The organism is Nitrincola schmidtii (assembly GCF_008973715.1).
Taxonomy (GTDB): Bacteria; Pseudomonadota; Gammaproteobacteria; order Pseudomonadales; family Balneatricaceae; genus Nitrincola; species Nitrincola schmidtii.
The window spans coordinates 1-50584 of record NZ_WBOL01000018.1 but is presented as its reverse complement, the minus strand read 5'-3'; the positions used below and the strand labels follow the sequence as shown (position 1 = coordinate 50584).

At 45.9% G+C, this 50584-nt stretch carries 41 protein-coding genes, 2 tRNA genes and 2 rRNA genes; 26 read left to right on the top strand and 19 right to left on the bottom strand.

The genetic code is table 11. The features are described 5' to 3' along the window. From rrf to greA, 4 genes are all read left to right on the top strand, one after another. Positions 1-74, top strand: a 5S ribosomal RNA gene (rrf, locus tag F7R24_RS15045); the annotation flags it as partial. Positions 75-389: 315 nt separating this feature from the next. Beyond that, positions 390-1526, top strand: coding sequence for a glutamine-hydrolyzing carbamoyl-phosphate synthase small subunit (gene carA, locus F7R24_RS13830; protein ID WP_151671854.1), 1137 nt, complete (start codon positions 390-392; stop codon positions 1524-1526). 28 nt (positions 1527-1554) lie between these two features. Next, complete coding sequence (gene carB / locus F7R24_RS13825) at positions 1555-4776, top strand: carbamoyl-phosphate synthase large subunit (protein WP_151671853.1); 3222 nt, start codon at positions 1555-1557, stop codon at positions 4774-4776. Beyond that, on the top strand, positions 4773-5246 hold the full coding sequence (gene greA, locus F7R24_RS13820) for a transcription elongation factor GreA (RefSeq protein ID WP_151671852.1): 474 nt from the start codon (positions 4773-4775) through the stop codon (positions 5244-5246). The genes carB and greA overlap by 4 nt, the downstream gene beginning before the upstream one ends. A 97-nt stretch (positions 5247-5343) precedes the next feature. On the opposite strand, the gene F7R24_RS13815 is transcribed toward greA, so the two are convergent. Beyond that, positions 5344-5652 carry a YhbY family RNA-binding protein gene (locus F7R24_RS13815; RefSeq protein ID WP_151671851.1) on the bottom strand — a complete coding sequence of 103 codons (309 nt, stop codon included), beginning with the start codon at positions 5650-5652 and terminating at the stop codon, positions 5344-5346. Positions 5653-6073: 421 nt separating this feature from the next. Between F7R24_RS13815 and ftsH the strand changes: the two genes are divergently transcribed. The 14 genes from ftsH to pnp all read left to right on the top strand — a co-directional run bounded on the left by ftsH (position 6074) and on the right by pnp (position 20980). Beyond that, the gene (gene ftsH, locus F7R24_RS13810) at positions 6074-8158 is read left to right on the top strand and encodes an ATP-dependent zinc metalloprotease FtsH (RefSeq protein ID WP_151671855.1); all 2085 of its coding nucleotides are present in this window, start codon (positions 6074-6076) and stop codon (positions 8156-8158) included. Between the two features lie 109 nt (positions 8159-8267). Then, positions 8268-9134 (top strand): dihydropteroate synthase, encoded by an 867-nt coding sequence (gene folP / locus F7R24_RS13805; protein WP_151671850.1) that lies wholly within the window; start codon positions 8268-8270, stop codon positions 9132-9134. A 1-nt stretch (position 9135) separates the two neighbouring features. Next, entirely contained in the window at positions 9136-10485 is a 1350-nt protein-coding gene (gene glmM / locus F7R24_RS13800) for a phosphoglucosamine mutase (RefSeq protein ID WP_151671849.1), read from the top strand. A 47-nt stretch (positions 10486-10532) separates the two neighbouring features. Further along, positions 10533-11312: a triose-phosphate isomerase gene (gene tpiA, locus F7R24_RS13795; protein ID WP_151671848.1), complete on the top strand. Its 780-nt coding sequence runs from the start codon at positions 10533-10535 to the stop codon at positions 11310-11312. 4 nt (positions 11313-11316) lie between these two features. After that, on the top strand, positions 11317-11691 hold the full coding sequence (gene secG, locus F7R24_RS13790; protein WP_151671847.1) for a preprotein translocase subunit SecG: 375 nt from the start codon (positions 11317-11319) through the stop codon (positions 11689-11691). A gap of 32 nt (positions 11692-11723) precedes the next feature. Next, positions 11724-11809: transfer RNA gene (locus F7R24_RS13785), tRNA-Leu, on the top strand. Positions 11810-11822: 13 nt separating this feature from the next. Next, positions 11823-11899: transfer RNA gene (locus tag F7R24_RS13780), tRNA-Met, on the top strand. A gap of 471 nt (positions 11900-12370) precedes the next feature. Next, entirely contained in the window at positions 12371-12826 is a 456-nt protein-coding gene (gene rimP, locus F7R24_RS13775; protein WP_151671846.1) for a ribosome maturation factor RimP, read from the top strand. Positions 12827-12856: 30 nt separating this feature from the next. Next, positions 12857-14347 carry a transcription termination factor NusA gene (gene nusA, locus F7R24_RS13770; protein WP_151671845.1) on the top strand — a complete coding sequence of 497 codons (1491 nt, stop codon included), beginning with the start codon at positions 12857-12859 and terminating at the stop codon, positions 14345-14347. 27 nt (positions 14348-14374) lie between these two features. Continuing rightward, positions 14375-16933: a translation initiation factor IF-2 gene (infB, locus tag F7R24_RS13765; protein ID WP_151671844.1), complete on the top strand. Its 2559-nt coding sequence runs from the start codon at positions 14375-14377 to the stop codon at positions 16931-16933. A gap of 9 nt (positions 16934-16942) precedes the next feature. Beyond that, positions 16943-17335, top strand: coding sequence for a 30S ribosome-binding factor RbfA (gene rbfA, locus F7R24_RS13760; RefSeq protein ID WP_151671843.1), 393 nt, complete (start codon positions 16943-16945; stop codon positions 17333-17335). Between the two features lie 3 nt (positions 17336-17338). After that, a complete protein-coding gene (truB, locus tag F7R24_RS13755; protein WP_151671842.1) occupies positions 17339-18295 on the top strand; it encodes a tRNA pseudouridine(55) synthase TruB in 957 nt (318 codons plus the stop codon). 126 nt (positions 18296-18421) lie between these two features. Beyond that, positions 18422-18691, top strand: a complete 270-nt coding sequence (gene rpsO, locus F7R24_RS13750; RefSeq protein WP_151671841.1) for a 30S ribosomal protein S15 — start codon at positions 18422-18424, stop codon at positions 18689-18691. 180 nt (positions 18692-18871) lie between these two features. Further along, a complete protein-coding gene (gene pnp / locus F7R24_RS13745) occupies positions 18872-20980 on the top strand; it encodes a polyribonucleotide nucleotidyltransferase (protein WP_151671840.1) in 2109 nt (702 codons plus the stop codon). A 302-nt stretch (positions 20981-21282) separates the two neighbouring features. Here pnp and F7R24_RS13740 read toward each other — a convergent pair whose 3' ends face one another. From F7R24_RS13740 to rsuA, 4 genes are all read right to left on the bottom strand, one after another. Continuing rightward, positions 21283-22005, bottom strand: coding sequence for an extracellular catalytic domain type 1 short-chain-length polyhydroxyalkanoate depolymerase (locus F7R24_RS13740; RefSeq protein ID WP_206057564.1), 723 nt, complete (start codon positions 22003-22005; stop codon positions 21283-21285). 450 nt (positions 22006-22455) lie between these two features. Then, complete coding sequence (locus F7R24_RS13735) at positions 22456-23112, bottom strand: YciC family protein (protein WP_151671839.1); 657 nt, start codon at positions 23110-23112, stop codon at positions 22456-22458. A gap of 8 nt (positions 23113-23120) precedes the next feature. Beyond that, a complete protein-coding gene (locus F7R24_RS13730; protein ID WP_151671838.1) occupies positions 23121-24209 on the bottom strand; it encodes a class I SAM-dependent methyltransferase in 1089 nt (362 codons plus the stop codon). After that, positions 24206-24916 (bottom strand): 16S rRNA pseudouridine(516) synthase RsuA, encoded by a 711-nt coding sequence (gene rsuA, locus F7R24_RS13725; RefSeq protein WP_151671837.1) that lies wholly within the window; start codon positions 24914-24916, stop codon positions 24206-24208. The genes F7R24_RS13730 and rsuA overlap by 4 nt, the downstream gene beginning before the upstream one ends. A gap of 205 nt (positions 24917-25121) precedes the next feature. On the opposite strand from rsuA, the gene F7R24_RS13720 reads away from it, so the two are divergent. Then, the gene (locus F7R24_RS13720; RefSeq protein ID WP_151671836.1) at positions 25122-25961 is read left to right on the top strand and encodes a 6-carboxytetrahydropterin synthase; all 840 of its coding nucleotides are present in this window, start codon (positions 25122-25124) and stop codon (positions 25959-25961) included. 83 nt (positions 25962-26044) lie between these two features. On the opposite strand, the gene F7R24_RS13715 is transcribed toward F7R24_RS13720, so the two are convergent. The 9 genes from F7R24_RS13715 to dksA form a co-directional block, all read right to left on the bottom strand. Then, positions 26045-27226, bottom strand: coding sequence for an acetyl-CoA C-acetyltransferase (locus tag F7R24_RS13715; protein WP_151671835.1), 1182 nt, complete (start codon positions 27224-27226; stop codon positions 26045-26047). 151 nt (positions 27227-27377) lie between these two features. Further along, positions 27378-28226: a pantoate--beta-alanine ligase gene (gene panC / locus F7R24_RS13710; RefSeq protein ID WP_151671834.1), complete on the bottom strand. Its 849-nt coding sequence runs from the start codon at positions 28224-28226 to the stop codon at positions 27378-27380. Positions 28227-28231: 5 nt separating this feature from the next. Continuing rightward, positions 28232-29023 carry a 3-methyl-2-oxobutanoate hydroxymethyltransferase gene (gene panB / locus F7R24_RS13705; protein WP_151671833.1) on the bottom strand — a complete coding sequence of 264 codons (792 nt, stop codon included), beginning with the start codon at positions 29021-29023 and terminating at the stop codon, positions 28232-28234. Positions 29024-29065: 42 nt separating this feature from the next. Further along, positions 29066-29581: a 2-amino-4-hydroxy-6-hydroxymethyldihydropteridine diphosphokinase gene (folK, locus tag F7R24_RS13700; RefSeq protein WP_151671832.1), complete on the bottom strand. Its 516-nt coding sequence runs from the start codon at positions 29579-29581 to the stop codon at positions 29066-29068. After that, complete coding sequence (gene pcnB / locus F7R24_RS13695) at positions 29574-30956, bottom strand: polynucleotide adenylyltransferase PcnB (protein WP_240776128.1); 1383 nt, start codon at positions 30954-30956, stop codon at positions 29574-29576. Before pcnB ends, folK begins: the two co-directional genes overlap by 8 nt. Positions 30957-31569: 613 nt before the next feature. Beyond that, complete coding sequence (locus F7R24_RS13690) at positions 31570-32949, bottom strand: sigma-54-dependent transcriptional regulator (protein WP_151671830.1); 1380 nt, start codon at positions 32947-32949, stop codon at positions 31570-31572. Positions 32950-32960: 11 nt separating this feature from the next. Next, entirely contained in the window at positions 32961-35891 is a 2931-nt protein-coding gene (locus tag F7R24_RS13685; protein ID WP_151671829.1) for a sensor histidine kinase, read from the bottom strand. Positions 35892-36056: 165 nt separating this feature from the next. Continuing rightward, the gene (gene gluQRS / locus F7R24_RS13680; RefSeq protein WP_151671828.1) at positions 36057-36950 is read right to left on the bottom strand and encodes a tRNA glutamyl-Q(34) synthetase GluQRS; all 894 of its coding nucleotides are present in this window, start codon (positions 36948-36950) and stop codon (positions 36057-36059) included. Between the two features lie 15 nt (positions 36951-36965). Beyond that, entirely contained in the window at positions 36966-37397 is a 432-nt protein-coding gene (gene dksA / locus F7R24_RS13675) for an RNA polymerase-binding protein DksA (RefSeq protein WP_151671827.1), read from the bottom strand. Between the two features lie 242 nt (positions 37398-37639). Between dksA and F7R24_RS13670 the strand changes: the two genes are divergently transcribed. Beyond that, entirely contained in the window at positions 37640-38803 is a 1164-nt protein-coding gene (locus F7R24_RS13670; RefSeq protein ID WP_151671826.1) for a pyridoxal phosphate-dependent aminotransferase, read from the top strand. Here the strand turns inward: F7R24_RS13670 and F7R24_RS13665 are convergent. After that, positions 38793-39110, bottom strand: a complete 318-nt coding sequence (locus F7R24_RS13665; RefSeq protein ID WP_151671825.1) for a Rieske (2Fe-2S) protein — start codon at positions 39108-39110, stop codon at positions 38793-38795. The two genes, F7R24_RS13670 and F7R24_RS13665, sit on opposite strands and share 11 nt — an antisense overlap. A 19-nt stretch (positions 39111-39129) precedes the next feature. After that, positions 39130-40659: a bifunctional aminoglycoside phosphotransferase/ATP-binding protein gene (locus F7R24_RS13660; protein WP_151671824.1), complete on the bottom strand. Its 1530-nt coding sequence runs from the start codon at positions 40657-40659 to the stop codon at positions 39130-39132. Between the two features lie 46 nt (positions 40660-40705). On the opposite strand from F7R24_RS13660, the gene mrcB reads away from it, so the two are divergent. Both mrcB and F7R24_RS13650 read left to right on the top strand, forming a co-directional pair. Beyond that, positions 40706-43063, top strand: a complete 2358-nt coding sequence (gene mrcB, locus F7R24_RS13655) for a penicillin-binding protein 1B (protein ID WP_151671823.1) — start codon at positions 40706-40708, stop codon at positions 43061-43063. Positions 43064-43073: 10 nt separating this feature from the next. Further along, positions 43074-43757 carry a tetratricopeptide repeat protein gene (locus tag F7R24_RS13650; protein ID WP_151671822.1) on the top strand — a complete coding sequence of 228 codons (684 nt, stop codon included), beginning with the start codon at positions 43074-43076 and terminating at the stop codon, positions 43755-43757. 11 nt (positions 43758-43768) lie between these two features. Here F7R24_RS13650 and F7R24_RS13645 read toward each other — a convergent pair whose 3' ends face one another. Then, the gene (locus F7R24_RS13645; protein ID WP_151671821.1) at positions 43769-44404 is read right to left on the bottom strand and encodes a hypothetical protein; all 636 of its coding nucleotides are present in this window, start codon (positions 44402-44404) and stop codon (positions 43769-43771) included. Positions 44405-44414: 10 nt separating this feature from the next. Next, a complete protein-coding gene (gene hemL, locus F7R24_RS13640; protein WP_151671820.1) occupies positions 44415-45698 on the bottom strand; it encodes a glutamate-1-semialdehyde 2,1-aminomutase in 1284 nt (427 codons plus the stop codon). Between the two features lie 227 nt (positions 45699-45925). Here hemL and argC point away from each other — a divergent pair, with 227 nt between their 5' ends. Together argC and erpA are read left to right on the top strand one after the other, a co-directional pair. Next, the gene (argC, locus tag F7R24_RS13635) at positions 45926-46960 is read left to right on the top strand and encodes an N-acetyl-gamma-glutamyl-phosphate reductase (RefSeq protein WP_151671819.1); all 1035 of its coding nucleotides are present in this window, start codon (positions 45926-45928) and stop codon (positions 46958-46960) included. Between the two features lie 93 nt (positions 46961-47053). Next, positions 47054-47401: an iron-sulfur cluster insertion protein ErpA gene (erpA, locus tag F7R24_RS13630; RefSeq protein ID WP_151671818.1), complete on the top strand. Its 348-nt coding sequence runs from the start codon at positions 47054-47056 to the stop codon at positions 47399-47401. A 43-nt stretch (positions 47402-47444) separates the two neighbouring features. Here the strand turns inward: erpA and F7R24_RS13625 are convergent, their stop codons facing one another. Next, positions 47445-48569 carry an anhydro-N-acetylmuramic acid kinase gene (locus F7R24_RS13625; RefSeq protein WP_151671817.1) on the bottom strand — a complete coding sequence of 375 codons (1125 nt, stop codon included), beginning with the start codon at positions 48567-48569 and terminating at the stop codon, positions 47445-47447. Between the two features lie 151 nt (positions 48570-48720). On the opposite strand from F7R24_RS13625, the gene tyrS reads away from it, so the two are divergent. Beyond that, positions 48721-50016 (top strand): tyrosine--tRNA ligase, encoded by a 1296-nt coding sequence (gene tyrS / locus F7R24_RS13620; protein WP_151671816.1) that lies wholly within the window; start codon positions 48721-48723, stop codon positions 50014-50016. A 467-nt stretch (positions 50017-50483) separates the two neighbouring features. Next, positions 50484-50584 (top strand): 16S ribosomal RNA (locus tag F7R24_RS13615); the annotation flags it as partial.

The window sequence follows — 50584 nt, the reverse complement described above, 5'->3', positions numbered from 1 at the left end:
AACTCAGTAGTGAAACGCGTCATCGCCGATGGTAGTGTGGGGTCTCCCCATGTGAGAGTAGGTCATCGCCAGGCACTTAATTCTAAGAAACCCTTGTCACTCCGTGGCAGGGGTTTTTTTATGCGTGAATGCATGGGAAAGGCGTTTGTTCAAACAGCACCTATTATTTATCAGGCGCAACGGTTCTAAATCACAAGTATCCCTATCAGTTAAAACTCTATTGGACTATTGAGTCCTTCTACTCTAAAATAAGGTCGTTTTGCCGGAAGTTTCCGCAAATCCATAATTTTGAAAGCGAGACTGGCTTCGGCTGTGTCTCGCTTTTTTACAACTGATCATCACTTCAGATAAAGTCAAATAGCATGCAGCATTTAAGCGGGGAGGTTCCATTGACGCGACCAGCCATTCTTGCCCTTGAAGATGGGACAATATTCAAGGGGGTTGCGATTGGCGCTGACGGCGAAACCACCGGAGAGGTTGTTTTCAATACGTCTATGACAGGTTATCAAGAGATCCTTACGGATCCTTCTTACTGTCGTCAAATAGTGACATTAACTTATCCACATATAGGTAATGTCGGCGTCAACGTCGAAGACCAAGAGTCGAATCAAATCTGGGCTGCTGGTTTAGTAATCCGAGATCTACCATTAGTGGCAAGTAACTTTCGTTCTGAGCAAGCACTTGATACTTATCTTGCTAGCAATGGCATTATTGGTATTGCTGATATCGATACACGTCGCTTAACACGTATTCTTCGCGAAAAAGGTGCGCAGAATGGTTGTATTATGGCAGGCGCTATTGATGAGCAAAAAGCAGTAGAACTTGCACAAGGCTTCCCTGGGTTAAAAGGAATGGATCTCGCGAAAGTAGCAACTTCTGAAGATACGTATGCTTGGAATCAGGGAGAGTGGGCGCTCGGTAAGGGTTTTTCTACTTTTGAAGATGAAGATCAATCTTTCCATGTTGTTGCTTACGATTTTGGTGTTAAGCACAATATCTTAAGAATGCTAGCAAGTCGTGGTTGCCGTTTAACGGTTGTGCCTGCGCAAACTTCAGCTGCTGACGTATTGGCGTTACAACCTGATGGTGTGTTTCTCTCTAATGGCCCAGGTGATCCAGAGCCTTGTGATTATGCAATTAGTGCCATTAAAACAATTCTTGAAACACAGATTCCTGTTTTTGGTATCTGCCTAGGACATCAATTGTTAGCATTGGCTTCCGGCGCTAAAACAGAAAAGATGAAGTTCGGACATCATGGTGCGAATCATCCGGTACAGGATCTTGATAGTGGTCAAGTGATGATTACCAGCCAAAACCACGGTTTCGCTGTAGCAGAGATAACCTTACCTGCAACTCTTAGAGCAACGCATAAGTCGTTGTTTGATGGATCTTTACAGGGAATTGAACGCACGGATTGTCCGGCATTTAGTTTCCAAGGGCACCCTGAAGCTAGCCCAGGTCCACGTGACGTAGCTCCGTTGTTCGATAAGTTTATCGATATGATGCGTAGCCGTAAGCAAGCCTGAACTGAATTACTAAGACTGGTTAATACTGATGCCAAAACGTACAGACATTAAAAGTATCCTTATTCTAGGAGCCGGTCCGATTGTTATCGGGCAAGCATGTGAGTTTGATTACTCTGGCGCTCAAGCATGTAAAGCGTTAAGAGAAGAAGGGTTTAGAGTCATACTTGTTAACTCTAACCCAGCAACGATTATGACAGATCCATCGATGGCAGATGCAACTTATATCGAGCCCATTCAGTGGAAAACAGTTGCTAAAATCATTGAAAAAGAGCGCCCTGATGCATTGTTACCAACCATGGGTGGTCAAACAGCCCTTAACTGCGCATTAGATTTAGACCGTGAAGGCGTCTTAGCCGAATACGGTGTTGAGATGATCGGTGCGACTCAAGACGCGATTGATAAAGCTGAAGACCGTGAACGCTTTGATAAAGCAATGAAAAACATAGGTCTTGAGTGTCCTCGTTCAGCGATGGCTCATAGCATGGAAGAGGCGTTACAAGTTCTTGACTCTATCGGTTTTCCGGCCATTATTCGTCCGTCTTTCACCATGGGTGGATCTGGTGGTGGTATTGCCTACAACCGTGAAGAGTTCATTGAGATTTGTGAACGCGGTTTAGATTTATCTCCAACTAAAGAATTGTTAATCGACGAATCTTTGATTGGTTGGAAAGAATACGAAATGGAAGTTGTCCGTGATAAAAAGGACAACTGCATCATCATCTGTTCTATTGAAAACTTCGATGCCATGGGTGTTCATACCGGTGACAGTATCACCGTTGCACCCGCTCAGACTCTGACTGACAAAGAATACCAGATCATGCGTGACGCTTCTTTGGCAGTTTTGCGTGAGATCGGTGTAGAAACGGGTGGTTCTAACGTCCAGTTTGGTGTTGATCCGAAAACCGGTCGTATGGTCGTTATTGAGATGAACCCGCGTGTATCACGTTCATCCGCACTGGCTTCTAAAGCGACTGGCTTTCCTATCGCTAAAGTTGCTGCAAAGCTGGCAGTCGGTTATACCCTTGATGAGCTTCAGAACGAGATTACGGGTGGTCGAACTCCCGCTTCTTTCGAGCCATCGATTGATTATGTTGTGACGAAAATACCTCGTTTCACGTTTGAAAAGTTCCCACAGGCCAATGATCGTCTGACAACTCAGATGAAGTCTGTTGGCGAAGTGATGGCGATTGGCCGTACTCAGCAGGAGTCGTTGCAAAAAGCGCTTCGTGGCCTAGAAGTGGGCGCAACAGGTTTTGATTCCATTATTGATCTTAATGCCGAAGATGTACGCAGTGACATTATCCGTGAGCTACAGCAACCAGGCAGTGAGCGTATTTGGTACATCGGTGATGCTTTCCGTTTAGGTATGAGCGTTGATGAGATTTATGGCTATTCTGGTGTTGATCCTTGGTTCTTAGTTCAAATCGAAGATATCATCAAAGACGAGCATAAAGTCTCTCAAATGGCGTTGTCTGATTTAACTGCCGAACAGATGTTCCGTCTAAAGCGTAAAGGTTTTTCGGATGCCCGTCTTGCTACTTTACTGGGTGTCTCTGAAAAGCAACTGCGCAAACAGCGTCATGCATTTAATATTCGCCCTGTCTTTAAGCGTGTGGATACTTGCGCGGCTGAGTTCTCTACTGATACTGCTTATATGTACTCTACTTATGAAGAAGAGTGCGAATCCAACCCCAGTGATCGTGAAAAAATCATGGTTATCGGTGGTGGTCCAAACCGTATAGGTCAAGGTATTGAGTTCGATTACTGTTGTGTTCATGCTGCACTTGCGGCACGTGAAGATGGCTTTGAAACGATCATGGTTAACTGTAACCCTGAGACAGTTTCAACCGATTACGACACCTCTGATCGACTCTATTTCGAACCGATTACGTTGGAAGACGTATTAGAAATCGTTGACGTTGAAAAGCCTAAAGGCGTCATAGTTCAATACGGTGGTCAAACACCGCTTAAGTTGGCAGTTGCACTAGAGCAAGCCGGTGTTCCGATTATTGGCACTTCGCCTGAGTCGATCGATCGTGCCGAAGACCGTGAACAGTTCCAGCAAATGCTTAAGCGTTTGGGTTTAAAGCAACCTGAAAATGCGACGGTTCGCAGTCTTGAAGAAGCCGTTATCGAAGCAGGTAAAATAGGCTATCCACTCGTCGTTCGTCCATCCTATGTGTTAGGTGGTAGAGCGATGGAGATCGTCTATAAAGAATCTGAACTGCGTCAATACATGCAAAATGCGGTTAAGGTATCCAACGATGCTCCCGTTTTGCTGGATCACTTCTTAAATGCCGCCGTCGAAGTAGATATCGACGCAGTGTGTGACGGCGAAATTGTAGTGATCGGCGCTATCATGCAGCATATCGAGCAAGCGGGTGTTCACTCAGGTGACTCTGCTTGTTCTTTGCCACCCTATAGTTTGGCGGCGGATGTGCAAGATGCGATGCGTGAGATGGTTCGTAAAATGGCATTAGAGTTAGGCGTGGTTGGTCTAATGAACGTTCAGCTTGCCTACCAAGATGGTGAAATCTATGTCATCGAGGTGAATCCACGTGCATCTCGTACCGTGCCTTTTGTTTCTAAGTGTATCGGTGTGTCGCTAGCGAAGATTGCTGCACTAGTTATGACTGGCAAATCGCTAACAGAGCAAGGTTTCACCAAAGAAATTATTCCTGCCTTCTTCAGTGTTAAGGAAGCGGTGTTCCCATTTAATAAGTTCCCCGGCGTTGACCCAATTTTAGGTCCAGAAATGAAATCTACCGGTGAAGTGATGGGTGTCGGTGAAAGTTTCGGTGAAGCCTTTATGAAAGCTCAGCTCGGTGCAGGTGAAAAGATGCCTAGCAAGGGTAAAACTTTTATATCAGTTCGTGATGTTGATAAAGCCGGTGCGGTTGAAGTTGCACGTGATCTCTCAGCGCTTGGTTTCTCGCTGATTGCTACATCAGGAACGGCAACCTTACTTGAAAGCAACGGCATAAAGGTTGAGCGTGTTAACAAAGTGATGGAAGGTCGTCCTAATATTGTTGACGTGATGAAGAACGGTGAAGTGGCTTATGTCATTAATACGACCGAAGGTCGTAAAGCCATTGCCGATTCAGCGGCTATTCGTCGTACAGCGCTGCAGCATAAAGTACCGTATACCACTACTCTAGCGGGTGCAGTTGCGATTACTGAAGCGTTGAAGTTTGGCGAAGAAAAAATAGTACGCCGCTTGCAGGACTTGCATAAAGGAGTGTTTTCATGAGTCGAGTTCCCATGACGGTTGCTGGTGAGGCAAGTCTGAGACAGGAATTAGAGCGGCTTAAAACAAAGGACCGCCCTAAAGTTATCGCTGATATAGCTGAAGCGCGAGCGCATGGTGACCTAAAAGAAAATGCGGAATATCATGCAGCGCGCGAGCAGCAAGGCTTTATCGAAGGTCGTATTCGCGAACTTGAGTACAAATTATCTCAGGCACAAGTCATTGATGTGAGCAAAATTCCTCACACGGGCAAAGTTATCTTTGGCGTCACAGTTGAGTTGATCAACTTAGATACGGATGAAACTGTACGCTATCAGATAGTGGGAGATGATGAAGCAGATATTAAGGCACGCAAAATATCGGTCAACTCACCCATTGCTCGTAGTCTGATAGGAAAAGAAGAGGGTGACATCGCTACGGTTAACACGCCTAGTGGTGTTGCCGAGTACGAGATTACTGAAGTACAGCATTAAGAGTAGTGCATTTATTGCATTGGCGCTTAAAGCCACCGACTGACAATCTTTCAGTCGGTGGTTTTTCGTTATAAGGGCCGCGAAGACGATAAATGATTTATTTAAGGCGGAGTAGGTTCGATAATTTTGGATCTGGGTTGTCACTTTTACGATAGAGTAAAGCAATGTTGCCGATCTCCTGAACCAATGTTGCTTCAACGATTTGGCACAGTTCTTTAATCAGTTCTCGCTTTAATTCACGGTCACCCACTGAAAACTTAACTTTGATAAGTTCGTGATCTGCGAGAGCTCTGTCGGTTTCGAGTTGAATGTTTTCGCTTAAGCCATTACCCGCAACCATGATGATTGGGTTAAGATGGTGGCCTAGCGTACGAAAGCGCTTTTTTTGCTCAGGGGTTAAGCTCATATTAAAATAGCTACCTTGTTTATAGAGTTTGCCGATATGTAAGATAAGTTAGATTTTACATGAGGCTTGAAGCTGTTAGTAGCGATAACTGATCTGTTAGTCATGTATCGTTTAGAAAGATAGCGGTTTGTGGGATTGATCGAAACAAAAAAAATCTTGATCTCTAGAGGTGTGCTTAGCGTAAGAGGAACTGTAAACGAAATTGTGGGTCAGAGAGATACCTTGTATAAGAATAGGTAAGCTCACTCAGAATTTCAGTATATTTTGAGCTAAGTAGTCTTTAATAAGGGTTAAGTTAGCCATCCGCTATTAATCCGATAAATTTTATCAAGACAAAGATTCAAGCAGAAAGTAGTGGCTGTGGTATCATGACCGACCGGTCATAAAGTTAAGTAAAGCTGAGGATGTACCTTTGAACGATATGGCAAAAAATTTAGTATTGTGGCTAGTCATAGCAGCCGTACTATTAACAATATTTAATAACTTCAGTAGCGAACCTCAATTAGGTAAATTGACCTATTCTGAGTTTGTTGAAGAAGTTCAAGCAGGTCGTGTCTCGAGCGTCTTGATTGATGGGTTCACCATCACAGGTCAGCGCCAAACAGGTGAAAGCTTTACGACTATCCGCCCTGCTGTCCAAGATCCCAAGTTGATTGATGATCTGCTTGCTAATAATGTAGCTATTGAAGGTAAACAGCCTGAAGGCCAAAGCATTTGGACCCAGTTGCTTGTTGCAGCCTTCCCGATCTTGATCATCATTGCGATCTTTATGTTCTTTATGCGTCAAATGCAAGGTGGTGCCGGTGGTAAGGGTGGCCCCATGTCCTTTGGTAAGTCCAAGGCACGCATGATGAGCGAAGATCAGATTAAAACCACCTTTGCCGATGTAGCGGGTGTTGAGGAAGCTAAGGAAGAAGTTGCTGAGCTGGTCGATTATCTTCGTGATCCTGGGAAGTTTCAGCGCTTAGGTGGCCACATACCGCGCGGTATTTTGATGGCGGGTTCGCCTGGTACGGGTAAAACTCTGCTTGCGAAAGCCATTGCTGGTGAAGCTAAGGTTCCGTTCTTTAGCATCTCTGGTTCTGATTTCGTAGAGATGTTTGTGGGTGTCGGTGCATCCCGTGTACGTGACATGTTTGATCAAGCTAAAAAACATGCGCCCTGTATTATTTTTATCGATGAGATTGATGCGGTGGGTCGTAGCCGTGGCGTTGGTCTTGGTGGTGGTAATGATGAGCGTGAGCAAACACTGAACCAGTTGCTTGTTGAAATGGATGGTTTTGAAGGAACAGAAGGTATCATCGTTATCGCAGCGACTAACCGTCCAGACGTTCTTGACCCAGCTCTTCTTCGTCCAGGTCGCTTTGATAGACAGGTTCACGTAGGTCTGCCTGACATTCGTGGTCGTGATCAAATTCTGAAAGTTCACATGCGCAAAGTACCGCTAGGTGATGATGTTAGATCTGATTTGATTGCTCGTGGAACCCCAGGTTTCTCTGGTGCAGATTTAGCTAACCTGGTAAACGAAGCGGCTCTATTTGCTGCCAGATTTGGTAAGCGAACTGTTGGTATGGACGAGTTCGAGAAAGCGAAAGACAAAATCATGATGGGTGCTGAGCGCCGCTCTATGGTGATGTCTTACAAGGAGCGCTTGAATACGGCTTACCATGAATCTGGTCATGCCATTGTTGGACGTCTAGTTCCAGATCACGACCCTGTTTACAAAGTTTCCATTATTCCTCGTGGTCGTGCACTGGGTGTGACTATGTTCCTGCCTGCGGAAGATCGTTACAGCCACAGTCGTCAGGGTATTCTTTCTCAAATTTGTTCACTTTATGGTGGTCGAATTGCAGAAGAGATGACTTTAGGGAAGGATGGTGTGACTACCGGTGCCTCTAACGATATTCAGCGCGCAACCATGTTGGCACGTAATATGGTGACTAAGTGGGGTTTAAGCGAATCATTAGGTCCGCTTCTGTATGCTGAAGAAGATGATGATCCATTTGGTCGTGGCATGGGCGGCGGTTCTAAGCCTAAGTCTGAAGAAACTCAGCGTTTAATTGATGCTGAAGTGAAGCAAATTATTGATGATTGCTATCAGCGAGCTTACAAAATCCTGACAGATAATCGCGATATTCTTGATTCCATGACTGAAGCACTAATGAAGTATGAAACCATTGGTTCGAAACAGTTAGATGAATTAATGGCGCGTCAAGAAGTTAGTGCTCCAGAAGGATGGCAGGATGATGCAGCTAAGGATGCAGCTAAGGCTGAAGAAGCAGCTAAAGCAGCTGAAGCCAATGAAGATGAAAAGTCTGATATAGGTAGAACTCCAGATAAGGATATGCCTGTCGTCGATGATGCAGACAATTCATCTCCTGATTCATCTGATTTGCGTCCAGCAGAAGAGGATGTTGATAGCACGCCGAAGGATGATGAGCCTAAGAATTCTAATCCATGGAATGAGCCTAAGAACAATGATCCATGGGGATCTGGTAGAAGCTAAATTCTGCAATTTTGTCTCAATAAAAGCCGGCTAATGCCGGCTTTTGTGTATACTGCGCCACTATAAATAGCAGCCCTTTAAAAGCTAAGAAGTTATTGGAATTTACACTATGTCGACTAGACCCACGCTTCAATGTGGTGATCGCCTTCTCGATCTATCCGTTCCGTCCGTTATGGGGATTCTTAATGTTACGCCCGATTCCTTTTCAGATGGCGGTCAATTCTATCAACACAATGTATTAACCATTGATTCTGTATTGCGCAAAGCAGAGCAAATGATCAAGGATGGTGCGAAAATACTTGATGTTGGTGGTGAGTCAACGCGTCCAGGCGCTGCTCAAGTCACAACTCAAGAGGAGATGGATCGAGTATTGCCAGTAATAGAGCAGCTTCGTCAGCTAGATGTCATTCTTTCACTTGATAGTAGTGATCCTCGAGTAATTGAAGCAGCTGTTGGATTAGGTATCGGATTAATAAATGACGTGAGAGCCTTAAGGAAAGAGGGGGCTGTTGAAGTGGCGGCTAACTCAGGGTTGCCAGTGTGCCTTATGCACATGCAAGGGGATTCGCCACAAACCATGCAGGATAAGCCAAGCTATGCTTCAGTTGTAGATGAAGTCATAGCGTTCTTAAATGATCAGGTTGACCGTTGCGCAAGTGCTGGTATCGAGAAAAGTAAGATTCTACTTGATCCAGGATTTGGATTTGGTAAAACCTTTAGGCATAATTTAATTCTATTAAATAGATTGGATCAGTTGGTGGCTTTAGGCTATCCGGTACTCAGTGGTAGTTCTCGCAAAAGTATGTTGGGATTGATTACAGGAAGAGAGTCTAGTCAGCGTCTCGCCGCAAGTCTTTCAAGTGCTATTATGGCAGCCCAAAAGGGTGCGGCAATTATTCGAGTGCATGATGTTGCTGAGACAGTAGATGCATTGAACGTATGGAAAGCAACCTGCGAAGAACATTGGGAGAGTTAAATTGACACGCAAGTATTTTGGAACAGATGGTATCCGTGGAGAAGTAGGTACTTTTCCAATTACGCCTGATTTCGTATTGAAGTTGGGCTGGGCAGCAGGTTGTGTGTTTGCTCGTGAAGGTCGAAGTAAAATTGTGATCGGCAAAGATACGCGTATATCAGGATACATGTTCGAGTCTGCCTTAGAAGCAGGTTTGTCGGCTGCTGGGGTTGATGTATTACTGACTGGCCCGATGCCCACTCCTGCAATTGCCTATTTGACCAGAACCTTCCGTGCAGATGCTGGGATAGTGATCAGTGCATCACATAATCACTATCAAGATAATGGGATTAAGTTTTTCTCGGCAAAAGGTACAAAGTTGCCCGATGAGATAGAGCAGGCTATTGAGGCTCAAATGGATTTAGCTATGTCCACAGTTGCTTCAAATGAGTTAGGAAAAGTGCGGCGTATTGATGATGCTGCGGGTCGCTATATCGAATACTGCAAGGGAGTCGTGAACGGAAACCTGAAGCTGAAAGGATTAAACCTTGTTCTTGATTGTGCCAACGGAGCTACCTATCACGTGGCTCCTAATGTATTCGAGGAATTAGGTGCGAAGGTTCACGAAATTGCATCGAGTCCCAATGGTCTAAATATTAATTTGCAGTGCGGTGCTACGGACGTTAAGGCATTAAGCAAGGCGGTTCTTGAGAAAGGTGCTAGCTTAGGGGTCGCTCTTGATGGTGATGGTGACCGAGTGATTATGGTTGATCATCAAGGTGAAGTCGTTGATGGTGATGAGTTGCTTTACATCATTGCTATGTCGATGAAACAGCAAGGTATGCTGGCAGGTGGTGTGGTTGGTACCTTAATGTCCAACTTTGGCTTGGAACAGGCGTTTAAACGAGAGCAAATTCCGTTTGTTAGGGCTAAGGTAGGCGATCGCTATGTTATGGAGCAGTTACAAATTCACCAATGGGATTTAGGTGGTGAAAGTTCGGGTCATATTGTGTGTAAGCAGTTCAGTTCAACCGGGGATGGAACCTTAGCAGCCTTGTTGGTTTTGAAGGCGATGGTAGATACAGGAAAAACCCTTGCAGAGTTAAAGCAAGGAATCACTAAAATGCCTCAGAAAATGATCAATGTAGCAGTGCCTAAGGGTGTAGACCCACTTTCCGTTAAAGCCGTTCAAGAGGCTGTTGCTGCGGCTGAACTAAAACTAGGTGATACAGGTCGAGTGCTTTTACGTCCATCTGGTACAGAGCCTTTGGTTCGTGTCATGGTTGAAGGTGAAGAGGCTGAATTAGTTATTGATCTGTGTAAAACACTTTCTGAATCAGTAGAAAAAGCATTGGCTGGACTTGTATCCTGATATCAACTCAGTTAAGATTTGCGCCTCTTTTAAAAGGAGACATATCAATGCGTAAAGCGCTGGTAGCAGGAAACTGGAAAATGCATGGAAGAATCAATCAGAATATCAATCTGATTGGTGATCTGGTCGAGCAATTGTCGCCGATAAAAGAGAGCGTAAGCATTTTAGTCTGCCCCCCTTTGGTTTACATAAATCAGGTAGGTGGGTTGCTAAGTGGAACCGGTATTAACGTTGGTGCGCAGGATGTATCTCGTTTTGAAAAAGACGGAGCGCATACCGGAGATTGTTCAGCTGAAATGCTTGCAGATATGGGTGTCAGTTACGCCCTTGTTGGTCATTCTGAGCGTCGTTCTGAATATCAAGAGACAGATGCAGTTGTCGCGTTAAAGCTGAAAAACCTTCTTCAAGTAGGAATCAAGCCGATCTTGTGTGTTGGAGAGAGTTTAGAGCAGCGTGATGCAGGCTTAGTAGAAAAAGTGATTGCGGATCAGATCTTGGCGGCTTTTTCAGGGCTAAGTGTTAAAGAATTATCGAATGTGGTTTTGGCTTATGAGCCAATTTGGGCGATAGGAACCGGTAAAACGGCTTCCCCCGAACAAGCTCAAGCAGTGCATGCCTTCATTCGTCAGATGCTTGCTTCAGGCTATGGTAGCGAGTTTTCTGAACAAGTCACTATTTTATATGGTGGTAGTGTAAAAGCTGCCAATGCTGATCAGTTGTTTAGCCAGCCGGATATTGATGGCGGTTTGATAGGTGGTGCAGCTTTAGTTTCTGAAGAATTCACGGCTATTTGTCGCGCAGCGGCTACTAGCCCTAAAAATGGTTGAGAAAATGGAAATACTGGTTCTGATTGTACATGTATTACTTGCCGCAGCGATTATCGGTTTGGTATTGCTTCAGCAGGGTAAGGGTGCAGAGGCCGGAGCTTCATTTGGTGCTGGTGCATCCCAAACTGTATTTGGTAGTACTGGTAACACTGGCTTTATGGTAAAAATTACCGCTTTGGTCGCTGCTATTTTATTTGCGACAAGCTTCGCTCTAGCTTATTTCGCCAAAGAGCGCGCTATGAGTGTGAGTGAAGTTGGTATTCCTTCGTTGCAAGTCATTGAGTCTGCTGCAGAGCGTGCACAGGAGCTTCCAGCTCTTGAGATTCCTCGCTCAACTAGTTCAGGTGCAGCGTCAAGTGATATCCCAACTGCTGATTAGGTTTTATATTTGATTGCAGTTGTTCACGTTTAGCCGACGTGGTGAAATTGGTAGACACGCCATCTTGAGGGGGTGGTGAGCCTAGCTCGTGCCGGTTCGAGTCCGGCCGTCGGCACCATTTTATGTTTTGATGCGGGGTGGAGCAGCTTGGTAGCTCGTCGGGCTCATAACCCGAAGGTCGTTGGTTCAAATCCAGCCCCCGCTACCACTTTCTATAGTAATCCTCTCAGTTCTTTTCGACCTTACTCAATGTGAAGCGTGAGTGGTTGTGAGAAAGGGCTGTGATTGCTATAATATTGCAGCTTGAAAATAGATTGCCAATTGCGTTGATTGTTTTTTTGCTTGGTATCTACGATTTGTTAGCTGGCGAGATGATGTGGACTTGAGTTTTTATGTCTGCGCGCTCTTTGAGGTTTCATTTTGATCTCCATTTTGAAGATCAAAAAAGAAAAAAGCCCCTCTTTAGGGGCTTTTTCGTAGGTGAAATAGGGCGTATAGCCAGCAGAAATGGGTCCCAATGTGACCCATTTTTTGTTAAAGAACATATGTTTATGACTAATCTCCATGGTGTTGTGAGTTTAGTTAATCCGCAAAAAAATGTTAGTCAGCAAGTATTGCTATTTACTGACAAGTTTCATGAAAGGTAAACGGTGTAATGTACACCTAAGAGGAAAGTAGCGTGTCAGCTAAAATTAAACAGCTGGAAGAATTGATTAAACCTGCAGTTGACTCTCTGGGGTTAGAGCTCTGGGGTATTGAATTTCAATCTGCAGGTAAGCGCAGCACATTGCGCATTTATATTGATGGGCCAGAAGGTGTCACAGTTGATGACTGTGCACGAGTCAGTCATCAAGTCAGCGGTATTTTGGATGTTGAAGATCCAATAACAGAACAGTATTTACTCGAAGTGTCTTCACCAGGAATGGACCGTCCCTTATATCACTTAGCGCAATACCAAGCCTATGTGGGGCATGTGTTGGAAGTGAAGCTAAGAGTTCCATTTGAAGGTCGTCGTCGATTCAAAGGCATCTTAAATGGTCTTGAAGGTGATGAGATTCTGTTGGTCGTAGATGATAACGAGTATTTGTTGCCAATTGATTATATTGATCGTGCTCGATTGGTACCGCAATTTTAAGCGTTTAAAGGTTCAGGTGAGGCTGGGTAAATGAATAAAGAAATATTACTGGTTGCTGAAGCCGTTTCAAATGAGAAAGACGTGCCAAAGGCTGTCATCTTTGAAGCGATTGAAGTGGCATTAGCAACCGCGACAAAAAAGCGTTATGACGAAGAAGCGGATATCCGCGTTCAAATTGATCGCTCTACAGGTGACTATGAAACCTTTAGACGCTGGTTAGTTGTTGATAATACTGCAGTGCCTGCGTTAGGTACTGAACTGACTCTCCAAGAAGCAATGGAGATAGATACTGCATTACAGCCTGGTGATATGTATGAAGAGCAGGTTGAATCAGTTGCCTTCGGACGTATTGCAGCACAAACGGCTAAACAGGTTATCGTACAGAAAGTTCGCGAAGCTGAGCGTGCGAAAGTCGTTGATCAGTATCGTGACCGCTTAGGTGAGTTAATTGCTGGTTCGGTTAAGAAAGTCACCCGAGATAATGTCATTATCGATCTGGGTAACAACGCCGAAGCTTTGCTTCCACGTGAACACTTACTTCCGCGAGAAAGCTTCCGTATGGGCGATCGTGTTCGTGCGGTGCTTGACGAAGTTCGTGCTGAAGGTCGTGGCCCTCAATTAATTTTAAGTCGTACTGCTCCTGCCATGTTGGTTGAGCTGTTTAGCTTGGAAGTTCCTGAAATAGCGGAAGAAGTTATTGAAATTCGTGCCGCTGCACGAGATCCGGGTTCACGTGCCAAGATCGCGGTAAAAACTAATGATGGTCGTATCGATCCCGTGGGTGCCTGTGTTGGTATGCGCGGCTCTCGTGTTCAAGCAGTAACTAATGAGCTTGGTGGTGAGCGTGTTGATATCGTGCTGTGGGATGACAATCCTGCGCAGTTAGTTATCAATGCAATGGCACCTGCTGAAGTTGCTTCGATAGTCATTGATGAAGACAGTCACTCGATGGATGTCGCGGTTGCCGAAGAAGCGCTAGCCATGGCTATCGGCCGAAACGGTCAAAACGTTCGTCTTGCTAGTGAAATGACGGGTTGGAAGCTGAATGTCATGAGCGAAGCTGTCGCTCAAGAAAAGCATCAATCTGAAGTTGGTCGTGTACTGCAATTGTTCATTAATCACTTAGATGTTGACCAAGAATTGGCGCAAGTGTTGGTTGATGAAGGATTCACGTCGCTTGAAGAAGTTGCTTATGTTCCAGTTGATGAAATGCTGGAGATAGACGGTTTTGATGAAGATATCGTTGAAGCTTTAAGAGCACGTGCTAAAGACGTATTACTGAATCTGGCCATTGCCAGTGAAGAGCAGTTGGAGTCTTCTGAGCCTGCTGATGACCTTCTTGAGATGGAAGGAATGGACCGTGCGCTTGCTTATCAACTAGCAGCGAAAGGTGTCATCACTATGGAAGATTTAGCTGAGCAATCAGTTGATGAATTAATTGAAATTGAGGGACTTGATGAAGAAAGGGCCGCTGAACTCATTATGACAGCGCGTGCACCTTGGTTTTCAGAAAGTCAGTAACAGTCAACGGAGAAGAGGAACCCATTTATGGCAGAAGTAACCGTTAAACAACTTGCCGATGTGGTTGGTGTATCCGTTGAGCGTTTGCTCAATCAGATGCAAGATGCCGGTATCAAAGGTAAGTCAGACACATCAATGGTGTCAGAATCAGAGCGTCAAACATTACTGACGCATTTAAAAAAATCCCATGGTGAAGAAGGTGCGGCGGCAGAGCCGAGCCGAATCACCTTAAAGCGTAAGACTACCTCTCAATTGAAGGTAGGCGCTGCTGGCAAGCGTAAAACCGTTAACGTTGAAGTGCGCAAAAAACGTACCTATGTTAAGCGTGAAGAGTTAGAAGAAGCGCCTAAAGCTGACGATGTTGTAGAGTCAGTTGAAGCATCGGTAGCGTCTCCAGCCGTTGCAGCTCCTGCTGCTGTTGAAGCAAACGTCACCCAGCAAACTGACGCTAAAGTTGAGCCAGCAGCTGTTCAGCCTGCGGTTGAAACGCCTGAAGTTAAACAAGTGGAAACACTGGTTGCAGACGTTATCGAGCCTGCTGTCGCTATTGATCAGCCTGTTGTTGTCGCAGCTGAAGTTGATGTCGCGGAAGATAAGAAAGGCGCACCTCGTAGCAAAGTGAAGGAATCACGTGTTAAAGGTCGTGGTCGCGATGAAGATGAAACGCCGCGTCGTGGTAAGCCTGCTGCAGCTCGTAAAGGCGCACCCGCTCTTAACGAAGATAATCAGCGTAACTCTACTCGTCGCCCTGGCAAGAGTCCTAAGCGTGCCATGGGTCGTGGTCGACCCAATCAAAATCAACACGCTTTTGAAAAGCCGACAGCACCCGTCGTTCATGAAGTGAGCGTTCCTGAGAGTATCACGGTCGCAGAATTGGCTAAGAAAATGTCAATTAAAGCGGCTGAAGTGATCAAAGTCATGTTCAAGATGGGCGCCATGGCAACCATCAACCAAGTGCTTGATCAAGATACCGCTGTTCTGGTTGTTGAAGAAATGGGCCATAAAGCGGTTCCATTACAAGAAAATGCGATTGAAGATGCATTACTTGAAGGTCTAAAACAGCATGGTGGCGAAGCCTCAACCCGTGCACCTGTCGTGACCGTTATGGGTCACGTTGACCATGGTAAAACGTCTTTGCTTGACTATATTCGTGAAGCCAAAGTCGCTGCGGGTGAGTCAGGTGGTATTACCCAGCATATCGGTGCCTACCATGTTGAAACCGATAACGGCATGGTTACCTTCCTCGATACCCCAGGACACGCGGCCTTTACAGCCATGCGTGCTCGTGGTGCTAAGTTAACCGATATTGTTATCTTAGTCGTTGCCGCTGATGATGGCGTGATGCCACAAACAGAAGAGGCGATTCAACACGCCAAAGCCGGTAATGTGCCTATCGTAGTTGCCGTCAACAAGATCGATAAGCCTGAGGCTGATCCTGATCGTGTGCGCAATGAGTTATCTCAGCGTGATGTTATCTCTGAAGAGTGGGGCGGTGATGTTCAGTTCGTCCATGTTTCAGCGAAAACAGGTGAAGGCATCGATGCATTGATTGATGCAGTCCTACTGCAAGCTGAAGTTCTAGAATTAACAGCCGTCAGCGATATGCCTGCGAGCGGTGTGGTCGTGGAATCGCGTCTTGATAAAGGCCGTGGTTCAGTGTCCACCCTGTTAGTACAAAACGGGACGTTGAAAAAAGGCGACATCGTACTGGCCGGACTTCATTACGGTAAAGTGCGCGCCATGCTTGATGAAGCTGGGCGCCCTGTCGAATCTGCAGGACCAGCAATTCCAGTTGAGATTCTAGGTCTCGATGGAACACCCGATGCAGGTGATGAGTTCACGGTGGTGTCTTCTGAGAAGAAAGCCCGTGAAGTGGCACTCTTCCGTCAAGGTAAGTTCCGTGAGATTAAACTGGCGCGTCAGCAGAAAGCTAAGCTGGAAAATCTGTTTGAAAACATGCAAGCCGGTGATGTTAAGTCGCTAAATATTGTTCTAAAAGCAGACGTTCGTGGCTCGTTGGAAGCGCTGACCAATTCACTTGAAGATCTCTCTACAGATGAAGTGAAGGTTAATATCGTTTCCAGTGGTATTGGTGGCTTTGGTGAAACAGACGCCAACTTAGCGCTAGCATCTTCAGCTATCATGATCGGCTTCAACGTTCGTGCGGATAACCAAGCGAAAGCGATCGTCGAGCGTGAAGAGCTTGAGTTACGTTACTACAGTGTTATCTATGACATTATTAACGATGTGAAACAAGCAATGGGTGGTTTGTTATCACCTGAATATCGTGAAGACATTGTTGGTATCGCTGAAGTACGTGATGTGTTCCGTTCGCCGAAACTCGGTCTCATTGCGGGTTGTATGGTTATCGAAGGGACTGTTCACCGTAACAAACGCATTCGTGTTCTTCGTGATAACGTGGTTATCTACGAAGGTGAGTTAGAATCCCTGCGTCGCTTCAAAGATGCTGTTGCTGAAGTTAGAAACGGCATGGAGTGTGGTATCGGGGTGAAAAACTATAACGATGTTAAAGTCGGCGATCAGATCGAAGTCTTTGACACCATTGAAGTACAGCGCACGCTGTAACGGAGAACTATGGCTCGCGAGTTTAAACGTACAGACCGGGTAGCAGACCAGATCCAACGGGATCTGGCGATGCTGATCCAACGCGAAATCAAAGACCCTCGTTTGGGTATGGTGACCCTCAGCTATGTCAAGGTCAGTAAAGATCTTGGCTACGCTGATACCTATGTCACCGTGATGCCGCTAGGAAATCAGGATGAGGCAACCGTCACACCTGAGTCTTTGGCCGTGCTTAATAATGCTGCTGGCTTCTTGCGTAAGGAATTAGCTCGTGGAATTAAGTTACGCGTGATGCCACAGCTACGCTTTCATTACGACGAAAGCGTGGACCGTGGCAGACGATTGCATAGTTTGATTGAGCAAGCTTACCAGCAGGAGCAGAAACGCTCCGATTCTGAGGAGTAATCTTTGGCACGTAAACCTAAGGGCCGTGCCATCGATGGCATTTTTTTGCTCGATAAGCCTGCTGGCATGAGTTCCAATAAGGCGCTTCAGCAGATTAAGCATCTATATGGTGCGGCAAAAGCAGGACATACTGGTGCGCTAGACCCTCTAGCCACCGGCTTGTTACCTATCTGTCTGGGTGAAGCCACCAAGTTTTCCCAATACCTCCTTGATTCGGATAAAGCCTATCTGACCACCGCCCGATTGGGTGAAAAAACAGATACTGCCGATGCTGATGGAGTCGTGATAGAAACACGTCCGGTACCTGCTTTACTGGATAAAGATCAGATTGAAACGCTGTTAAAAACGCACTTTTCAGGTCAAATTGATCAAGTTCCGCCTATCTATTCCGCCTTGAAAGTTCAAGGGCAGCCTCTGTATAAACTGGCCCGTAAAGGGATAGAGGTTGAGGTTAAGTCTCGACAGGTGACCATTCACTCGATACGTTTACTGGCAATCAGAGAACAAGAACTCGATCTCGAAGTCTTTTGCTCTAAAGGCACCTATATACGCAGTATTGTGCAGGATCTGGGTGAACTATTAGGCTGTGGGGCGCATGTCAGTCGTTTACGGCGTACACATGTCGGCGGCTATAACGCTGCGCAAATGCTCGACTTTGATCAACTACACGCAAACATCCAGGCATTGCCCGAAAGCACTAGCGAGTGCATACAAAACTATCTAGATGGGTTATTATTGCCACCCTGGAGTGCGATTGAAAGTTTGCCCTTATGTGAGCTCACAGAAGAGCAATCGATTGCCTTACGTCAAGGTAAAAGACTGGCTAATTTAGGTCTGGCAACCGATGCTGTTTGGCGAGTGTTTGCAGAGCCCAATGGACAATTTCTTGGACTCGCAGAAACGGATGCTAACGGATGCCTTAAAGGCAAACGTCTGATTCGTACCGATACTTCAGAATGAATTTTTAAAACAAACATAGGTCAAAAGATCTGTGTTTACTGACGCAGTACTGGAAATATGCCCGGCCCTGCGCGTCTACTAACCAGCAACCTAAGGGTTGTGAGCATATTGTTAAAGGAGAAAGAAATGGCATTAGCTACTGAGAAGAAGGCCGAAATCGTTGCTGAATTTGGTCGTGGTCCTGGCGATACTGGTTCACCAGAAGTACAAGTTGCACTGTTAACTGCAAACATTGTTGGTTTACAGGATCACTTCAAAGCTAACAAGCAAGACCACCATTCACGTCGTGGTTTGATTCGTATGGTTAACCAGCGTCGTAAGCTTCTAGACTACTTGAAGCGTAAAGATGCTGACCGTTACCTCGAATTGATCGCTCGTTTAGGTCTGCGCCGCTAAGCTTTTGTAATACCCAGGGCCATATTCGTATGGCCCTGTTTTTTTCAGCACTAAAACATTGACAATCATCTGGCCTGTACTCAGGTGTAGGTTGCTAACAGCCTATAGCTGAGTACTGGCTCAAAGAATAGCATGGTTGGTTTTGGTTGCTGATACTCTAATTGAAACAAGGAGTTTATCGTGCAAGCGATTACCAAAACGTTCCAATACGGTGAGCAAACCGTTACCTTAGAAACAGGTAAAATTGCGCGTCAAGCCACCGGTGCCGTCATGGTTACTGTGAATGAAAAAACACAAGTACTCTGTACCGTTGTGGGTGTTAAAGAAGCGAAAGAAGGTCAGGATTTCTTCCCTCTTTCAGTTCATTACCAAGAAAAATACTACGCAGTCGGTCGTATTCCTGGTGGTTTCTTCAAGCGTGAAGCACGCCCTACTGAAAAAGAAACCTTGACGTCGCGTCTAATCGACCGTCCTATTCGTCCGCTTTTCCCGAAAGGCTTCATGAATGAAGTACAGGTCGTGTGTCAGGTGATGTCTTCTGATAAAGCGACCGATCCAGATATGGCCGCCATGATCGGTACGTCAGCAGCGTTGGCAATCTCTGGTATTCCTTTCCAAGGACCTATCGGTGCGGCACGCGTTGGCTTTACTGAAGAAGAAGGTTATATCCTTAACCCTAGTTATGCCAAGTTAGCCGTTTCTGAGCTAGACATGGTAGTAGCGGGTACTTCTGACGCAGTGCTGATGGTTGAGTCAGAAGCGAAAGAATTAACCGAAGATGAGATGCTAGGTGCTGTCCTGTATGCTCATCAAGAGATGCAAGTCGTCATTACCGCGATTAACGAGTTTGCAGCTGAAGCTGCTAAGCCAACGTGGGATTGGACACCTGCAGCGAAAGATGAAGACTTAACCGCTAAGGTACAAGGTCTGTTAGGTAGTCGTTTAAGTGATGCTTACCAAGTTGCTGACAAGGTTCAGCGCCAAGATAACGTTCGCGCACTACGTGACGAAGTGGTTTCTGCCTTGGCAACCGGCGAAGAAAATGCGCCTTCAGCGGAAGCCGTTAAAAAAGTCTTTGGCAGTATCGAAAAAGATACCGTACGTGGACGTATTGTTGATGGTCTTCCACGTATCGATGGCCGCGACACCAAAACGGTTCGCCCTATCAATGTGGAAATCAATACACTACACAGTGTACATGGTTCTTCATTATTTACGCGTGGTGAAACGCAAGCTATCGTTACCTGTACTCTCGGTACAGCACGCGATATGCAGATTATTGATGCGATTGAAGGTGAGCGTAAAGATAACTTTATGCTGCAGTATAACTTCCCATCTTACTCTGTCGGTGAAGCCGGTCGTATGGCAGGCCCTGGGCGTCGTGAGATTGGTCATGGACGTTTGGCGCGTCGTGGCGTTCAAGCGATGCTGCCTTCACTAGATGAGTTCCCATACACCATTCGTGTCGTATCAGAGATCACTGAGTCTAACGGTTCAAGTTCGATGGCATCAGTATGTGGTGCATCGCTTGCACTGATGGATGCGGGTGTGCCGTTGAAAGCTCCAGTTGCTGGTATTGCGATGGGTCTGGTCAAAGAAGGTGATCGTTTTGCTGTCCTGACTGATATTTTAGGTGACGAAGATCACCTAGGTGATATGGACTTCAAAGTAGCGGGTACTGAGAGCGGTATTACCGCTTTGCAGATGGATATCAAAATTACCGGTATCACTGAAGAGATCATGGAGATCGCTTTAGACCAGGCGATGCACGCGCGTAAGCACATTCTTCGCGAAATGGCGAAAGTGATTGGCTATAGCCGTCCAGAGCTGCCTGATAATGCACCTGCAATGACTCAGCTAAAAGTGAATCCTGAAAAGATCCGTGATGTGATCGGTAAAGGTGGTGCGACCATTCGTGCCCTGACTGAAGAAACGGGTGCTGCGATCGATATCGAAGATGACGGTACCGTTCGTGTGTATGCAGATAACAAAGAGAATGCTAAAAAAGCAGTCGATCGTATTCTTGCGATTACCGCTGAAGCCGAAGTGGGCAAAATCTACGAAGGTAAAGTCGTTCGTCTAGAAGAATTTGGTGCGTTTGTGAACATTCTGCCAGGTAAAGATGGCTTAGTTCATATCTCTCAAATCGCCAACGAGCGAGTGAAAGCCGTCACTGACTATATCAAGATGGATGACATCGTGAAGGTTAAGGTACTCGATGTTGATGTGCGTGGACGCATCAAACTATCCATGAAAGATCTGGAAGAAGACGAGTCCGTTAGCAACTAAGGCTAAGGCTTTCCCTGCATCTAAACTTAAAAAAGCGCCTTGAATTTTATTCTTGGCGCTTTTTTATTGCAAAGAGCATGACTGTTTGACAAGGTTTTGGGCGACAAATACTAACAAATAGTGTTGGAAACGGAATCCGTGACATCAGATTTTTATGTGCTTAGTGGCGATAATCCGCTTTATCAGTGAGATGGAAGCAGTTTGTACTGTCGCGCTACAAACGCCCAGACCATGCGTGAGGCATCAGGGCCGCGCGGGTCGCTAAACTCGCTGCCACTGGTTGCACCACCACTCCATGCATGTCAAAGAGACTCAATTCCAACCAGGCTGGCTACGGTTTTCGCGCCGCACTTGAAGTCCGTGATGGTCATTGGGTAGCGTTTACCCCGTTGTATTTTACGTGCAGCACACTTGCGTGCACCGGCTGCTTCTGCCCAAGCGTTTACCGCAGAGAGCCCATTACTGGCGGCCACCACGTTATCCCTATCTCCGTGAATCACTAGCAATGCTGGCCAAGACTTGGCCATGGTTGCAGGTGTAGCATTCAAACTTCCCGCTTCACGAAAACCATGCATAGCAGCAATCGCTGATAGAGTCGAATACGCAGTGCCGGGTGGAATTCCGGAGTGCATCACTACCGCTTGAAAACGCTCTGGATGACGCGAGACTAACAATACGGCCATGCTGGCACCTGCAGAGAGTCCTGCTACCGCTACCCGTTCAGTATCGATCGGATAAAGGAGGCAAGCCTGATCGATCGCATTCATGATCAGCTCAGCTTCCCCGAACGCTCGACCCGCTGTCGTATCAAACCAGTTCCAGCAGCCCTGCGCATTGGATAGACGATCTTGTTCAGGGTAGAGGACTATAAAGCGTTCACGATCTGCAACCCGGTTCATGCGCGTGCTCATCGCAAAGCTTTGTGCGTCTTGACCGCACCCATGCAGCATGACCAGCAGAGGTACACGCTCATTCGTGCGAATGTTAAGAGGTCGATAAACTTGGAAGCTACGAGCACCGGTCACTCCAATAGCTAGCCCTGGAAACCAGAGACCCTTGCCTGGTGGTGATGTGTGTGCGGCCTGCTTCGCCTTGGTAACGGCGAGGGTCGCTGCACGTTTGACTTTACCAGATCCAGAACGAACCGCCTTTCGCGTAGCCGTTGTCAGCCCGCGAGCGATGATATTACTCCATGAGGTCGTGCGACGACGCTTGACTATGTTATGCGCTCCTGTGCTTTAACGAACAGAACGAGCCTTAATGCGCGCTCTTTAGTAGTCGTTTAAACTAAAAACTTGACTGCTGACGTTACGATCGAGGATAACACCGCAAACTGTCTGCAATACCCGAGGGTAAGCTACAGACGTAAACGTGTCTGTTTACTATTGCACATATGGAGTAATTGCTAGTAACTAATCATCGTTGATAGTCAGTTACTAGTCGTATTTTACTGAGCGTCCCTTACTGGGCGTCTCCTACCGAGCGTCTCTCATCGCGCTAAATACGCGAAAGCCAAATACTGTCAGAATGACGCCGCAAAAGTCGACGACCAAAGAAAATAACATGCCAACAACATTGGCACCTACGATCTGTTGAATCAGCATTTCTAGAAGAAACAAGGATAGGAAAATGAGGATAAAACCTTGCAGCATCATCCAAAAATAGGGTTGTGTTTGCGACCAGCTTTGCTTTAACGATTCTGTAGCAGACTTGTTTTCTAATACACAAATATAGTCCGCGAAAGCTAGACGAACGCCTACCACGACACCGGGGACAATCAGCGCTATTAATCCCAGCATGACCGCCAGTCCATTTAGAAGATAGGTAATCAATAAGCGTCCCCAGCTGGTCATACCTAAACTGATCGCATTCATCGGTGATAAGGGTTTTCCATCAAGCACAGATTGCATATAGAAAATGGTGGCACCCCAGTAAAGTGGTAGTAAACCCAGTTGAAGTAATCCAAGTAGTAGAAAGCCGCCGGCGCCTTCGCCCTCACTGACACCCATGTTGCCTTGCATAATAAAACCCAGCACCCCGATGAGTGCTAAGAAGGGTAACTGTATCGCTGCCAGGGTGATAAAATGCTGTCTAAAAAAGAATAAAGACTGACGTAAGTATTCGAATGTCATTGAGGTTCCTATTGATCGCTGGTGTGCAAATATTTGGTTTTACTCGCTTTAGGCTGTCTTAGGTGTATCAGCTTAAAATGATTATTTTCTGTGTATACGGATATGTTAGCAAAATATTTACTGGCCTTCTGTTCTATTGCAATATGTTTATTGACCACAAAGCAGGCGTTTCCGTTCGATTTTAGGCAGCGTGCCGCTGCAGCAACAAACCGTTCGGTGAGTTCGGTATTGGTTGCAAACCCACTGTGAAAGGGTGGGTTACACAGAATGGTGTCATATTGATCGCTAACTAGGTCACCCGCATTAGAGGCTATGACGTGACCTGATAAATGCCGCGCAGCCAAATTCGCTTCACAACACATCAGTGCAGCCGCATTATTATCAGTACACGTCAAGTGCGTTTGCGGTCCGGCGGCTTTAAGGCTGAGATAACCGTATCCACAGCCTAAATCTAAGACTTTACCGCTCAAGGGAAGAGGCTGGTCTAGCATCCCAGGTAAATGTTCTATCAGAAAGTGGCTCCCTGAGTCGATCTTTTGCCAGCCATAGACCCCTGGTTTACTGATAAACTGAAAGCCTGTGTCGAACGAATCCAATACTTCTCGAAGCTGGGGATAGTTGTGATCATCCAAGGGCTCTCCTGCTTTACCAGGGTTGGAAGTTATTTTACCAAACCACAGGCCTCCGCTGATCTTTTTCTCTTCTAAGTTACCGCCAAGACGTGTGGCTGCACGCTTATTAAAGCCACGTATGCCTTCACTTTTGTCGCCAATGAGGCAGAGTTCTCCACCGGGTTTCAGTAGTCTGGCGGTTTGGTTAATCAAAAAGTGTACTAAGGATTTTTCTTTTGGCAGTCGCAGTAATACGCAAGAGAGGCTTGATTCTGCAATATGGCTAGCGTCAAAGTCACTAAAATTTGCTGGCCAGTGATGTTGCTTAAGTTGCTGATACAGGTCGTAGCGATTAGTGATCGCGCTAATCCCTTTAATGGTGGTAGGTAAGGTCAGAATATTTTCATCAACCCACCACAAGGTTTCACTGGGTGCTTCGCGTAAAAGTTGCAGTAAATACTGGTTGGCTGGATCAATGACGCTCATGTGTTATCTTTCTCTTTAAACACTGACGCGATCTCCTCTTCCGTCAAGTCACGGTATTCACCAGCTGCTAACTCTGGATCAAGGACGATCTCTCCGATCTGTTCGCGATGCAGTGCGACGACACGGTTATCCAGTGCAGCAAACATACGCTTTACTTGATGATAGCGGCCTTCCGTCAAGGTTAGCAGTACTTCGGTATCGCTTATGCGTTGCAGTTGAGAGGGTTTAGTTCGCTTGGCTTCACTGCGTAAAATAATGCCTTGCTGCAGCAAGGTTTCTGCATCAGGGCAAAGGGGTTCATCTAGAAATACCCGGTAGCGCTTAGGCAGTTTGTGACGGGGTGAGGTGATGCGGTGTGACCATTGACCATCATCAGTGAGTAACAATAATCCCGTGGTGTCTAAATCTAACCGTCCCGCGATAATCAGCTTCTCAGCAGCAGGTAAGTCAATCAGCGTCAATGCGGTGACATGCGTAGGGTCATCGTTTGAGCAAACATAGCCATCAGGTTTATGCAGCATCAGATAACGAGCACGAGGCTCTGACAGTCGTTCACCATCCAGGATGATGACGTCTTCGCTACTCACATGGCGTCCACTGTCTTTCTCTTCTTGATCATTCACCTTGACCAATCCAGCATGCAAGCGTTTCTTAACGTCTTTGCGTGAAAGTCCGGTGGTTTGTGCAAGGTATTTGTCCAGTCGCATGGGTTTTCCAACGTTGAAAAAAAGAAGAATTATAACGTAAGCTGGATCAAAGGTATGCCATGACAAAATGGCATCAGAACGAAAATAGTCATGCCTATCGAGACATAAAAGGGTATCGATAGCTTTCCCTTACAGTTTGTATCATGAAAAGCCTTTCCCTTTAGGCTAAAATGATGGTCTGTTTAGATGATTTCAAGAGGCCTGTGTGAAACTATTTGTTGATAACCTTACCCATGTGGATTTTTCCTACCTGCATCCGCAGAGAGGATTAATGGGAGAGTCTTGGGAAGCACAGTTAGTTCTTGAAGGGAAGCTTGATCAGCAGGGTATGATTTGCGATTTTGGTGTGGTGAAAAAACGCATCAAAACCTGGTTAGACGCCAACCTTGATCATATGCTGGTGGTCGCTACCGGTATGGCAGATTTGAGCGTTGAGCAGTATGACGGTCAAACAGAAGTTGGTTGGCGCTATCCGAATGGCAAACACTTTTTTTGTAAAGCGCCAGATCAGGCAATTGCGTTAATTCCCATTGCTGAAATACAACAGCAAACCGTTGCACGTTGGTGTGAAGATCAGCTGCTGGCGTTGTTTCCAGAGCAAGTAGAGTCTTTAGAGTTACGTTTTGTGGCTGAACCTATTGAAGGTGCCTTTTACCATTACAGTCATGGATTGCAGCAACACAAAGGCAATTGTCAGCGAATCGCGCATGGACACAGATCACGTGTGCAGATACGCATAGATCAAAAGCGTCGACAAGATATAGAGCAATACTGGGCACAACAGTTTGCTGATATCTATTTAGGAACCCGTGATCATTTGGTTCAGGATGACAAGGATCACTTAACCTTTCGTTATGAAGCTCCTCAAGGTCAATTTGAACTGACCTTGCCTAAGCAGTGCTGCTATATGATGGAGACTGAAACGACGGTCGAGCAAATTGCACAGCATCTTGCAGATCAGGTGCGTGAAGAGTTTCCAGATTCTCAGGTTGAAGTTCGAGCATACGAAGGAGTCGGTAAAGGGGCTATTGTTTGTTATCTCTAACCGCCCATAAAAAAGCCAGTAGATAAAAATCTACTGGCTTTACGAGTTTTACTGACTGTGCTTTACCGCTAAAGGTTTGACGGTTAGTCGCGCTCTACAGCCAGTGCAGTTCCCATACCACCACCGATACACAGAGTGGCTAGGCCTTTCTTAGCGTCACGCTTGTTCATTTCGTGCAATAAGCTGACGAATACACGGCAACCGGATGCACCGATAGGGTGGCCCAGTGCAATAGCACCGCCGTTAACATTGACTATATCGGTGTTCCAGCCTAGATCCTTGTTAACAGACATGGCTTGAGCAGCAAAGGCTTCGTTGGCTTCAACAAGCTCTAGATCATCTACCGTCCAACCCGCTTTCTCTAATGCTTTTTGAGTAGCGCAGATAGGGCCGGTGCCCATGATTGCAGGATCGACACCTGCAGATGCATAAGACTTGATACGCGCTAAGGGCTTCAAGCCGAGTTCGGCAGCTTTTTCTGCAGAGCAAACGATCACTGCAGCAGCACCATCGTTAATGGTAGAGCTGTTTCCTGCGGTGACGGTGCCATCTTTTTTGAATGCTGGACGCAATTTGGCGAGTGCATCGAGAGTACAGCCCAGACGTGGTTGCTCGTCAGTATCAAAGACCACTGGATCGCCTTTGCGCTGTGGAATAACGACAGGAATGATTTCATCTTTGAAACGACCCGAGGTAACAGCCGCTTCCGCTTTATTCTGTGAAGCAACAGCAAAGGCATCTTGCTCTTCACGGGTAAAACCATATTTCTCGACGATGTTTTCGGTTGTGATGCCCATGTGGTAGTTATTGAAGGCATCCCATAAACCATCAGTGATCATGGTGTCGACCATCTTCCAGTCGCCCATGCGTGCACCATTACGTGAATTTGGCAGGATGTGAGGAGAAGATGACATGTTCTCTTGACCGCCCGCAACGATCATTTCTGCATCACCACAACGAATTGCTTGGACAGCCATTTGAATCGCTTTAAGACCAGAGCCGCACACTTTGTTGATGGTTAGTGCAGGTACTTCTTTTGGAATGCCTGCATGGATCAATGCTTGGCGAGCAGGGTTTTGTCCACAGCCTGCTGTCAGGACTTGACCCATGATGACTTCGTCGATGTTTTCGGGTGCAATGGCGTGTTTTTCTAATAAACCTTTAATTACGGTAGCGCCTAACATGGCCGCTGATTGAGACGCGAGCGAACCATTAAAAGCACCGACCGCTGTACGTCCTGCAGCAACAATAACAACTTCACGCATAGGAATTCCTCATTGGGTGTTAACTAATTCAAATGAAGGTTGGAGCAAAAAATATTTCTGAGTCTGCGTGAAACCTGCGGTAGCTGTCAAGCTTCACGTTATAGACTATTGTCGGTAGGGTATATTGCGTTAGCTGTGTTGCAAAGCTGGATCACAGATCCAGCTCTTGATTATCAATTAAGCGCGAGGGGCCCATCCAGGCAGCGGCAAGAATGACCAGCTTTTTATCCTCTGCGTCTGCAGGTGCAAGATCAGTTCTGCGTACGATACGGAAATAATCCCGTCTAAAACCCGATGCTTCAAGCGCTAAGGTGGCTTCGTGCTCGAGTTGGCTATAGTCACTGCGTCCTGATGTTATTTGCTCAGCAGTCTGGCGAATAACCTGACGCAAAGCGGGCGCTTGCTGTAATTCAGTGGCTGACAAATAACCATTGCGAGAACTCAGGGCTAATCCAGATTCTGCACGGACGACGGGCACTGAAATAATCTCAGTAGCGATGCACAGGTCGCCGACCATTTTTCTGACAATGCGTAGCTGCTGATAATCTTTTTCACCAAATACGGCAATGTCAGGCTGGACGATATTAAACAGCTTGCACACGACCGTCGTGACACCGGAAAAGTGACCTGGACGCGCTTCCCCACAATACAAGTCAGAAAGAACGGGCACCTCGACGCGGGTCTGGCTGTCTCGGCCATTAGGATAGACTTCATCCTCATTGGGCGCGAATAGGTAATGACAGCCTGCATCTGTTAACTTGCGCTGATCTTCTTGCAGTGTACGTGGATAACTACTCAGATCTTCGTTTTTTCCAAACTGTAGCGGGTTGACAAAAATACTCGCGACAACAATATCTGCCGATTGGACGGCTTTATCGACAAGTTGAATGTGACCCGCATGAAGATTGCCCATGGTGGGTACAAATGCAATGGTTCGACCGGCTTGACGGTGAGCTTTTAGCTCATTTCGTAAACTTGCGATCGTAGCAAGGGTAAGCATCCTGATTAAAAACCTTCAGATTGATTCGGAAAACTGCCATCTTTAACGGCTGCATGATATTGGCGAAAGGCATCTTCAATGCTGCTAGCACCTTCCATAAAGTTTCTGGAGAAGCGAGGTCTTCGACCGGGTGTGATGCCCAGCATATCGTGCATGACGAGCACTTGTGCATCCGTATCTGGGCCCGCGCCAATACCGATGACGGGAATATCTACATTACGCGAAATCTCAGCACCTAGAATACTGGGAACACATTCTAATAGAATCATACTGGCTCCGGCTTGCTCTAGATGACGAGCATCTTCAATCATCTGTTGAGCGCTGGCGCTATCTTTACCCTGAACACGGTAACCGCCCAGTTTATTAACCGCTTGAGGCGTGAGTCCTAGGTGAGCACAGACGGGTACACCACGATCTGCCAAAAGACGAATGCTTCGATCTAACCAAGCACCACCCTCAATTTTAATGATGTGGGCGCCTGCTTGCATCAGTTTGCCTGCGCTGTGCATACACTGTTCATCGGTTGCATAACTCATAAACGGAAGGTCAGCCATGATCATGGAGCCTTTGTTGCCTCGGGCAACGGCGGTGGTATGGTAAACCATCTCATCTAAGGTGACGGGCAAAGTGCTGTCATGACCTTGAAGAACCATGCCGAGAGAGTCGCCGACAAGAATCATTTCGACACCAACCGAACTGATGATGTGCGCAAAGGTTGCATCATAGGCTGTCAGGACAGAAAATTTTTCACCTGATTGCTTAAGTTTTGTTAGTGTGTGAAGTGTGATGTTACTCATAGAGGGGTTCCAGACTCATTCTATCTGTCAGTAAGCGCTATATTATAGCGGCAACTGAGCAAGAGTGCCCATTGGACAATTTGCTAGACAGTTTATAATTTTTTGGCCATCCGGAAGCGATAACTCGCTATCTAGGTCGGCTAAGGGACGCAGAACGAAGTTACGCTCTGTGATAAATGGGTGGGGCACGATTAATCTTTCTGTATTAAGCGTGATCTCTCCGTATAAAAGTAGGTCTAAGTCCAGCGTTCTTGGGCCCCAGTGTTGCAGGCGAAGGCGCTGATGGGCGTTCTCAATCTGTTGTAAAGCATCAAGAAGCGGTAGAGGCTCGAGTTGAGTATATATCTCAGCCACAGCATTGATGTAATCGGGTTGACCCTCAGGGCCCACCGGTTCTGATCGGTACAGGCGCGACTGACCAATCAGCGTGATATAAGGATGTTCTGCTAGTTCTATCAAGGCACTTTGAACTTGCTTGATCGGGTCGTTAAGGTTACTACCTAAGCCGATGAAACAGCGTACAGCCTGAGTAGAGTCTTTAGAAATGGCCTCAGTCATGGCTTCTCGTAATAGGTTTGCGACGTTTGCGTCGACGTTTTTGCGGTTGTTCATCCGTGGCTGAGTTGCGCTGCATCCCGTGGCGTTGGCTATCGTTGGCCTGCTGGTAGTCCGTCCACCATTTGCCTAAGCCTTTTAAGTCTTCCCCAGAGGATTCTCTGAGTAGAATCAGGTCATAGGCTGCTCTAAAGCGAGGGTGGGTAATGAGTTGTTCAGCACGTTTACCATGATAGCGCGGAAGGCGTAACTGTAGCTCCCATATCTCACGCATAGGCGCAGAGAAGCGTCTTGGAATGGCTGTGGCTTTTACCTGTGCGGATAAAACTTGGTTTGCAGCTTCATGTAATGCTTGCAGTGGCGGCATGTCTTCATCATCAAGTAATTGAAGGTAACGCTCATACAAGGGATACCACAGCAGTGCTGCAAACATAAAGGCTGGCGTTACACTCTTGCCTTGCTCTAGACGACGATCAGTATTTTTTAATACGTGCTGCACAAGGGTGGCGGTTGGCCATTCTGAGTCGTCTAATTGAGCGTGTGTTAAGGGGAAAAGGTAACGAAACAGATCGAAACGCTGCATTTGACGAAAGGCTGCAGCTCCATAACCACTTTGCAGTAATTTGAGTGACTCATCAAACAGGCGAGCAGGTGCGATACGAGCGAGCAGTGAAGAGAGCTGGTGAATAGGTTTAGCTGTTTCAGCGTCTATCTCAAATCCCAACTTGGCAGCAAAGCGAGCCGCACGCAGCATGCGAACAGGGTCTTCTCTGAATCGCTGTTCAGGGTCCCCTATCATGCGAATAATTTTTTTCTGCAGATCAGGATAGCCGTTGGCAAAATCGTAAATGCTGTAATCTTTTGCGCAGTAGTAAAGTGCATTGACGGTGAAGTCGCGACGAAGCGCATCCTCTTCAATGGTTCCGTAAACGTTGTCCCGTAATATAAGTCCGCTAGCGGCTTGTCGACCTTGTTCACCATCATCATTATCCTCGCTGTCATGACCAGCTCGGAAGGTGGCGACTTCGATCAGTTCTCGACCAAATCGCACATGTAATAATTTAAAGCGTCTTCCAATGAGTCGGCCACGATGAAAAAGTTCGACCGCTTCTTCTGGGTGGGCGGAAGTGGCTACATCAAAGTCTTTAGGTTTTTCGCCCAATAATAAATCACGTATGCATCCGCCTACTAAAAAACTGTCATACCCCGCATCATGCAAGCGATAGACGACTTTCATAGCGTTGTCATCAAGGCGTTGGCGAGGAATCTGGTGTTCACTTTCGGGAATGATGCGCTTCTGACCTAATGGAAGATATTCTGCAGTCAGTGATTCTGGCGCAGTGGCAGTGTTGGTTAGCTTCTCTGTGCTAGATGTCACGCTAGTAGCCGTTGCGCTGTGTCGACCGACTCTTATTTTGTAAATAAGTACAGCACAAACAATTAGCAGCAGTATGATAAGTAACTCTTGCATCGAGTGTTTTTCTTCCTAAATGGTAGCATCAAAAAATTGTGTGAATGATACCAGTTAAGTGGCAATGAGTGTTAGTTTCCATATTAATAGCACAATTGCTTAAAACAAAAGAGAAGTGGTTAGATGAAAAGAAATTGGCTAGATAGGGTATTTTGAAGATAAAAGTGAGTGGGGGCTGAAAACGGAGTGCAACAAAGCTTGTTGTTGTTTGAGCACTGTCCTGAGTGTTGTTGTCACTCCGCTATCAGCGAAGCCTTGTTGTTATTTTTATTCAAGGCACTTTGTTAGGTTTTCTCACGACGTTGTTATTTTTTTTGGTGTCGTTATGAAATTATTTTTATTTTTCTTGCTCATAATAGAGCATATCCCGTGCCAACTTTTTAAGTGATTGTTTTTAAATGGATTCATGCTTTGGATGCTTTGTATCCGTGCCATTGAACATTATGTTTGTTACCTATGTGCCCACTAAGTGTTACCTTGTTGTGTAGATAAGTAACACTTTTTCTCTGTGGATTTTTTGTTACTGATCAAGGGTAACACTTTTGCTTTTCCTGGGGATGCCTAATTTTTGACGTTTTTCCCACAAGCATTTTCGACTGACACCTAAGCTTTTCGCTAGATCGGTTTCGTTCATTTTGTGTTGGTTCTCTAATACAAATTTCACGAAGTAATCATCTAAACTGTGTTCAGATTTTATAGGCTCTTCAATGGCGCTCGCAGTCGCAGTCGCAGTCGCAGAGGCATTTGCTATTGGTGGTTTTACCGATAAGTCCAAGCCTAACAGCTCTGGTGTGATTTGCTCTGTATCAGCAAGAATGACAGCGCGTTCAATGGCGTTTTGAAGTTCTCGAACGTTACCCGGCCAGTGATGTTGGCGCATGGTTTGATAAGCTGCATCACTAAAGGTGATGTCAACATGGTGCTTCTGGCACTGTTCAGATAAAAACACCTCTGCTAACTCAATAATATCACAGCCCCGTTCACGTAAAGAAGGCGTGCGCAATTCCATCACATAGAGTCGGTAATATAAGTCTTCACGAAACTTGCCTTGTTGAGCTAGGGTTTTAAGATCTCGGTGGGTTGCTGCAATCAGCCGTACATTGACTTGTTTGGAGTATACCGACCCCACTTTGCGAATCTCACCTTCTTGTAAAAATCGAAGTAAGCGTGCTTGGGCTTCAAGGGGTAACTCACCTATTTCGTCTAGAAATAAGGTTCCCCCATCAGCCGCTTCAATAAGACCGTTACGGGTCGTATCAGCGCCAGTAAATGCCCCTTTTTCATGGCCAAAGAGTTCCGATTCAATCAGTGTTTCAGGTATAGCTGCACAGTTCACACAGATCATGGGTGCATGTGAGCGATGACTGAGCTGGTGAATACTTTTCGCTACGAGTTCTTTACCTGTTCCAGATTCACCAAGAATCAATACGGTTGCTTCCGTTTGAGCTACTTTATGAATGCGTTTATTTAATTCTTGGATGGCGGGGCATGAACCGTTTAGAAGTGTCGTTCCGGAGACTTCTTCAGCCTTGCTAGTCGTCGGTTCGGAAATGGTTGGTTGAATTAGTTTACTGATGACGTTAAGCATTTCATCATGGTCAAATGGCTTGGCAATATAGTCTGCTGCACCAAGCTTAATGGCATCGATCGCAGAGCGCATGCTGGCATAGCTCGTCATGATGAGCACGGGTGTACTGCGGGCATGTGGGATCAGCTCTGTTCCTTCACCTCCGGGTAGGCGAAGATCACTAATCACCAGTTGATACTGGTTTTGTTGCAAATGAGGGATAGCTGCTGTGACACTATCGACATCATCTATCTCGTAATCATGCTTGATTAAAAGACGTTTTAAGGCTGTTCGGATGACTTTTTCATCCTCTACGATCAGAATTCGGCTCATGTTGGGACCTGTTACTCTAACCCCGCAACTGACAGAGAATCCTGTTCCGTCCAGGCGGGAAGCTGAATAATTACCTGAGTGCCTTTGTTCTGTTTTTTGTCGGCAGGACTAATAAATTCAATATTACCACAATGTTCTGTAATAATATTGTATACCAGTGCCAGACCTAAGCCTGTGCCTTTGCCTGGCTCTTTTGTGGTAAAAAAAGGTTCGAAGATGCGGCCTTGGTGTTCTGCGCTAATCCCTGTTCCTTGATCGATGATCTCAATCTCAACCCAGTTTTCAACTGAGTAAGCTTGAATCCAGATGGTTGACTGCTCGGGCGATGCATCACTGGCGTTATTCAAAAGATTCACTAGCATTTGCAGGAGTTGTTGATAGTCGCCTGAAGAATACAGTTTTGGTTCGATATCCATATGAATCTTTACTTTTCGACGTGATTCGTCAAATCGCATTAAGTCTACGGCCTCTTCAATACAGTTATTAAGAGAGACGGACTTAGAATGGTCAAGATTTTCCGTTTGACCTGTATGCGCAAAACGAATTAGCGATTGTACAATACGGCTGATTCGTTGTGTTTGTTCAACAATAGCCTCACCTGTTTCAAGAACCTCAGGCTGATCTGTTTCCAGTTTCAGGTTTTGTGCAAGGCAAGCGATTCCGGTAACGGGGTTGCCAATCTCATGAGCTACCCCTGCAGCAAAGCGACCAATGGAAGTGAGTCTTTCACTATGCGCCAATCGATTGGCTAATAGCTTATGTTCGGTTTCATCTTCAATCAGTATAACGCAGCCTTGTAGGCCTTCATCGATATCTGTTTTGTGCAAGCTAAACCATGTTTGCTGTTTGCCATTATCCAGCATAGTGGCTGGCTGATAAGTGACTTGCTGTTGGCAAAAGTTGCTTAACAGATCTGACCAAGGTGAAGGGAGCTCTTCAGGTTTTAGACCGAGCACTGCATCGGGTGCTATGCCGGTATAATCGACCATTGCTTGATTCCAAAACAAAATGTGCTGGCGCTCGTTTAGAGTGCAAACTCCAATGGGAAGATGCTGCAGTGTTGAGCGATGGTAGCGACGAATTTTATCGAGTTCTGCGGCAAGTCCTGATAGGCGTTCACTATAACTTTCGAGCTGTTCTTCTAGAAGATGTATTTCTCGTCCTCTGAAAGCATTGTTGCCAGAAAGGCTCTGAGGCCTGAGTAGTGCGGTTGCTTCTGCGGGACCTAAAATACCCGAAAGATTGTTTTCCAAAATGTTACGAAGACGCAATAAGTCGAGTGGGCGAAGTTTATTGGTGGGCGGTAGATTAAGTGATTCTAGAGCGCGTTCAATTTCTCTTTGTGCTGAGGTTGTCCCAAGACGAGCACCTAGGCGAAGTTGAAGATCTTCTAATGTGTCATTTTCAAAGGTAAAGCTGGATTGTGACCTCGGTAAGGCGTTGAGTACACACGCAACCGCCATTTCTTCTTCTTCAGCCGAAGGCTTAAATAACCAAGAGATAACCATGATTAGGATGGAATTAATAAGAATCGAGGCGATTGCCCAGCCATACCATTGATCAAGTAAGTTCAAAGATGAGGGGTTGGTAGGGTGAGTCAGAGCAGGTAACACAATTGCCAATAGCCAGATCGTGATGCCAGCGCATAATCCTGCCAGAAAACCGATTCGACTCGCTTTTTGCCAATAGAGTGTGGCTAAAAGTCCGGGAAGGAATTGTAAGAAACCGATAAAAGTGATTAATCCCAGCTGCGCTAAAGGAAATCGATTACCGACGAAAAGGTAAACCAGATAACTGCCAGCCATTACTAGCAGTATTAAGCTGCGTCGCATCCACAGTAACCAGCTATAAAATCGTTCCGTATCGGGCAGTTTGATGACAGGAAGCAGTAAATGATTTTGTACCATTGAAGCCAGAGCAACATTAGCAACTATGATAACACCGCTGGATGCTGAGAGACCTCCTAAGTAAGCAGCGATGACGAACCAATCTTGCTCTAGTGCCTGTCCCAGGCGAATTAATAAAAAGTCTTTGGGTGTATCCACCTGCAAAATGACTGAACCCCAGAGTAAAAGCGGAATACAGATGGCCATTAGAAAAAGCATTAATGGCATAAACCAGCTGGCCAGTTTTAAGCTGCTTTCTGAGGCGTTTTCACTAAACAGTAAGTGAAACATGTGTGGCGTAATGAATGCAGCAGCGAAAAACGCCAGCAGTAAAATTTGCCAGTTATTACCTGAAGGATGGGTTTGCAACCTTTGCAGTTGCTCAGGATTCTGCTCTAGCCATTCGAGTAATCCTACCGGACCGCTAAATAAACCAAACAAAATCACCGCAGCCATCGCTAAAAGCGCCACTATTTTCACAATTGATTCCAAGGCAATAGCGACCATTAGACCATCATGCCGACTTCGGATAGATAGTTGTCTTGCCCCGAATAGCATGGAAAACAGTGACATGATTAAGCAGAAAACTAAAGCTACATGTTGTCCGGATACCCGTGAATCGAAATGACTGAGACTATCAGAGAATGCCTGAATTTGAAGCGCAATGAGCGGCATGCTAATGACTAAGACTAATAGGGTGATAAAACTACCGACTCGTGCGCTGCGATAGCGAAAGGCAAAAAGGTCAGCTAGGGAGCTAAGCTGATGGCTGCGGGCAATGCGAAGTAGTGGCATCAGAATAATCGGTGCCAGCATAAATGTGACAGTTGCACCTAGATAAGAGGCTAAAAACGCAAAACCAGCATCCGAGGCAATACTAAACGCGCCGTAAAAAGTCCAAGCGCTTGCATAAACAGCCAACGAAAGTACATGTGTCAGTGGGTGACGGATAACCTTGTTGGGTAATACACCTCTTTCAGTTAAATAGGCCGTTACAAAAAGCAGTATTAGGTAGCCAATGCCGATGAGTAACAGCGCAGATAAATCAAGAGTCATGAATTTTTTCCTGACAGATTAAGTAGCGCTGCAATGAAGATAAGCATTGCCCAGAGAAAAAAAGGCAACCAAACAGGGCCGGTAAATAAACCTGCATGTATCAGTGGTGGTGCTAAGGTAAGGCAAAGTAAAACCAATAATATAAGGATTCGATGTTGGTGCATCTTAAGATCCTGTTTGAGTGGCTGTATTAATCATTATAGAGTGGATAGGAATCTGTTTTATTTGCCAGTGCTGACTAGCCCAGTTTAGCAGGCTTTGAGCTGATAAGCTGAGCGGCTCAGGGGGTAAGTCTTGCCCTAAAAATGTAAGAGCAGATACTAAGGTTGCTATAACCGGCAAGTGTTCGATAGAAGGCGCTAAATTCTGTTTGCTCAGTTTTTGTCCTTGGGCTGTAATGGCTAAGGGGATATGAGCGTATTGAGGACTGGTAAAACCTAGATGCTTTTGTAATTCCAGCTGTGCAAAAGTTTCTTGCAGTAGATCGGCTCCACGAACGATGTGGCTAACCCCCTGTGCTTCGTCATCCGCAACCACTGCCAGCTGATAGGCAAATAGCTGGTCACGTCTGAATACAATAAAGTCCCCATGGTTGGAGGAATGGCTTGTTTTTATTCCTTGTATTCGATCAGTAAAGCAATGCTGTTCGCTGAGAAAGCGGGCACGAATCGCATGAGGTGCATCGGGTTTAGGAGGGTGACTAACACAGTAACGATCATAGTGCTCAAGCGCGTGGCGCTGTTTTAGGGCTGATCGGGAGCAGCTGCATGGGTAGGCTAGATCATTGCGTCTAAGCTGGCTAATTATCGAATGGTAATAGTCATTCCGCTCGGATTGGTAAAGAACCGAGTCATCCCAATGTAAACCAAACTTGTCTAACGTTCTTAAGATGGCGTCTGCGGCACCAGGAACCTCTCGTGGAGGATCTAGGTTTTCTATACGAACTAGCCAGCGCCCCTGCTGATGTCTCGCGTCCAGATAGCTGGCTAAAGCAGCCAGCAATGATCCGAAGTGCAGGGGGCCGGTCGGTGAAGGTGCAAAGCGACCCGTATAACTCAAAGCGTTAATGCCAAGTTAACCGCCGAGTTGCTTTTCCTTAATTTCAGCCAGAGTTTTGCAGTCGATGCAAAGCGTGGCCGTGGGTCTGGCCTCTAGGCGACGTATCCCTATATCAACTCCGCAGGCCTCGCAATAGCCGTAGTCATCATCATCGATGCGATCCAGTGCTTCATCAATTTTACGGATTAACTTACGTTCACGGTCGCGTGTGCGCAGTTCAAGACTGAACTCTTCTTCTTGGCTTGCACGATCAGTAGGATCGGCGAAGTTCGTGGCTTCTTCTTTAAGATGCGTGATGGTGCTATCAACTTCTTCCATCAACTCCTGTTTCCAGGCTAGCAGGATTTCGCGGAAATGCTCTTTCTGCGCATCGTTCATGTACTCTTCACCATCACTTGATTGATAAGGTGCTGGATGAGTAATCTGAGCTTCGTTGTTCGCTGGCATGACGTAGCCTCACATCAGACTAAGGGTGAAAACTCCGGTGAACCAGATCTGGTTTTAACGCCTGTTGATCTTACGTTCCACTTTTCGGAGATTTTAAAAGGCGCTGAAATTACCAGATGATGACTCAATACACCAGTCTTTGACATCAGATTCTTTATTGAATTCCATTCTTAAGACGCCTAGATACCACTAACTATTGTATAATTATGTGTTTTTTCAAGTGCTAAAGCAGGAAGATTAAGATGTACAAAAAAAGCTCTCAGCGTGCAGCCACCATTGAATCTTTTAAGGTGATGGACTTATTAAAGCGAGCGCGTGCGTTGGAGGCTCAGGGATTTGATGTGGTTCATCTGGAGGTAGGAGAGCCTGATTTTAAAACTGCTAAACCTATTGCAGATGCTGCTATTTTGGCTATTCAAGCAGGCCATACTCAATATACACCCGCAGCGGGCATACCTGAACTTCGACAAAAAATTGCTACTTTTTATTTTCAGCGTTATGGGGTTTCTGTTAAACCTGAGCAGGTATTAGTGACTCCTGGAGCATCTGGAGCGTTATTGTTAGCCTTTGCTTTGTTAGTGGATGCTGGTCAACGTATCATGATGAGTGACCCAAGCTATCCCTGTAATCGTCACTTTTTACATTTTCTGGAAGCATCAGCACAACTGATTCCGACAGGCCCAGAGCAAAACTTTCAGCTGACTCGGTCTTTGATTGCTGAGCATTGGCAATCCGATACCGTGGGTGTTTTATTGGCATCACCTTCTAATCCTACCGGTACCTTGGTTCCCCCTGCTGAGATGCAAGCGATAGCTCAACAGCTAAAACAGTTGGGAGGTCAGTTGATCGTTGATGAGCTGTATCATGGCTTAACTTATGGAATGGATGCCATGACAGCTTTGCAGATAGATCCGGATGCTTTTGTTATTAATAGTTTTTCGAAATATTTTGGTATGACTGGCTGGCGCCTCGGTTGGTTGGTTGCGCCAGAGGCGGCAGTCAAAGAGATGGAGAAAATGGCTCAAAATCTATTCATTTCTCCATCTACGATTGCCCAGTATGCTGCCTTGGCCGCTTTTGAGCCTGAGTCGATCCAGATTTTTGAACAGCGTCGAGAGGAGTTTAGAGTTCGCCGAGATTATTTAGTAAAGGGGTTGCTTGAACTAGGGTTTATTATTCCAGCTCAGCCGGAAGGTGCTTTTTATGTTTATGCAGATGCCTCACGTTTTACTGATGACAGTTTCGCGTTTTGCTGGTCATTACTAGAAGAAAATCATATTGCCGTTACGCCTGGCGCCGATTTTGGTCATGTGAATGCTTCTCGTTATGTAAGGTTTTCTTATACCACCAGTCTTGAGCAGATAGAAAAAGCCTTGTCCAGAATGGCAAAGCGACTTATTCAGTAAGAAAAAGTTTACCTTCTTCAATGCGATAGGAAAGAGCTTTAAGCATTTCGCCAGGGCATGGGCCGGCGATACATTCGCCATCTTCTATACGGAACAATGCGCCGTGCATGGCGCATTGAATAAATTGCCGTTCATAATCAAGAAATTGGTTCGGCTGCCACTCAAGGCGAATGCCGCGATGTGGGCAACGATTTTCATAAACAAAAAAACGGTTTTGTTGGCGAAGCAAAACGATTGAGATAGTGTCTAAATCTATCCCATACGATTCACCTTCATCAAACTCGTCGACGTTGCCCAACAGAATCATAGTGTTAAGTATCCTGATTTTATGATGTCAGCAAGTTTTGAGCTCTTAGTTGTGCTAACAGCTGTTCGATGGCTTCATCATTTTCTGTATCGACCGGAAGCGTGATCATCTGCTCTTCAGGGGTTAGTGGCTGTCCACTGGTGAGTTGTTGATGCATAACCGATATGTCGGCATCTGAAGGATCTTTGCCTTCTTCGATACGCCGTGCAAGGCGTGCTTCAATCAGATGTAATTTGCAGCTACAACTAATGATTCTGACGGGAATGCCTAAGCTTTCCGCCATGTCGATGTAGTTGCTTCGAGTCCGTTTGCGTATCAACGTCGCATCAACGACGACCGTATGACCAGCCTTAAGCAATCGTTTGGCAAGGTCGAGTGTATGGTGAAAGGTACGCATGTTCATTTCTGCGCCATACAGATCTAGACTTTCACCTTTGCGACTCATCTCTTTATGAATGCGTTTGCGCTCACAATCGGAACGTATGCGAATACCTCCAATCGCTTCAACTAACTGACCACTTAAATAGCTTTTGCCACTGCCCGAGACGCCATGCATCAGGTAAAGCACGGGTTGATTTTCTTGGCAATAGCTATCCGTTAGCTCAAGGTAGTGATAAAAACTATCCCAGTTTGGGTGCTCGCCAATAAGGGCTACCTTGGCGCGTACCATGGAACGGTAGGCCTTATAAAGGTTGATCAAAGGCACTCCCTTATAGTCACCTGTTAATTCCAAGTAATAGTTTAAACAGCGATTTGCCCATCGTGGTTGACCATTCGCTTCTAGGTCCATCAATAAGAAGGCTAGATCAGAAAGCGTATCTATCCAGCGGAATTGAAGATTAAACTCAATGCAATCAAAAAGGCGCAGCTCTTGCTTGAAAAGGGTAATGTTGCCTAAATGTAAGTCACCATGGCATTCACGGATATAGCCAAGTTTTTTTCGATTACGGAGATTTCTTTCTTTTTCTCTGAAACTGGCTGCTGTTAGGTTTAAGAGTTTATGAAGCTTGGATGAGTCTTCTAATTTTTCAACTCGTTCAGCGCAGGTTCGGTAATTGTCCGCTATAAACTCCCAAAGCGTTTCTGGTTCTCCCCAAGGGCTGTCTTGTGCAACAATGGGGATACGTTGATGGAATTCCGCAATCTGTTCGGCCAGCATATCGATCCAATCTGCTTCAAATAATTGACGAGCGAGCTGTCGATCGAGTCGCTGTTCTGGATCAAATTGAGCCATGCGAACTGCATATTCAAAGGGCTCTGAGGGATCTCCTAATTTTGGAGAGTCCTCTGTGCCACTGACGGGGACGACATCAATGTAAATGTCGGGCGCTAAACGCTGATTTAGACGAAGTTCTTCCTCACAATACGTGCGTCGTTGTTCAAGCGTGCTGAAGTCTAAAAAACCAAAATTCACGGGCTTTTTGAATTTATAGGCATAGTCGCCTGTTAAAACAACCCATGAAATCGGGGTTTCTATGACTTCAATTGTCCGGCAAGGATGTGGAAAGTACTCTGAGTCCCTTAGAGTGCTGATCAGTTTATAAAACATTACAATTCTGCTGTTGCACTAAGTTATCAGGGATTATACTTGCCCGATGCAAAAAAAGAGAGTCAAAAAAAGTCAGTCGTCCGGTCGTAAAGCAAAAAAACGCCGTTCAATACTAGGATATATCCTCAGCTTGCTATTAAAGCTGAGTATTTTGGGTGTTGTATTTTGTGCTGTGTTGTTGGTTTATGTCGATGGACAGGTTCGAGAAAAATTCGAAGGCAAACGCTGGGAGCTGCCTGCGAAGGTTTACGCTCGTCCATTAGAAATCTTTGTGGGTCAATCGTTACCACAAGATCATTTGCGTAAAGAACTCAGTCAGCTTGGGTATCGAGTGGTCAGTTCTGCTTCGGGGCCAGGTACCGCAGAGTTTGCCAGTAGTCGCGTTCGAGTGTTCACGCGAGGATTTGTATTTCCTGATGAAATAGAACCATCTCGTCGGTTATTAATCGACTTTGCTCAAGGAAAAGTTCAGCGCATTGTCGATGAGAGCTCTCAGCAGCAAGTTGCCTTAGTTCGCCTTGAGCCGTCACTGATTGGCGGTATCTATCCTAGATCGAACGAGGATAGGCATCTGATTCGCTTGCAAGATTCGCCTCCGTTACTGAAAGAAGCTTTATTGGTGGTAGAGGATCGAGAGTTTTATGATCACTATGGAATATCACCCAAAGGCATGATGCGTGCAGCTATCGTTAATGCTCGCGCAGGGCGTTTTGTTCAGGGTGGGAGCACGCTGACACAGCAGTTGATTAAGAACTTTTATCTAACGTCTGATAGGACCTTGTCGAGAAAGTTATTAGAGCTACCCATGGCTTTGGCAATGGACTTCCGATATGAAAAAGATGAGATTCTTGAGGCTTATTTGAATGAGGTTTACCTGGGTCAGTCAGGTGTGCGTGCTATTCATGGATTTGGTTTGGCCAGTCAATTTTATTTTGGCCGTCCCATTTCTGAGCTTGAACTGCATCAAGTAGCTTTACTGGTTGCTTTAGTTAAAGGCCCTTCTTTTTATGATCCGCGCCGAAATCCTGAGCGAGCTAAAGCCCGGCGAGATCTAGTCATTAACTTACTGGCTGATCATAACTCTATCTCTACTGAAGAAAGAGATCTTGCCATAGCTGAGCCTCTAGGCGTGCGCGAAAGTCGTCGTATGCAGTCAGGTAATTTTCCTGCCTACATGGATTTGGTTAAGCGACAATTGTTGAAAGAGTATCGTGATGAGGATTTAAGTACGGAAGGTTTGTTGATTTTCACGGCCTTAGACCCGATTTCTCAGGCACATGCTGATGCAGCTATGTCTGAAATGCTTGCCGATCTGCAAAAACGGCATGGTGAAAGAGCGGGTGAGCTTGAAGGTGCGATGGTGGTTACTGATCCACGTACAGGTGAAGTGCTAGCCATGGTCGGTGGAAAAGATACTCGATTCGAGGGCTTTAATCGTGCTCTGGATGCTAGACGTGCGGTAGGCTCTCTGATTAAACCGGCTATTTACTTGGCAGCCATTGAGCAGGGCTATACGCTAGCAAGTGTGCTTAACGATACTCCAGTCGAGTTGCGTTTGCCCAATGGCGATATCTGGTCACCACAAAACTTTGACCGACAAAGTCACGGTGATGTGCTGTTGATCACCGCGCTGGCAAGATCATTTAATCAGTCCGCAGTGAACTTAGGATTAGAAATTGGCTTGTCCAGAGTGATTGATGTTCTAAGACGTTTAGGAGTAGAGCGTAACATTCAAGCGTTACCGTCTTTGATGCTGGGTGCTCAGGAGATGACGCCATTGGAAATGGCAGAGGTCTACCAAACGTTTGCGGCGGATGGTTTTCGTATGCCTCTGCGTTCAATTCGAATGGTGACCACGGCAGATGGACAGGAGTTATCGCGTTATCCATTCCAGTTACGTCAACAGGTCGCAGCAGAGCCTACCTACCTAATTCGTTATGCAATGCAAGAGGTTGGGAAAACAGGGACAGCAAGAAGTGCTTATCAAAAGTTACCAGCAGATCTAAACTTCGCAGGTAAAACAGGCACCAGTAATGATCAACGAGACAGCTGGTTTGCTGGATTTACCGGAAGTCGTTTAGCGATAGTTTGGGTTGGTCGAGACGATAATCGACCCTTGCCGTTTACCTCTACGGGGGGTGCGCTTCCGATTTGGACAGAATTTATGCATCAAGAAAGGTCAGAACCCTTGGTATCTAGGCGGCCTGCTAATATATCGTTACAGTGGATCGATGAGTCATCGGGACGTTTGTCCGATCCCATTTGTGAAGGTTCAAGGCAGTTGCCATTTATTCAAGGAACTGAACCGCGTGCCAGTGTAGACTGTGGGCAATTTGTTCCAGCCCTTCAGCCTTCGCCCTCAGAAAGTGACTCGGGCGGTTGGTTTAGAAATATATTTCGTTAAGGAGTCTTAAATGGATACCGGAAAATTAATGGTTGTTATCGCCGGTGGTCTGTTGCTGACAGGGTGTGCGACGTCAAACCCGTTTAGTAACATTCCAGTCGAAGACCGCTCAACGGTTAGATCTGGTCAGCCATCACAGCCAGTTCAGGTGCCTGAAGCACCCTCAGGTGTTATTGTAACGCCGATGGATCCCGGTTTGGGCGTTCGTCCACTTGAGGCTGAGCCAATTTTTAGAGAGCAGAGATCAGTGTTGCCTCCTGCTGATGAAGTGTGGCAACCCGCGATGCCGCCAGCTGATGAGGTGTGGCAACCATCTTCTCCTGCAACACAGTCCCCTTCAACACAGCCTTCGGCAAGTCAACCAGGGTCAGTCGATAATGCAGCTGTTGTGGCTCTACTAGATACGGCTAGGCAAGAGACTTCCCAGGGTGATTTGCGAGCAGCGCAAACACGTCTTGAGCGTGCTCAGCGTATTGCACCGAGAGAGCCAGAGGTTTATTTTCAGCTAGCCGATGTTAAACGTCAGTTAGGCCAGTTCATGGATGCAGAGCAGGTAGCGTTGCGCGGTGTTGATGTGGCTTCTGGGCAGTCGGCTCAGTTACGAAGACTTTGGGCGCTGGTAAGCCAAATTCGCACAGAAGTAGGGGATCTGGCTGGAGCAAATGACGCTCGCGAAGAAGCGTCACGTCACTAAAAACCTTTTGGTTACTGTCGAGAAGCAGGAGGCGAGCCTCCTGCTTCTTGCACGCGAAAATGCAGACTGGTCATCAATAATGGAATGCTAAGAGCCATCGTCAGCATGAAGAGTGCGGTGTTGCCCTCATCCATTAATAGCGGAATAGGGCTAAATACTAAACTGCCGATGGCAGTCATAACGGTTCCAGCTAAGAGTAGTAGTCGTGTCATATTAGACTGATTGGCGATACTGCTAAGTAGCAATGCGGCAATCACTAGCAAAGACAGAGTGTAGCTGTAGCTGGCGCCAAAATCAGTACGTCGAGTTAGCTCAAAAAATGCTATCAGTCCTAGTAGCCAGCGTCCCCATCCTGCCATTGACCAATGCCATCCCTTACTCATAGCAATAAATACTGTTGCTATAAAGGGTAATGAAACATAAAGAGTCAAATTCTCGGTCATTTGCAATAGCGTACTTGTATGGCTGTTTGGATCTCTTAAAAAGAGATGGCTTAGCGCATAGCCGCTAATGAAAAGACTACTCAGGGCAAACACGCGAATACGAAAGTGATGTTCTTCCTGCGCTTGTTTGTTGTAATGCAGTAGCCATAGCGCTGAGGCTAGGCTACTGATTAATAAAATGACGCTAGCAATGACTTCTTGCATGTTTTGACACTCAGCTCAATTTAGCGAAAACTCGATCAGCGGCAGCTAAGGTAGCATCTAAATCTGCCTCGCTATGTGCATTGGAAATAAAGCCAGCTTCAAATGCTGAGGGTGCAAGATAGACACCTTCTGCCAACATGCCATGGAAGAAACGACCAAATCTGGCGGTATCACAGGCTGTTGCATCAGCGAAACCTTTAATTTCCGCTGCTTCACTGAAGAAAAGTCCGAACATTCCGCCGACACAGGTGGTGGTAAACGGAATATGATGTTTATCAGCCAAGGCTTGCATCCCTTCTGTTAGGTATTCTGACTTTGCAGATAATTGCTCATGAATACCTGGCTCGCACAAAGCATTGAGCATCGCCAAACCTGCTGCCATTGCTAAAGGATTACCAGATAATGTTCCTGCTTGGTACACAGGGCCTAGTGGCGCTATGTGGGACATGATCTCTTTTTTCCCACCAAAAGCTCCGACGGGTAAGCCGCCGCCGATTACTTTTCCAAGGGTAGTCAAATCAGGTGTTACACCGTAATGAGCCTGAGCACCACCTAAAGCAACACGGAAACCTGTCATCACTTCATCGAAAATCAATACGCTACCATATTGATCACACACTTCTCGCAAGCCTTCAAGGAAACCGGGTGCTGGTGGAATACAGTTCATATTGCCGGCAACAGGTTCTACTATAATGCAGGCCACCTGATCGCCGACTTCTGCAAAGGCTTGCTTAACTGATTCAATATCGTTGAAGGTCAGTGTGATGGTATGTGTAGCCAAAGACTCTGGTACCCCAGGAGAATTAGGCTCGCCCAACGTCAGTGCACCCGATCCGGTTTTTACCAAGAGTGAGTCTGAATGGCCATGATAGCAGCCTTCGAATTTGACAATTTTATCTCTGCCCGTAAAGCCTCGTGCCAAACGTATGGCGCTCATGGTGGCTTCTGTTCCAGAGCTGACCATGCGAACCATTTCCATCGACGGAACGAGTTCGCAAACCTTGTCTGCCATGGTGGTTTCGATAGCAGTTGGTGCTCCAAATCCTAAGCCGTTATCGAGTGTTTTTCTAACAGCGTCTATCACAGGTGGAAAGGCATGGCCAAGAATCATCGGACCCCATGAGCCAATGTAGTCAATGTAACGACGGTCGTCCTCATCAAAAATATACGCACCTTTGCCGCTTTTAAAAAAAACGGGTGTGCCGCCGACACCTTTAAACGCCCTAACGGGTGAGTTAACGCCACCTGGGATGTGAACTTGGGCTGCTTGAAAAAGAGTCTCTGATCTGGACATGTCACCTATCCTTTAATGGAATAAAAACAAAATGGCAGTAAATGCTGCAGTGGTCTTGAGTATACGTGAAATCTTATTGCGCTTTAATCAGTTCGAGGCTTTGAATTTGAAATCTATCATCAGCAGTGATAGTTATACGTAAAGAGAGTGCTATCATAGCACTTTAAATAATCTGACACTGGAGTCGCGTCCGTCGGCTTGACAGTCTTGTATAGGTGGAGGTTAGGGTGATTAAAGTAGGTATCGTAGGTGGAACGGGTTATACAGGGGTTGAGCTATTAAGAATCCTGTCGGCTCACCCCTCAGTCAGCATTAAGGCAATTACCTCTCGATCAGAAGATGGTATGCCGGTCGCAGATATGTATCCCAGTCTTCGTGGGCACTTAGATTTGGCCTTCAGTGTTCCAGATTTAGATACGTTGGCACAATGTGATGTGGTGTTTTTTGCCACGCCTCATGGTGTTGCTATGAATATGACGCCAGAGTTACTGGCGCGAGGTGTCAAAGTTATTGACCTAGGTGCAGACTTCCGTATTAAAGATGTGCCGATGTGGGAGAAATGGTACAACCACACTCACACGTGTCCTGATTTGGTTGAAAAGGCAGTCTATGGACTACCAGAAGTGAATCGAGAAGCGATCAAAGGTGCAGAGCTAATTGGTTGTGCCGGCTGTTATCCGACTGCTGCACAACTGGGTTATTTACCTTTGCTGGAAAATAATCTTGTCGATACTCGTCGTTTGATTGCTGACTGTAAATCAGGTGTGAGTGGTGCAGGTCGTGGCGCGAGTGTCGGTACGTTGCTTTGTGAAGCCAGTGAAAGCGTAAAGGCCTATGGTGTGGCAGGACATCGCCATCTTCCTGAAATACGTCAAGGGCTAACCGCTATGGCAGGAAAACCCGTAGGTTTAACCTTCGTACCTCATTTAATGCCAATGATTCGTGGCATTCACACGACGCTCTATTCTGTTTTGCGTGAGCCTGTTGATCCAGGTCTGCAACAGTTGTTCGAAGAACGTTTTGCTAATGAGCCTTTTGTGGATGTCATGCCAGCGGGAAGTTGCCCAGAAACGCGTAGTGTAAAAGGGTCTAACTTCTGTCGTATAAGTGTTCATCGTCCTCAAGATGATGATACTGTGATTGTGTTATCAGTGATCGATAATCTGGTTAAGGGTGCAGCCGGTCAAGCAATTCAAATCATGAATATCATGTTTGAGCGTCCTGAAACAGAAGGCTTGCAGCAAGTAGCATTAATGCCTTAATGACAATATCTACTGCATTTAGAAAGATGGTAATAGTTGACCAATTTAGTTGGTTAAGGCAGAATGCAAGCCTGTTTCTGGAGTGGTAGGGTTATGTCACAGACAATGCAACAAGCCGATTTAACCTTCACGGTGTCAGCGGCAACTAAAGTTAGATCCTTGATGGATGAAGAGGAAAACGATAATTTAAAGTTGCGTGTGTATATCACAGGTGGTGGTTGTGCAGGGTTTTCTTACGGCTTCACTTTTGATGAAGAACAAGCCGAAGATGACACTGCCATTGTCACTGAAGGCGTTACTTTATTGGTAGACCCGATGAGTTATCAGTACCTTGTAGGTGCAGAAGTCGACTATAAGGAAGGTCTGCAAGGGGCGCAGTTCTCTGTCAGAAATCCAAATGCAGCGACCACTTGCGGTTGTGGCTCTTCATTTTCCATCTAGCTCTAGCACATGATGATCTTCTATCTAGCTTGAACTTTACTGCTCAAGCTAGATAGATTCCCCCCAAAATTCTTTCTCCTTTTGCGCCAGTCACTTCGGCAAGGTTACCGCTTTGATGGTTTAACGTTCTATAGGCTAACCAAGCAAAGGCACAAGCTTCGACCCAATCTGGATGTAGGCCTAGGACATCTGTTGATTGAACTTGAGTGTTGAGATGAAGGCTAAGTCTATCTAGCAGAAACTTGTTATGACTACCGCCACCGCAAATATAGATTTCTGGCTCAGTCAGTGAATGACTAAGAATGGCATGAGTAATGGATTTAGCCGTAACTTCCGTGAGCGTGGCTTGAATATCTGCATCTGTCATAGGCTTCTGATGATTATCTGAGAGAGTTTGCGCAAGTTGCTGCTGTATCCACTTCGCATTGAATAGTTCTCTTCCGGTACTTTTTGGAAACGGTTCATTAAAGTAGGGCTCAGACATAAACTGCTCAAGTAAAGCCGTATGGATACTGCCGCTAGCAGCCCAATCACCATCGGCATCATAAGACAGGCCTCGTTGTTGGGCTATCCATGAATCCAGTAATACATTGCCAGGCCCCGTGTCATAACCCACGACCACTTCATCTAAGCTGGCAGGTAAAAGGGTAATATTGGCCATGCCGCCAATATTGACTATTACGCGGTTGCGTCCACAAGAATGAAAGCATTGATAATGAAACGCAGGAACTAGCGGAGCGCCTTGACCACCAGCCGCAAGATCGCGACGACGAAAGTCGGCAACGGTAGTAATTCCGGTTAACTCAGCAATCACATTAGGATCACCAATTTGCAACGTGTATCCTTTGTGAGGGCGATGTCGGATGGTCTGTCCATGACTACCAATCGCGCAAACGACACTAGGATCAATAGAAAATTTGTCTAAAAGAGCAAGGCAGCTATTTGCAAACAGTTTTCCAAGTAATGGATCTAGGTCAGCTAAAACCTCAATTTCATGATCGCCAGATGAATTCAATTGCAGTATCTGTTTGCGAATATGATTGGGTAATTCACTGCTTAAGCTTCCTACCAGCTTTGGTTTGCCTTGCGGAAAATTAACCAATACAACGTCTATCGAGTCGAGACTGGTTCCTGACATCAAGCCAATAAAAAACTCAGAAGTGTTCATGAAGAGTCCTTAACTAAGAGAACGTATCTATCAATACTGCTAATTGATTGATGCTAACAGAAATAGTGAAAACAAACAGTGGGATTTGGCTTTATGGCCTTAGAGGCGTTAGAATGCGCGGCTCTGAATAACTTTTCCGGACAGATGGATGATGACTAAGCAACCTTTGATCGAAGATTTAAAAGCACGTGGCCTAATTGCACAAATGACAGATGAAGCTGCACTGGTGGCTCACTTAAATGAGCAGGTCGTGACGCTTTATTGTGGCTTCGATCCGACCGCAGACAGTCTTCATCTTGGCCATCTCGTTCCACTATTGATGCTGAAGCGATTTCAAGATTACGGGCATCGGCCCATCGCATTGGTAGGTGGTGCGACGGGTATGATTGGTGACCCCAGTTTTAAAGCTCAAGAGCGTCAGTTGAACTCTACTGAAGTGGTTCAGCAATGGAGCGAAAAACTAAAGCAGCAAATCAGTCAATTCATACGTTTTGATGCGGGTGAGGATGGTGCCATTCTGGCTAATAACTATGATTGGACAGCTGGCGTTGATGTGCTTAGTTTTCTCCGCGACATTGGAAAGCACTTTACAGTCAATAAAATGATTGCCAAAGAGTCTGTCCGTCAACGCATTGAGCGTGAAGATTCTGGTATTTCGTTCACAGAATTTACTTATCAGATTCTTCAATCCTACGATTTTCAAGTGCTAAATGAGCGTTTTGGATGCTCGTTGCAAATTGGAGGCTCGGATCAGTGGGGTAATATCACCAGTGGTATTGATCTGACTCGTCGTATGAATGGCAAACAGGCGCATGGATTAACCTTGCCGTTGATAACAAAATCAGATGGTACTAAGTTTGGCAAAACAGAAGGGGGAGCTGTCTGGCTGTCACCCAATAAAACGTCTCCTTATGCCTTTTACCAGTTTTGGTTACAAACGCCTGATGCTGACGTTTATCGCTTCCTAAAGTTTTTTACGTTTTTAGATGTGGCGGAAGTGGATGAGATTGAGGCAAGAGACAAGGCTGCAGAAGGGCGTCCTGAAGCGCAGCGTATCCTTGCGGAAGAAGTGACGCGGTTAGTGCATGGCGATCAAGCTTTAGAAGGTGCTCGCAGAATTACAGAAGCTTTGTTTTTAGGAGATGCACAGTCTTTGTCGGAGACAGATTTCGAGCAATTGCAATTGGATGGACTTCCAGCAACTCAATTGCTGAATGATCTGACAGAAATGCCATTAACAAGTTTGTTAGTAGATGCTGGCGTAGCCAGTAATGGCAAGCAAGTTAAGGATGCATTACAGCGCCAAGCAGTCATTATTAATGAGACAGAGTGTGGTATGGCGCAAAACATGGACACGAAGAGTCTATTTGCTGCGGAAAATGCTCGTTATGGAAGATTTTTCTTAGTCAAATTGGGTAAGAAAAAACATCATCTTTTCTACGTCTAGTTAGAAAAGCGTAAAAAATTAAAAAAGATTGGTTGTGTATGTTGATCTTTTAAAATTTCATCTGTAATATTCGCGCCTCGCTTGAGAGATCAAAGGCAAATGCCTAGATTAATCAGCGAGGTAGTATTAGTTTAAGTTATTGATTGTAAATTACTTAAACAAAGGTTTTGGAAAAATTGTTAAGAAATTTTTTAAACAAAATGCTTGACAATAAAATTAAAACCTTTAAGATACGCACCTCGCTTGAGACAACAACCCAACACATCGGGTTGCACAGAGATCTCAAGCCGCTCTTTAACAAATTAATCAGGTAATGCGTGTGGGCGCTTGTTCAGGTTAGGCATTAAAGCTTAATCGAGAATAAGCAACCTATATGTGAATTCATTTAGATGTAGATGTAAGTTCTTGAGCATGAATTAGATGACGCTTGTTGGCTTAGGCTGATGAGTTGTTATCGACAGTTTTTTAAACTGAAGAGTTTGATCATGGCTCAGATTGAACGCTGGCGGCAGGCCTAACACATGCAAGTCGAGCGGTAGAAAGTAGCTTGCTACTTTTGAGAGCGGCG

Coding starts and splice junctions, on each gene's coding strand:
- carB (WP_151671853.1), top strand. CDS start 1,555: ATGCCAAAACGTACAGACATTAAAAGTATCCTTATTCTAGGAGCCGGT.
- greA (WP_151671852.1), top strand. CDS start 4,773: ATGAGTCGAGTTCCCATGACGGTTGCTGGTGAGGCAAGTCTGAGACAG.
- F7R24_RS13815 (WP_151671851.1), bottom strand. CDS start 5,652: ATGAGCTTAACCCCTGAGCAAAAAAAGCGCTTTCGTACGCTAGGCCAC.
- ftsH (WP_151671855.1), top strand. CDS start 6,074: ATGGCAAAAAATTTAGTATTGTGGCTAGTCATAGCAGCCGTACTATTA.
- folP (WP_151671850.1), top strand. CDS start 8,268: ATGTCGACTAGACCCACGCTTCAATGTGGTGATCGCCTTCTCGATCTA.
- tpiA (WP_151671848.1), top strand. CDS start 10,533: ATGCGTAAAGCGCTGGTAGCAGGAAACTGGAAAATGCATGGAAGAATC.
- secG (WP_151671847.1), top strand. CDS start 11,317: ATGGAAATACTGGTTCTGATTGTACATGTATTACTTGCCGCAGCGATT.
- nusA (WP_151671845.1), top strand. CDS start 12,857: ATGAATAAAGAAATATTACTGGTTGCTGAAGCCGTTTCAAATGAGAAA.
- infB (WP_151671844.1), top strand. CDS start 14,375: ATGGCAGAAGTAACCGTTAAACAACTTGCCGATGTGGTTGGTGTATCC.
- rbfA (WP_151671843.1), top strand. CDS start 16,943: ATGGCTCGCGAGTTTAAACGTACAGACCGGGTAGCAGACCAGATCCAA.
- rpsO (WP_151671841.1), top strand. CDS start 18,422: ATGGCATTAGCTACTGAGAAGAAGGCCGAAATCGTTGCTGAATTTGGT.
- F7R24_RS13735 (WP_151671839.1), bottom strand. CDS start 23,112: ATGACATTCGAATACTTACGTCAGTCTTTATTCTTTTTTAGACAGCAT.
- F7R24_RS13730 (WP_151671838.1), bottom strand. CDS start 24,209: ATGAGCGTCATTGATCCAGCCAACCAGTATTTACTGCAACTTTTACGC.
- rsuA (WP_151671837.1), bottom strand. CDS start 24,916: ATGCGACTGGACAAATACCTTGCACAAACCACCGGACTTTCACGCAAA.
- F7R24_RS13715 (WP_151671835.1), bottom strand. CDS start 27,226: ATGCGTGAAGTTGTTATTGTTGCTGCAGGACGTACAGCGGTCGGTGCT.
- panC (WP_151671834.1), bottom strand. CDS start 28,226: ATGCTTACCCTTGCTACGATCGCAAGTTTACGAAATGAGCTAAAAGCT.
- panB (WP_151671833.1), bottom strand. CDS start 29,023: ATGAGTAACATCACACTTCACACACTAACAAAACTTAAGCAATCAGGT.
- folK (WP_151671832.1), bottom strand. CDS start 29,581: ATGACTGAGGCCATTTCTAAAGACTCTACTCAGGCTGTACGCTGTTTC.
- F7R24_RS13690 (WP_151671830.1), bottom strand. CDS start 32,949: ATGAGCCGAATTCTGATCGTAGAGGATGAAAAAGTCATCCGAACAGCC.
- F7R24_RS13685 (WP_151671829.1), bottom strand. CDS start 35,891: ATGACTCTTGATTTATCTGCGCTGTTACTCATCGGCATTGGCTACCTA.
- dksA (WP_151671827.1), bottom strand. CDS start 37,397: ATGCCAGCGAACAACGAAGCTCAGATTACTCATCCAGCACCTTATCAA.
- F7R24_RS13670 (WP_151671826.1), top strand. CDS start 37,640: ATGTACAAAAAAAGCTCTCAGCGTGCAGCCACCATTGAATCTTTTAAG.
- F7R24_RS13665 (WP_151671825.1), bottom strand. CDS start 39,110: ATGATTCTGTTGGGCAACGTCGACGAGTTTGATGAAGGTGAATCGTAT.
- F7R24_RS13660 (WP_151671824.1), bottom strand. CDS start 40,659: ATGTTTTATAAACTGATCAGCACTCTAAGGGACTCAGAGTACTTTCCA.
- mrcB (WP_151671823.1), top strand. CDS start 40,706: ATGCAAAAAAAGAGAGTCAAAAAAAGTCAGTCGTCCGGTCGTAAAGCA.
- F7R24_RS13650 (WP_151671822.1), top strand. CDS start 43,074: ATGGATACCGGAAAATTAATGGTTGTTATCGCCGGTGGTCTGTTGCTG.
- F7R24_RS13645 (WP_151671821.1), bottom strand. CDS start 44,404: ATGCAAGAAGTCATTGCTAGCGTCATTTTATTAATCAGTAGCCTAGCC.
- hemL (WP_151671820.1), bottom strand. CDS start 45,698: ATGTCCAGATCAGAGACTCTTTTTCAAGCAGCCCAAGTTCACATCCCA.
- erpA (WP_151671818.1), top strand. CDS start 47,054: ATGTCACAGACAATGCAACAAGCCGATTTAACCTTCACGGTGTCAGCG.
- F7R24_RS13625 (WP_151671817.1), bottom strand. CDS start 48,569: ATGAACACTTCTGAGTTTTTTATTGGCTTGATGTCAGGAACCAGTCTC.
- tyrS (WP_151671816.1), top strand. CDS start 48,721: ATGACTAAGCAACCTTTGATCGAAGATTTAAAAGCACGTGGCCTAATT.